We start from the raw sequence: 57,671 nt of genomic DNA, 5'->3' as shown, positions 1-57,671 counted from the left end.
ACCGATGAACGAACCGGCGTAAAAGGCCCGTACCAGGGCACGGGGGATCTTGATTTGTTTCGACTGTCTGGCATCTTCGGGAATGAAGACGATGGTGATTTTACGAAGAGCCATCTCTTTCCTTTCAGCGAACTTCAGCCATGATCAAAGTAATATTATCCTCTCCGCCTCGATCATTGGCAAGGTCCACGAGTTCCGCGACAGCTGCGGTCCCGCGCTTGTTGGCAATCTGAGACAGCTCGGCATCATTGATCTTGCCATGCAGACCATCGCTGCAAAGCACGAGCAGATCACCTTTCTCAAGATGCACACAGATCGTGTCGACATCTTCCTCTTCCTGATAGCCCACACTGCGGGTGATCACGTTTTTCAGGTGATGCACCTCGGCCTCTTCCGGCGTAAGGATGCCGGCGCGAACCTGCTCGTTGACCAGCGAATGATCGAACGTGAGCTGGTAGATGAAGCCACTGCGGACGAGGTAGAAGCGGCTGTCGCCGACGTGGGCGCAGTATGCATAATCTTCCACTATTTTAACCACAGTCGCGGTCGTTCCCATACCCCTGAGGCTCGGATCCTCGAGCGAATGTTCGTAGATGCGGGCCGATGCGTAATTGATGGAATTGGCCAAGGCATTGAGGAGAGCGGGATCAGGATGGCTTTTTACCGATTTCGCAAGTTCCGGATCGATTCTGGTCGCGACCTCGCGTTTCACCTGCTCGATGCAGATGCGACTGGCGATTTCGCCTCCAGCGTGACCACCCATGCCGTCCGCGACAACAAAGAGTCCCGACTCGTTATCCACGAGCATCGAGTCCTGGTTGGTGGATCGTACGCGCCCGATATCGGTGCGTCCGACGGCATGCACCTTGCGTTGCATGATACTCCCGATCTGGCAGGTTAAGCCCTGCGCGGTCTTTCGCGATCGTACTGCTCAGACTATCGGCGATTGTGACCAGATGTTGAGAGAACTTACAGGAAAAAAATTCAGGAGGGGAAGATTTTGGTCCAGGCCGCCTGAGACAGCGGACCTGGCTTTTTGATAAATCCCGCGGATGGTGCGGTGAAGATTAAACGCTTGCGGCGCGTGCCTGGATGCTATTTAACGTTGCCGATCACCGCCTGGGTAAACGCCCGCGTGCCCAATTTTCCGCCCAGATCGCCGGTGCGTGTTTCCGGGTTGGCCAGAGTCCGGGCGATCGACTCGCGGACCTTGTCGCCAAGGGGCAGCTCGCCGATATAGTCGAGCATCGAGGCCGCACTCAACAGAAGGGCTGTGGGGTTGGCTTTGTCCTGCCCGGCGATATCAGGGGCGGAACCATGCACCGCTTCAAAGATCGCATGCTGGTCGCCGATGTTGGCGCCCGAGGCCAGACCAAGACCACCGATGAGGCCCGCACCGAGGTCCGAGAGAATGTCGCCATACAGGTTTTCCGTGACGATCACATCGAACTGGGTCGGCTTCGTCACCATCTGCATGCAGCAGTTGTCGACGATCATATCGCCGAATTCGATTTCAGGATAGTTGGCCGAGACCTTCTTGATCGAATCCAAAAAGAGCCCATCGGTGTACTTCATGATGTTGGCCTTGTGAACGACCAGCACTCGCTTTCTTTTCAGCTTGCGGGCCAATTCAAACGCGTGACGGCCGATGCGCTCGGAGGCTTCTGCCGTGATGAGTTTGATGCCCTGAGCCACGCCCTCCGAGATCTTGTATTCAATCCCTTTGTAAAGGTCTTCCGAGTTCTCACGCACGATGATCATGTCGATGCCCGAGTAATGACTGGGCAGACCCGGAAAGTTCTTGATCGGGCGCACGTTGGCGTAAAGGTTCCACATTTGCCGCATTTGCACGTTGATCGAACGATGGCCGCCGCCGATCGGTGTGGTGGTCGGACCTTTGATGGCTATCTTGTTGCGATTGAAGCTGTCGACGAACTCCTGGGGCATGAGCTGGCCGGTTTTCTCATAAGCGGTCAGACCGCATTCCACCTGTTCCCAGCGCACAGGGGCTTTGATAGCCTCAAACACCTGTTTGACACTTTCAGCAATCTCTGGACCTATGCCGTCCCCGGGGACAAGAGTGATCGTCTTCATATCGAAATTCTCCGCTTGTTTGGAAAAACTAAAATTCTGATTCAATTCTGCAAGATAAAGCGCCGGGACATCAGGATTGTCAGCGCTGCGAGGGCGTTGTGAATGCCGCCTTCTTTCATTGTAACATCGAGTTCTTCAAGGGAAAGAGTCCTGACTTCAATCTGCTCCGTCAGATCCGGGAAGTGCCGACGATCCTCCGGCAGGTAACAGTCCCGAGCCAGATACATGTGGAGGCGATTGGTCATGATAGCCGGATTGGGACTGATCACACCCACGGACTCGATGCGACCGGCGCGATAACCGGTCTCCTCTTCCAGCTCCCGGGCGGCAGCCACCGCCGGGTCCTCATCCCTATCGATCCCACCGCCGGGACACTCCAGGGTCATTTGCATCATACCCACCCGCGGCTGACGAACCAGGATGGCTTTGGAATCCCGGGTCAGCGCAAAAACATTCACCCATGAACCCGCATGGAGACGGTAGTAAGGCAGCGGCACGGGTTTTTGATCCGAGTTTTGAACCAGAGAGACTTCCTCGAGCTGAAAGACCGGGGTTTGAACCAGGACTTTCTTTTGTTCGATGCTCCAATCCATATCTTCACCTGTCGATTGCGTAGATTTTGCTGATGACCACCGGCTTTTTCACAAAAAGGTCCGAGAGCTTGCGTCGGATCATGAGGCGCGCCTGTTCATTGAATGAAACGAGCGAAAATTCCTTGCGCGACTCAGCCTGATACAGATGATGCAGGCTTCCCAGTATTTGCATTTCGCATGCCTCTTCCTCCGCTGCGTCAGCGAACGGCAGGCCGATAAATTCCACTTCTATTTGCATATGCTGCTGCGGGCCGAGGAGTCCGGTGCAGATGGCCATCCCCGAATCGCCGATCTTATGCCGTGACCGCATATTGTCGTAACTCATCGGCAAACGCGACCATGAATCGATAAAAAGTGAGGGCAGGTCAAACTCAGCGAAGGTTTCAAAACCATCGGCGCCAACCGCAATCACCCGACCGTTGCGAGCCGGTATAACCTGTTCAACCCTTGGGGCCAGGGCCTGGTTGGTCCGGATCTGCGTGAAGGTGCCATGCACGGGCATATAAAACTGAGGATTGACGGCCTGGATCAATCGGCTCAAATCACCGGCATAGGCATGGCCGCTGACGTGAATGCCGGGTTTTTCCCGCGCCGTGATCATCCTTGCGCCTTTCTCATGGCCCAGACTGATCAACTTGAAGATCGCCTTTTCGTTGCCGGGGATCACCCGTGACGAGAAGATCACCTGATCCTCGGATTTGACCTGAAGATGGTTGACCTCATCATTCATAATGCGCTTCAGACCCGAGCGATACTCGCCCTGGCAGCCGGAGCAAAGGACTACCAGATCCTTGCGGTCAAGACGCGTGGCTGCATCCTCATCGACCAGGGCCTGGGACTCATCCCCGAGCAGTTTCAGTTTCGCACCAATGTCGAGGCTCTTGCGCAGCCCGGCGCCGAAGACCAAAACCTTTTTCTGAGTTTCCATGGCCGCCCGCAGAACGGTTTTGATGCGCCAGAGATTGCTCGAAAAGGTTGTGAGGTAGCTGATGCCCTGGGCGGCGCTGAAGCAGTCCTTGAGTTCCGGCAGAACTGTATCCTCGCTCGGACATTCCCCAACGGAACCGGCATTGGTGCTATCGGCGACCATGACGCGGAAGGGAGCCGCCTGAGCATTGCGGGCCAGGGTCCCAAGGTCAAGGTCAGGGTCGCTAGGCAGAAAGCCGCGGACCTTGAAGTCGCCGGTGTGAAAGATGCGATTGCCATGGCCCATATCGATCGCGAGCGCGCTGCACTGCGGAATGGAATGGGGGACATGGATCCAGTCGATCTTTGCATGGCCGACGCGGCAGGATCCACCGGATCGAATCTCATGAAGCTCATAGCTCGTGCTGTCTTCGAGCTGGAGCAGTTTATCTTTCAAAAGTTCCAGGGCCCAGGGACCGATGTATACGGGCGCCGGCCAGCGCGTCAGAAAATAGGGTAGGGCGCCGAGATGATCTTCATGCCCGTGCGTGATGAGATACGCCGTGGGCTTCATGCCGAGGATGCTTTCGAGCTCCTCCAGGGCGGGAATATGCGCATCAATGCCGATTTCGAAGGGTTCGGCGAATGACAGACCGCAGTCCACCAGCAGGCAGACCCCTTGATTGACATAAAGCGTGAGATTCATCCCAAACTCGCCGCAGCCCCCAACCGTAAAGATGTACACTCGTTTCGGATCCTGGAGAGACTGAGCTTGAAGGGTATTGTGCATTGATTTTGTCCGGAAAATGCCAGCAGCAGCGACGCTGCCGTCGCGAAAACTGAGCGTTTATACAGAAGTTGCTGTCAAATTGCTATCCTTTTGCGGGCTTGAAAAGGAAGGGGTAACTGATCTGAATGCTTCCCTTCTGTGGCTTGGGCCATTTCCATTTGGCGATCTTGCCGCGTACGCAGTCAATCATCTTGGGGTCACTGATTGAACTTTTGACAAGGTCGATATCGTAGACCTTTCCCTGGGTGTCGAGGTGCCATTGCCACTCCATGGCCCCCACAGTCTGCTGGTTGCGCCGCAACGCCAGCTCGTAGCAAAGCTGCAGTTCAAAACGATAACGGGCGATGGTCTGTTCGATCAATTTCGGATCGATAGTTCCGATCAGAGGTTCGCGCACAATTTTCGGTTTGTCAGGATCGAAAATCGAAGCCTGGATCTGGCTGATTTTCTCGTTGAAATTGCGGAAACTGCCCTGTTCGATCAGACGCAGAAAGCCACTATCGGCGGCGATCACCAGCGGACTGGAATTTTCCACAGTCACCGGTACCACAGGCTCGCGGTATTTGACGATCCTTTTCTGATGATGCTCGGCGAAGCGGGCAAGCTGTTCGACTTCCTTGTACATCGCCTCTTCATCGCTCGGCTCCGGCCGGAACAGCTGAACCTTGGTCGGTTCGACGGTCTGTTGTCGGTATTCATTGAAATCGTAATGCTTATCCGCGGTGAATTCCTGCGTCGTTTTTTTACGCAGCGACAGGGTTAACTGAGCGTTTTCATGCCAGATATGGAGCTTGTCTTCCAGCCGCAGAAGGCTGCCGCGGAAGCTCTCGCCCCTGACATAGGGAAGAGCCAGGAGCGCGTTGCGCGGATCATTCAGAATGCGGCCCTCGAGGTTGTCACGCTGAGCAAGTATGGTATCGATATCATCGGCGAGCCGCCGGTAGAGATTGCGATAGTGCTGCCGGGACTCGAGGAAAACGGGATGCCGGGCCGGATGGGATTTCAAGGCATCGTAGCCGAGCAGGGTATCGGTGAAGCCCTTGGCAAATTCCAGAGCCGAGCGAATGGGAACCAGCCGGTCGTACTTGACCTGAAGGCTTTCGGGGACATTGCGCAGATGCTTGGGATGAATGAAGGGCAGCGTATACTCGTTGCGCAGGTCAATGAAATCACGGGGCCGATCATCCGGTTTTTTCAAAAGGCCCAGGACGAATCCGCCCATGAACCAGAGCGCGGCCACCAGTCCGACTGCGAGGAATTTCAGATCATGTCGGCCGCCAAACCAAAGATCCAGCGACGATCCGCGGTATTCCCTTCGGGTGGTTTGCTGCACCATCCGGGTCTGGCGTTCCTTGCCAATCCGAATCAGAACGCGCAGATCGTTATAGGCGATGCTCCCGTAGTCACCTTTTTTCATAATGTGGGTATAGGCGGATTTGCGATCGGAGTTGATGTCCTCGATCTTGCCTTCAAAGGTGGTGAAGCCTTCCCAGTTGGGATCCAGATCGACTTCCACGCCGCGTTTGGTGATTTCCAGAATGCGGATTTCAGTCGGCAGGGCATAGAACGGGGCGGTAAGCTCGCCATCGGGATGGCTCGTGAGATAAATCGAGCCGCGTTTGTTGAAAGGGCGCGAGGTCTTCGAGAGGATCTCACCATTCTGATGAACCTCAACAAAGACCTTGTAGGTGTCCCGCGGCTTTTGCCGCCATTTCAACCAGGAGCGCTTCAGAATTCAATCCCCTTTAATGCTTGAGCACCCTTGTTTCAAATCCATACTTGGCGATGCGGGCCTCGGCCAGCGCATAGATCACCGGCCTGAGGTGGATGTATTTCAGCTTCTGATCCACCGCGAGCACAGCCGTTGTTCGGGTCTGATTGCTTTCGAGTTTGATGGCGGTGGAATAGGCTTCCTTTTTCACCCGACCTTTCAGATACGTAACCAGAGGATCGATGTCCTTCATGTTTTGCGAGTCAATCGGCCAGCTGAAGCGTCGCCGATCCGAGGTGACCACCAGGACCTGCTTGCCATCCTGAAAAACGCCGAGCCAGATGCCGCCGTCGGGCAGATTCTTGGCATCATACTGAATCACATCCACGCGCGCCCCGAGGCGCGGGTTCAGACCGGTGAGCAGATGGCCCCGCAGAATGATCACAAGACCAAAGGCGATCAAGGCCGGGAACGGAAACCAGAGGATCGGCTCCTGCAGCCTTTCCTTCAAACCCATCAGGGCCTGGATCCAGCTTTGATTGCGGGTGGAGGGGCCATTCATATCAGCCCGCCTCCGACCACGACCTTATCGAAGAGCCGCGATCGACGCAGCCCCGCAATGCATTGAATCACGATGGGCATCGGGATCTCTTCGGTTGGCAAAAAGAGGACCGTGCGTGACCGCGCCTTGCCGGTTTCCTCCTCCTTGTCCTGCATCCAGCGCTCCATATCCTTGGCGAGGCGATTGAGCTGCGGCGCGCCCTCGGCGTGCGGTATATAGAATTTGTTGCGAACGTTCGTCAGATCCTGGGCAAAGGCGCTGACCGGGCCGAAGTAGAACGCATCACGGGTGAGCAGCACGAGCGGGGTATCCGCCGTCAGGGTTTCACTGCCTTTTTCCGTAAAATGCTTGAAGCCCGTGTCCTGGATCGGGACCTGGAGCACGGGAATTTCCGCTTCAATCAGCCCATAGCGGCCGGCCATGGAAATCGCCCGCAGAAGGGATGAGAGATAGAACATGAGACCAACGGCCGCCAGCACGCTGATCGGGATATACCAGACGTTGTTAGATAATCTCTTCTTCGTCCTTGATATCTTCAACAGAAGCATCGTCGAAGCTGTCATCTTCCACCTCGGTCTTGGATTCGACTGGCGCGGCTTCGCGCTTGCTGATCACGGGTTCCTGGACAACAGGAGCGGCTTCCGCCATCGGGGCAGCGACATAGGTCGCCATCTCCTGCGGAGCCAGAAGGTTGATCAGAACCGAAACACCATAGTGCACGCGTTCGGTCAAACGAATCGCAAGGCCGCGCAGCATCTGATGTCCGGTGAGAAAGAGCATGCTCATCAAAAGGCCCATGGTGGTCGGGTTGAGCGAACCCGCAATCCCATTGGCCAGTCGGGCCTGTTTTTCCGAGGTATCGAGGATTTCGATGGAATCAAAGGCCGCCCAAAGGCCATCAATGGTGCCGAGGATTCCGATCAAAAGTATCAGCGTGGAAAGCGCCGGCAGGATGCTGATCCGGGCCTCAAGCCTGGGCAGAAAGTCGATGGTTTCCTCTTCGATGGTCCCGCGCACCGAATGCGGGTCGCGTTCCAGGGCTTCCAGCGCTTTCAGGCCGATCGAAGGCAGCGAGGTGTAGGAGGCGTTCTTGCAGATACTGACCGCACGCTCCAGATCCTCGGCTTGGACGGAACGGCGAAGGTTGTTCAAAAACTTTTTGAAATCAATGTTGTAAACAAACTGCAGCATGATGAGGCGTTCAAAGACAATGATGGTTCCTATGAACCCCAGTGCGATGATTGCGATCAGATAGAGATTGCCATTTTGTAGACTGACCGCCAGCTGACTCCACATCAGTTAGCCCTTTCCTGTCGATTACACAGATATCATTACCATTGTAACTCTGGCAGGAGGCTTTGGATACTGGAGGGCTGGGCTTTCAGCGCTTGTTGATTTTGGTAATTTCAGTGTGAGCGATAAGTTCGGCATCAATCTCATTGTTTTGCGTGGAGGTCTTAAGCGAGAGCGTGCCTTTTTCACAGGCGCGGGCGAAGGCTTTGAGAATCTCCGGATCGAAGAGGTCGGCTTCGCTCATCAGGCGTTCCACCGCTTCATCCTGGTCCATGAAACCGGAGTAGACACGACCTGAAACCATGGCATCGAAAACATCCGAGATCGCCACGATGCGGCCGAAGAAGGGGATGTCCTCGCCGGCCAGACCTTCCGGATAACCCGTCCCATCCCACTTTTCGTGATGGTATTTGATCCCGGAAATAATGCGCTGGGCATTGGGCAGATGACCGATGATGTTGGAGCCGATGGTGGGATGCAGCTTCATCTCCGCATACTCTTCGGAGCTGAGCATGCCGGCCTTTTTCAGAATCGCATCCGGAATGCCGATCTTGCCAATGTCATGGCAGAGGGAGCTGATCATCAAAAGGCGTTTGACGTCCTTGTGCAGTTTCAGCTCATCGGCGATGGCCATGCAGTAGCTCGAGACGCGCTCGGAATGCCCACGGGTGTAGGTATCCTTCGCCTCGATCGTGCTCATCATGGTATCAATGATGCCAAAGAGCCAGGAATCGAGTTCCTTTCTCAGAAGCATCGATTCGATGATGGGCGAGGCGCGTTGCAGCAGCGCCTGGCTGGTTTCGAGCTCCTGGATCGAGAAATTCTCTTCCGGGCTGTCGATTTCAATATGAACGAGGGCTATGATTTCCTCGTTATGACAAACGGGGAGGATGGCCCGACTGCGACCTTCATGGGTCACGCGGGCTTCCGGATTCAAAAGGATCCCCTGCTTGCGCGAAAGGGCATCCTCAAAGGCGCTCTTGCTGAGAAGAAAGCCGTTGGCGCTTTCCTTGAAATTCTTGATCGCATAAGGGATGAGCTGCCGGGTTTGATCGGACCAGATAAAAACCGCGGCGCGTGACGCATTGCTGATGATCTTGCCGACGCTTTTCAGCAGTGTGTTACAGCTCTCATTGAGATCCTTGATGACGATGAGGTTGCTGTGATAGTTGAAGATATCCGAGATGGCCTGCGTGTTGCTCATCACGTTGTTAGCCAGGGTGCTGGGATCCAGGCGGACCGCGCGGCGGAAGTGATGGCGGTGCGGATGCTCCATCTCAATGGGGCCTTTGATGCCAGCCGGTTCATCGAGCTGCATATCAAAGCGCATAAGATCGGTGGCGATATGAATGCCGCTGTCGGGCGCGACAAAGGTGAATTCCGTGGAACCGATCAGAATGCGATCGCCGTTATCCAGGGTCGAGTTGATGACACGATCGCCATTGATATAGGTACCGTTGCGGGATTCAAGGTCTTCGAGAATAAAGAGGCGGCCGCGTTTCTTGATGCGCACGTGATGGCGGGAGGCTTCGGCGTCGCGCAGGACGACTTCATTGGTGGGGTCGCGTCCAATGGAAATAGGAAATTGCTTCAGCTCGATGCGGCTGCCAGCGTTATATCCTCGTTCTACCAGTAGAAAAGCCATGCCCATATCGCGTTGTTCCACCCATTTCCGGCCTTTTATTCCCTATCGGCAGAGTGTTCGGTTTCCCTGAGTGTCTCAAGTTTTGACAGGGGCGACCGAAGAGCAAGTACCTGACAATTCAGGAGCTTAGGAGGGAAGCAACCATGCGCACCCCAAGGATTTGCCTACTGATTTCCCTATGTTTTGTCGCTGGCCCCATTCAGGCTGACCAGCTGCCGCCCCTGGGCCAGAGGGTCTACGTCCTGGACGAGAATAAGCCGGCGCGACCGGCCGATATCCGTCCCCTGGAACCTGGTTCCCGTGTTCGTGGGCAGGCGGTGATGCGGGATCCACTGCCTTTGGGTGCGCCCGGTCTGGTGGATCAAACAAGGCACAGGCCGGCGAAAGCCCCGAAGCGGGTCTCGCGGATGACCTTTGACAAGGTCGCCGTGCAAGGCCGCTATCTCGTGCCACGCGTGACCTTCGATCGGCCTTCTTTGGAAGTGGGTCGTCGGGAAGAGCCCGTCAAACAGGAATACAGAAAAAAGATTCTTGATTCCGAGCGCGAACTCCGGGAATTTGATTGGTAATGCGGCGACGCTCGCGGCTCGGCGGCCGCGTCCCCCCGGATCACCGTCCCCCCCGGTCTTCATCAGGTAAAAGGAAGCCCTTTCCCGTTTCCGCCAGACATATCCAAAGCTATTTTTTTGTGGTATAGTGTGGTTCTAACAGTTGCTGGCTGGCTGGTCAATTTAATTTCTTTTAATGTCGAACTTTTTCCAAACCCCAGGATTCCCCGCGTGAAGACCTTGCTGCAATGGGATCGATGGATCCAAACATCGGTCAATCTGGATATGATTTCCCCCGTCAATGACAAGCTCATGAGCCTCTGGTCGGCTGAGTGGCCCTGGTTTCTCATCGTCCTGGGTTTCCTGATCCCCATTATACGACAAAAGAACTGGCCCAGACTCTGGGCCTTCGGCTGGGTGGGGCTGACCATCGGCCTCTGCGATATGCTCTCGCATTATCTATTGAAGCCCTGGTTTGGCCGCATCCGTCCCTGTCGGTTCGAGGGCCTCGTGCGCGTCGTGGAAGGCTGCTCGGGCTACTATTCGTTCCCATCCAATCACGCCGCGAATGCCGCGGTGTTTGCGACCCTTTGGTTTCTCCTCTTCAGCCGTTTTCAGGGCATGCTGGCGATGCTTTGCGCCCTGGTCATCGGGATGTCACGGGTGTACCTCGGGGTTCACTATCCCACCGATATCCTCGGCGGGTTTGTGTGGGGAACGGCGCTGGCCCTTCTCTCCTACCTGATCTGGCAGCGTCTGCCGGTAAGCCGAGAGACGGTGAAGGCCTGAGGCCTTCAGGACCTCATCTTAGAATTCATACTGCATCCGCAGCATATACGACCGCGACGCAAAGGGAATCGGAGCGACGGGGTAGTTCGCCTGATAAGGCTGGGCGATGTCCAGGCGGGCATCCGTCAGGTTCTGAATCGCAAAGGATCCTTCCAGACCTTTGGTTTCAAAGAGATCCGTATGCCGCACGTTGACGTTCACCAGAGTCGTCAAAGGCAATTTGTTCAGAGGTGCCGGATCGCGAATCGGATCACCATTGGCGTCGGTGCCCACCTCAGGGCCCTGCTCGGTGTAGGCAAAGCGATCGCCCACCAGGGAGAAGGATGGGTTGATCGAAAAATCGCGATTGAAGCGATAGCCCGTCACGAGTCCTGCCTTATGCTGCGCCTGACCGTAGGAAGCCTCATCATGACCGGGAACCTGAGCCGTCGGCTCTTCATTCTTCGTCAGCCGGTAGTAGGCATAGGTGAAGGTCGCATAAGCCTGGGATGATTGGAAACGCAGCTCGGATTCAAAACCACGTGAGCCGAGGTCCCCACCGTTTGCATAGGCGCCGACCCCGCTGGGTCCGGTAAAGTAAACAATCGGCCGACGCATCATGTGATCGAAGATGCTGATCACACCCCAGAGTTTGTCGGTGAAGCGATAGCCCACCTCAACCTCGTGGTTCAGTGCCGTTTCCGGTTTGATGCCGTAGTTGTTCGAGTCCTCAACCCGGTTGGGAATCATCCCGCCAGGAACCCGGAAACTTTGGGAAAGCATGTATTTGGCATGCAGATCCTGCCAGACCTTGGTCAAGCCCAGACGTGGGGCGAAGAAATCGCCATGAAGGTCAGTCTTGTCATAACGCACACCCACGGTGGTTTTGGCCAGATCATTGTCATTCATGATCTGCAAGAAGACCGAGTCATTGCGATAGCTGATGTGATCGATCGAGGGATCCTTCTTCAGAATTTCCTCGTTGGCATCCGGGTTCAGATTTTCAGCCCGATAGGTGGTATGAATAAAACCCTGATAGCCGCCCAGAATATTCGTCTTTTCATTCAGGTCGTACTGCAGGGTCACGCCACCCGTCTTCCGATCGACCTTGTTACGATACCAATAGGGTCCCTGGTCGATCCAGTAAGGATACTGCAGCTTATAGTTGACGAAGGGTGTGACCTTCAAATCGCCGGACGACCATTCATGGCCCGCCTCGACTTGATAGGTATCCCAGCGTTCACCGATATGCTGCCAGGGGGCATCGACGGGCTCATCGAAATAGAGACTGGGAGCCCGATAAAGGTCAACCAGGGCTTTGACGTAGGTGCCCTTGTATTTCACGTTCATCGACATGGTGGCGAGTTCCAGATTGGAATCGGTGAGATCAATCTCATCCCCATAGTACGATGTTGCCGTCTTGTCGGACAGCAGGGAGCGCGAGGCCGCGAGGTTGATACTATAGGAGAGATCGCCGTCATCCGCAGCCACACCCGCTGCGATGGTGCGATTCAAAAACGCGCGCGTGCCCTGTTCCACATCCATGCTTACATAGGAACCTGGCCGGCTTGCGGAACGGGTTATGATGTTGATCACCCCCAGGGAGGCATAGCCGCCGTAAATCGAAGAACCCGGTCCACGAACGATTTCGATACGCTCGATGGTGTTCACCGGGAAATGCCGCGCGAACTGAACGATACCGAATTTTTCCTCGTTGACGTCCAGGCCATCAATCATGACGAGGAATTTACCTTCGATGGAGTTGATGCCCCGGATGCTCATGAGCTGACCGCCTTCGATTTCGGTCACGACCCCATAACCAGGCACCATGCGCATGAGCACGTCCACCACATCGCGGGCACCCATGTCGAGGATCTGTTCCCGGGTAATGACGGTGACGATCCCCGGTGTTTCCCTGATGTGCGTGTCCTTGCGTGTGGCTACGGTCACCTTCAGATCCAGAAGATCATTCAGGCTCAATTCGGACTCTTCCGCTGCCCAGGCGACCTGTGATGAGATCAGGAGAAACAAAAGAGTGCGACAGCAATGGTTATTAATGCCCATTCAAGCCTCTTCAAAAATTCCAGTGGTTTCCATCCCTCAATAGTAAACAGTTGCAACCCCGAAGACAAGGAGCGGACCTTGCCTGGTTCGTGGTTTCCCGTGTTTAAATCTATCCGTTCAAAAGTATTGATTTATTTTTTACCTCGCACGCCATCCTCATAAGGTAAATATGCAGGCTTCAAAGAACGGCTTAGGTTTCGTTTACAAAATCCGAAGGATCTTCCGTCCCAGAAAATTTGTAGGAGTCCAAGCAGGACCCATGAAACCGATGTCCAGCCAGTCCATAGGAAAAAAGATCCTGATCCTAATCTTTGGGATTGTTGGTCTGGCGTTTGTCACGCTTGGTTTCATCGGTGGTCTGGCGTTCCGCAGTCTGGCTCATGGATTTCTGAATATCGTTGAAGCACAAAACGAGGAATTCGCTCAGTTGCTCAATCGCAATTCGGAGGGTTCCAAAAACCGATTCGTGCAAATGTTTGAGGAGAACGCGCGCACCAAAGGGGAGACTCTGATCGCGCGTGACTCGCTCAATTTGAAAACACCATTCCTCGACAACTCCTATACCCAGGTGCGTGAAGCCCTGCAGAATTCCTTCAATTTTGACAATTCCATGCTTCTCGCCTCATTTGTCGTGATTGAAGGTGAGGATATCAAGGCCTGGCAGTATCTCGATCGCGAGCACAAGGATGGCCTGAACCTGCCGATCGTTTATGACCCAAGCCGTGAGGTCTGGGTTTCCAACCTGCAGGGTCAGCCGGTCGTGGTCTATGATCCTGGCATGGAAAACCTCAGAACCATGGATAAGCCCACACTCCGCAAGGTCCAGGTGACGGTCGGCTCCGGGGAAAGCCGCCGGTCGGTGGCGGCCTATGAAGCCATCGTTCCCATCAGTGAAGATCCGCCGGAAAACATTGTGGAACGTTTGAAGGACGGTGAGCCCATCGCCTTCCTGCGTTATCTCATCAGTCTCGAGCTGATGGATCAGGCGATCGCCACTGAAGAAAATGAAATGCAAAAAACCCTTCGTGAGCAGCATAAGATCACGCAGAGCACTCTGGACCATACGCTCTCCGAGACGAACAGTCGGCTGGGGCGTCTCGCCGTAATCCTGATTACGGCCGCCCTTGTGGTTCTCGTGGTGGCGTTCGTTGTTTCCGTCTGGCTCAGCCGTCGCATCGCACATCCCATCGAGGAATTGAACCAGGCCGCGGATAAGATCGCCCAGGGAAATTACGATCAGCCTGTTCAGATCAAATCGCGGGATGAAATCGGCCGCCTCGGTCAAAGTTTTGAAACCATGCGCGTGCAGGTGAAAACATTTACTGAGAAGCTGCAGGTTCTGGTTGATGAACGGACGGCGCGCCTGCATGAAGCCCTGCAGACCGTGACGATGCAAAGCCAAAAAATTCGGGAAATCATGGAACGCATCGATCAGGGGATACTGACGATCGATGCCCAGCAAAAGGTGGAGGCGGAATACTCGCGGCACCTTGTCGATCTTTACCCCGGGTCGGGATCCGACCTGACCGGCAGGTCCATCATGGAACTCATTTTTGAAGGTTCCCACCTGCGCAGTGAGGAAATCACGCGGGTGCGGGAATCGCTCTCGGCCTGTCTGGGTGAGGATGTTCTCAACTGGGATACCAACTCGGACAACTTCCCCCGCGAGCTCCGGTATTCCCAGGGTGGAACGGCCAAGACTTATGAACTGCGCTGGAACCCGATCATCGAGGGTGAAATTATCCAGCGCTTCCTTCTGACCATTCGCGACAAGACCAAGGAACTGGTCCTCGAGGAACAGGTCCGCGTCGCGGCCCAAAGCTCCAATCGTCTGAGCCAGGCCCTCTCGGATCTCGTCAGCGTCCGTTCGGATGCGGTCAGTGCCATGCTCCGCGATTCCCATGCCGCTCTCATGGAAATCGAAGCCAGTCAGACGGAAGAGGATGATTATCGTCGCAACTATGTGCGTCTGCATACCATGAAGGGCGCTGCCCGCAGTCTGGGCCTCAAGGCCCTGGCGCAGGCCATTCATGAAGCCGAGATCTTTCTGCAGAAGCTCTTCCGCTACGAAAGTTTTGATTCCGAAGGCTTCAAGAAATCAGTGGTGGTCGTGCGTGAGGAACTGAATTTCCTGCGTGATGTCGCCAGTCGCATCCTGAAAATAAAAATTGATGATCAGTCATCGAGCAGCCGCAGCCTCTTTGAAATGCTGGCGGAGGAGCTTCGCGAGGCGATCAAACTCTGCCGGGAATACCAGGTGGAGCTCGGCGGTTTGATCATCGAGGATCGGGTGATTCACTGGAATGCGCGTTTCCTGGATGACCTTGTGCAGGCCTCACGGCATGCTCTGACCAACTCCCTCGACCATGGCTACTTTAAACCGATCAGGGAAGGCAAGCTGCCCATCCATGAGAAGGTCATCTTCCGCATCGTGGCCAGGCGCGAGGCCGGGCAGGTGATTCTGGCCTTCGAGGATGAAGGCTTTGGCTTTGATCGTAAGGCCATTCGCGATCTGGCCGCTCGCGTGGGATTGCCTGTGGAATCCGATCATGACTGCCTCAGTATTCTGCTGCGTGAAGGTCTGACCACAGTCCAGGAAGTGACCCAGCTCAGCGGTCGCGGTGCCGGGCTGTCCGCGATTCAGTCCTTTGCTCATGAATGGTGCGGAACGATTGACCTCATGGACAATAAACCGCGTGGCTGCCGCATTGTCGTTACCCTTCCTGAAGATGCCACCCTGTGTGATTCCGTGCCCCGTCTCCAGAAAGATCCCATCAGCGCCTGACGGATCCATGTTATGATGGACGTCAACGCCATCGCGATGAGGATCAGTGACGTGTTCGATCCAGGAACCGCCCGACTCTTGCTCTTATTCCTCGCACTCTGGGCACTCCCCGTTGAGGCGACAGACAAACTTGGGATATTTTATCCTTCTGTCAAATCCCCCAAGGAAGTGCAAAAAGCCTTTGGAGATGACCCGGCCCTCAAGCATCTGAAGGTTCTCGCATTCGGAACCTTTGAGGATTTTCAGACAGCAGTGACCACCGAGGATATTACGTTCGCCCTGGTACCGTCGGCGTACATTCGCTATTTCGATGATTTTGAAGCGGCCTGGCAGCTGACTCTGGATGGCAAGGCGACCTTTCAAGAGGTCGTCGTCAGCCTGGATCCCACCTGGAATGAGGCGAAGCTGGGACAGGGCATCGTCGGGGTTATCAACACCGTGGGCCGTGACAAGACCCGCAAGATGGTGAATGACCTTCTGGGTGGCCGCAGTTTCAAACGTCTGAAGCAGGTTTCAAAAATAGCCGATCTCTATCCTCTCCTGGCTCTGGGCAACGCTCAGTATGCGATCTTTTCCCCGCATAATCTGGATTTGGTGAAAGCCGAGTTTGCATCCAAGCCCATTCAGGTGCTACGCACGGCTGAGGTTCTGCATCCCTTGATTGCTGTTCGCAAGTCCAGAAAAGGGCGGGAAGGGAACCACTTTCTCAAGTTAAGTTCCAGGACGCTTGAGACGCTGGGTGTGGACGGTGTCAAGAACTTCAGCAAATAAGATCCGGCTAACAAGAGGAATGCACATATGCAAGCTTTGTTGATAGGGATGCTCTCACTCCTGCTGACCCCGGCCCTCTCGGCCGCGACGCTGATGACGGTCAGCTTCGATTCCGCGGAAATGCGGGTGGTCAAGGAAACCATGGCGCGGGATCTGAAGAATCATCACCATATTGATCTGGTGATCCAAAAAAACAGCGAATATGAACAGTTTCTCAGTGCTATTCAAAAGCATAAGCCTGATTTTCTCGCTCTGCTCGATAACAAGGCCGTGAACTTCATGAGAAAGCTGGAGAAGGAACAGCCGGAAGGTTTCGCTTCGATTCAAGGGGCGGCAACGATGGCTCTGAACCTTCGCAATATTTTGCAGGACAGCAAGAGAATCTGTGGAGTTCACTATGAGGTTCCCGCCTTTACCATCATCACACGTTTTCGCAGTCTGATTCAAAGGCCTATCAGCACGGTGCTCGCGCCTTATCGCGCGTCGGAATTTGATTGGATGATGGGCGAGGCCAGACAGCAGCTGCAAAAGGAAGGCATTGAACTGATTGCCGTCAATGTGGAAGCGAATGGTCGCGACCCGGCCTCCATCAATCGCCTTGTGGAGAAGACGCTGAGCGACGAGCATGGCGGTCGGAAGATCGACGCCATTCTGGTTCCGGCGGATAATGTAATCCTGAACCGGGAGGCCTTTGCCAATGTCTGGCTGCGGAAGGCACGGAGTCTTAAAGTTCCTTTCCTCTGCAACATCGAAAAATTCACCAGCAAGGACTTTGATTTCTGCACCTTTGCGGCCTGGCCGGACCTTGTGGCTCTGGGTCATCAGCTGGCCGAGCAGATCACCGAAGCTCTGGAGAACGGCAGCTCGGTGGCCGAGCTGGGGGTGGACTACATCATTGGTGTTCAGGAAACGATGAATCTGAATCGGGCCAGGTCGCTTGAATTGCCCTTGCGAGCCGATCGCATCGAGGCCATCCATCGGGTGGAATAATTCCGAACAGGTCTGCGGCTGAGAAAGGAAAACCCGCGCCCAGGGGCGCGGGTGAGCGATGATTACTTTTCTTCAGGGAAGAATCGGGATCCGGCATCGGCATGCTTTTTCAGCAAAGCCGGTGGGGCAAAGCGGGATCCATAACGTTCTTCAAGACTCTTCAGAGTATTGTAAACGTTTTCGGCACCCAGATGATCGACATAGCGCAACGGCCCGCCGAGGAAGGGTGGGAAGCCCAGTCCGAACACGGCTCCGATATCACCATCATACGCGGACTGCAGTATGCCTTCCTCCAGACAACGAATGGTTTCGTTGATGAAGACATAGACGCAGCGATCGGCGATATCCTCGGCCGGGATAAACTTGTATGTGCGACCCTGGCCCATCATTTCATAGACCGACTCATCGGGCTTGCCCTTCTTGCCACCTTCATAGGTGAAGAAGCCCTTGCCGTTTTTCCGACCCAGACGACCCGACTGCTGGATCGAATCCAGGCCCGCCGGAGTCTTGATGCGATCGCCAAAGGCCTCGCCCATCGATTCGAGCACGTGAATGCCGACATCGATACCGACTTCGTCCATCAACGTGATGGGACCCACGGGGAAACCAAAATCCGTCAGCGCATCATCGATTTCCTCGATGTTGGCGCCTTCCTCAAGTATCAGGGCCGCTTCCGCCATGAAGAAAGCCAGCGCGCGGGTGGTGTAAAAACCCGGGCTGTCCTTCACGACGATGATCTGTTTGCCCATGCGCTGACCCAGGCGGAACGCGCGGTCCACAGCCCATTCAGCTGTCTTATCGGTGACGATGATCTCGAGCAGTGGCATCTTTTCCACCGGCGAGAAGAAGTGCATGCCGAGCACGCGTTCAGGATGCTGAGCCTTCGCTGCGATCTTGCCGATCGGCAGAGCCGAGGTGTTCGAGGCGAATACCTGATTCTCATGAGCCCGCGATTCCACCTGGGCCAGGATTTCCTGCTTCAGCCCCAGATCTTCAAACACGGCCTCGATCACGACATCGGCCGAGCCAAAACCTTGAATGCTGAGGCCAGGGGAAATGTGAGCCATCTTCTGCCAGAGTTCGAAACTCTTGATGCGGCCGCGTTTGGCTTTCTTCGCGAAGTATTTATGCGCATTGGCCAGAGCCCTTTTGGTGGAATCCTTGTTGGGATCCGAGAGCAGCACGCGCACGCCCTTGTCGGCCAGAACCGTGGCAATGCCGGCACCCATGAATCCTGAACCTACAACACCCACCTGCTCGGGAGCGTCGTCGCCAAACTTCTCCTTGCCGGCATCGGCATAGGCATTGCGCTTGGCAGCGGTCGTGGCATGGAAAAGGTGCACCAGCGATTTGCTTTCGCGGGTATGGGCCAGCTCCGAGAAGAGTTTGGCTTCCAGCTCGAGGCCTTTTTCCAGTTTTTTCTCAAAGCCATCAAAGACGGCATCGAGGGCTTTGAAAGGCGCGGGATAGAAACCTTTGGTGTTGTCCTCCACCATCTCGCGGGCTTTCTTCTCGACAAAGGCCCTACCGATGGGCGTGTGCTCGGTCGCCCAGCGGGGCAGATCCTTGCTCAAATTCTTGGCGTTCAGGGCGACCAGTTTCTTGTCCTTGCTCTTCGTTGCATACTGGAGCGCCACGCGCTCGAGCTGGGTGGGATGCACGCAGGCATCCGCCAGACCGAGTTTCACAGCCCGCTTGCCGCTCACGCGCTTGCCGGTCAGGATCATATCGAGTGCATCCTGAATTCCAATCAAACGGGGCAGACGCTGCGTTCCGCCGCCGCCTGGAATCAGGCCGAGTTGAATCTCGGGCAGAGCCAGCGTCGAGGTTTCGGTTACGATCCGCCACTGGCAGGCCAGCGTCAGCTCCAGACCACCGCCCAGACATTGACCATCAATCGCGGCCACGGTGGGGAAGGGGAGCTTCTCCAGTTTATTCAGAATGCCCTGCATTTTCAGGGCGCCATCCCGCGTTTCCTCGGGCGTGTCGAACCTGGAAATATCGTTGATATCCGCACCGAGCGCGAAATCTTTTTTCGCACCGATGATGACAAGGCCCTGAATCTCCTTGTCTTCCGCCAATTCATCGACCAGATCGTTCAATTCGCGGAGCAGGGGCTCACCCAGAACCGTAACAGGTTTGTCAGGCGAACCCATGCGCAGGATACGGATATGATCACTCGTGCTTTCGACCTTGAAATACTGTGTCATAGCGAGCTTCCTCTCAAGCGTAACGTTCGATTAACATGGCACCAGACATGCCGCCAGCCGCGCAGATGGCTATCAAGCCAAGATTTTTATTGCGACGAATCAGTTCGTTCGACAGCGTCATCACCAAACGAGCGCCGGTGGCCCCAAAGGGGTGACCGATGGCGATGGCGCCGCCGTTGACGTTGAGCTTGTCTTCGGGAATGGTGCCGAAGGCTTTGCTGTCACCGAAGTAACGTTCACAGAAGTCCTTGGATTCCATCGAACGCAGGCAGCTCAAAACCTGAGCGGCGAAAGCTTCGTGAATTTCGAAAAGGTCGATATCCTCGAGACTCATGCCATTGCGTTTCAAAAGATAAGGAATGACCACAGCCGGTCCGATCAAAAGCTGCTCGGTCGGATCCACACCGACGAAGTAGAAATCGCGGATGCGGGACTTGGGTTTGAGGCCCAGGGATTTGGCGACCTGCTCATCGGTGACCAGGGCCACAGCCGCTCCGTCGGTCAAGGCCGAGGAGTTGCCGGCGGTCAAGGAACCGTAGTTTTTATCAAAGGCCGGCTTCAGCGTGGCCAATTTTTCCAGCGAAGTATCACCGCGGATGATGTTGTCCCTGTCCACGGCTTCAAAACCGGGGGGCGCCCAGATCGGAATAATCTCATCATCGAAACGGCCGGATTTTTGCGCTTCCGAGGCCTTGCGATGTGAGGCCTGCGCAAACTGATCCTGCTCCTCGCGGGAGATCTTGTTGAGCTTGGCCATGATCTCCGCACTTTCACCCATGGTCAGGCCGGTGAGCGGCTCAGCCAGCGCGGGCGGTTTGGGCAGCCAGGCCTTGGCCGAGAAATGGGACAGCATGGCAAGCTTATCCGCCGGAGTCTTGGCTTTGTTCAGGGACAAGAGAAACTGACGGGCTTCCTTGGAGTAAACAATGGGCACGTCCGACAAGACCTCGACGCCACCCGCCAGGGTTGTCAGCGGCTGACCGAAGGTAATGGATTTGGCAGCATCGGCGATGGTGTGCAGGCTGCTGGTGCAGGCGCGGTTCAGAGTATAACCGTGGATATGCGGTGGCAGTCCCAGGTTGATGACGGCGTCACGCCCGACGTTACCATTCTTGGTCTGCGGAACGACGACGCCGGCAGCGACCTCATCGATGTGCTGGGGATCGAATTCCAGTTTACGCAGCAAACCGTCGACAACGCGGCTATAGAGTTCCAAAGCATCGGCGTTCTCAAAGGCGCCAAATGATTTGACGAAAGGCGTGCGCACCCCATCGATGAAGACAGGCTTGCCGTTTCCATCAGGGAGCTGAGCACGATACTTGGTCACGTTCAACATAGGTATCTCCCGATTGTCCTGTGGTTCAAAGGTGCCTCCCAATGTGGATTCTTTTTGGTTTTTAAACAAGACCAAATTCAGGCGCGACTGACAGCCGAGGGCGGGCATGGAAGGCTTGGGGGAGAGAACACAAGGCACGAAAGCATGCTGCCCAGGTTGCTTGGCAGCCCTGGGCAGTGTTCTCATGTTCACAAAAGCTTTACGGAGCAGGGATTTTCAGTGGAATCGATCGAGGTACAATTGTGCTCTAATTAAAGCTGGCCGCGGGTTTTGAGGCTCGCCACGATCTGCTCGATCAGCATGTGATCGGTATTGGTCATGTTCAAAAAGGTTCCGCCTATGCGAAAACGCTGGGGATCAAACCATCGACACTCGCAGCGACAGATAAACCTTGAGGGAGCTGGAATCCCGAGTGGCGCCAGTGGAATGTTCAGCCAGTACTGGGCTCCGGGCGCGGCCGAGACCTCGCCGGTGAATTCCAGTTTGAAACCCCCGGTGCTGATATCGAGCAGGACTGCGCTTTGACAAAAAAACGGCAGCCATTTGAAGCGGCGAACTTCGACGAGAGCATGAGAAACATAGCGTTTGGCGCGTGGTTTGGCGACCTGGGCTTCCAAACTGTTTGCATCGGCTGCCAAGAGCTGCCTCCTTATCGACCGTATGGATCCTTTAAGTATAGGCTATCCGTCCGCCCCGAGTCCATGGGAACCTCAGAAGGCCGTCTGAAGCTTCAGCTCAAAGCGCTGCGTTTTCCAAAGGCTGTCCTGTTCGGAAAAACCCTCGGGCAGATGGTTATAAAGCTCGATTCGGGTCAGGGCTTTCTGGTAGATGAGTCCGGTCTGATAACGTTTTTCCAGCCCGAAATAGTCAAAATTCACGGCCAAGGGTCCGTTGACATAAATATTTTCAAGCGTGCTTCGCGTTTTCTTGAATTTTTCATCACGCTCCTCACGCAGAGTCATCGACCCGAGCAGCGGCACCCGCAGGCGATGGAAAACAGCCTCCTTCTGCAGGAGCTGGCTGGTGTGAACCTCCAGCGCATAATACCCCTGAGTCTGCTCCAGAAGAATCGACTGCGGCGGCAGAATCTGATTGGCCGTCGGTGCCCCACGGGCTGCGAGGCGGCCGCGGAATTGAAAGGCAGGCAGACCATTCATCCAGCTCGTGGATTCCGTGGTGGCCAGGGGAATGGCGCTTTCCGCAAGATCCTGCTCAGGCATAAGAGGACCGATTTCATATTGCACCTTGGCTTTCGGGGCATGCTGAACAAGAAGGTAGTCCTCGTTCATGGTCATGGGAACGGCCGCAAAGCGGAAGGACTCCGTACTGGGCTCCACATTCTTGACGATCAAACCATAACGGAGAGGCCGGTGGGATGCCACGGTCTCCTTCGAATCCTCGCCACCAATGTTAAAGGATAATCCGGTCCGCAGTTGTTCGGGAAGCGCCGTGGATTTGAATTCACGACCGAGGAACGTCGTCATCGTGCGGGTAACGTCTGTGGGTTTCGCCGTCGCAATCGCGGAAGTCAGGGGATGAATGGAGAGCGAACGCGGCCGCTCCTCCTGAGGTTTGGTGCCGGTCCGCGCCTGCAAATCAAGCAGATTCAGATGCTGCTCAGGATTCATGAGACTGCGGGTGATGGCCTCATAAAGGGGTTTGGTGAAAACAAAGGACTGCTGAGCCACAGGTCGCGGGCCTTCCACCAGGAAGGGGCGACTGTCGATCCAGCCATCGGGACTTTGGGCCTGGCCGAGCGAGGACAAAAAAAGGCCAGACAGGAACAAAACTCCCGTCAAGACAGACTTTTTTGTGTGAGTGGTCGCCATTTTTATCTGCTCCAACACCACATTAAAGCTCAACCGGGAAATCACCTGGGACGCATCGTATCGTTTATCCATGGGTGAAAGCCTGCAACCAGGGTGCCAAAATTTGCATACGGATGTGTGACTGTAAAGTCTGGAAAATATTCAGGAATGTAAGCGTTGCGGACGGCCGCGGAAGTTCTTACTGTCGAGCAGGGACCAAGGATGGCAGAGCTTTCAAGGGGTTGTTCCTGTTGTTCAGCTTGTCCATAAGGTGTACAACAAACACCAAATTGTTCGCTGTCCGCGATTTTCCAGGAGTATCGGATGAAAGCCATAAGCTCAAATGTCAACTTGCCCCAGATGGAGGAGGAAGTCCTAGCCTTTTGGGCTGAGCAGCAGATTTTCGAAAAATCCAATGCGCAACGCAAGGGTCAGCGCGAATTTGCGTTCTACGATGGACCTCCCTTTGCGAATGGCCTGCCTCACTATGGGCATCTCCTGGCGAACACGATCAAGGATACAGTGCCGCGTTATTGGAATATGCGCGGCTTTTATGTGGAGCGGCGCTTCGGTTGGGATACCCACGGCGTTCCGGTCGAATATGAAATCGAAAAAACGCACAATCTCAAGGGCCGTGAGGACATCCTGAATATGGGTGTTGCGAAGTTCAACGAACTCTGTCGAGGTTCGGTTGTGCATTACGCTGGGGAATGGCAGAAGACCATCACCCGACTCGGACGCTGGGTGGACTGGAATAACCAGTATCGCACCATGGACAAGGATTTCATGGAATCGGTCTGGTGGGTTTTCAAAACCCTTTATGATCGCGGCATGGTTTATCAGGGCCACAAGGTGGTGCCTTATTCCCCGCGATTGACCGCGGTTCTTTCGAACTTTGAAGCCAACCAGAACTATCAGGACGTGCAGGATCCGGCGATCACGGTGAAGTTCAAACTGATCGACGAAGACGCCTTCCTGCTCGCTTGGACGACGACACCGTGGACGCTGATTTCAAACCTCGCCCTGGCGATCGGTCCTGAGATTGAGTACGTCAAGGTCAAGGCCACCGAAAACGGTGAAACCTATTATCTGGCCAAGGCCCGTCTGGACGCTGTATTCAAAAAGAAAAAAGGCGAGGGCGAGCCCTATCAAATCCTGGCCGAAGTCAAAGCCAGTGATCTGGCCGGTCGGCGTTATGAGCCGCTCTTCCCTTATTTTAAAGACCATAAGAACGCCTTCCAGGTCCTGGTCGATGCTTATGTCACGACCGAGGAAGGGACCGGCATCGTGCATCAGTCGCCGGCTTACGGTGAGGACGACTTCCGCGTGTGCGCAGCGGCCGGCATCGAAATCGTCGATCCTTTGGATGAGGAAGCCAGATTCAAAAGCAATGTGCCTGAATTCAAAGGCCTCTTTGTGAAGGATGCCGACAAGGACATCATAAAGGCTCTCAAAGACCGCGGCCATCTTCTGCGGCATGAGACGCTGGTCCACAGCTACCCCATGTGCGAGCGCACCGGTGGGCCTTTGATCTATCGCGCGATCCCATCCTGGTTTGTGGCGGTGGAACAGATCAAGGACCAGCTGGTGGAAAACAATCTCACCATCAACTGGGTGCCGGAACATTTGAAGCTCGGCCGTATGGGCAACTGGCTGAAAAATGCCCGCGACTGGGCGATCAGCCGCAACCGCTACTGGGGCACGCCGCTGCCGATCTGGATTTGTGACAAAAACGATCAGCATCGCACGGTGCTGGGTGCGGTCAAGGAACTCGAGGAACTGACCGGCACGCAGGTGGATGATCTTCATATTCACAAGATCGATCATCTGCGCTTCAAGTGTCCGCATTGCGCGGGTCAGATGAAGCGCGTGGCCGAGGTCTTCGACTGCTGGTTTGAATCTGGGGCGATGCCTTATGCGCAGCTGCATTATCCCTTTGAAAACAAGGAACGTTTTGAAGGCATATTCCCGGCCGACTTCATCGCCGAGGGTCAGGATCAAACCCGCGGCTGGTTCTATACCCTCGCGGTTCTGAGCGCGGCTCTCTTTGGCAAGCCCGCCTTCAAAAATGTAGTGGTGAACGGCCTGGTGCTGGCCACCGATGGCAAGAAAATGTCGAAGCGCTGGAAAAACTACACGCCACCCGAGGAGCTGATTGCCGCCTTTGGTGCCGATAGCGTGCGCCTCTATATGCTGAACTCGGCGGTTCTGCGTGCCGAGGATCTGCGCTTTAGCAATGATGGGGTGAAGGAAACCACCCGCTCGGTGATCCTGCCTCTCTGGAATGCCTTCAGCTTTTTGACGACCTATGCCGCGGCCGATGGCTGGCAGCCGTCGGCTCCGCTGGTCACGGGAAAGGCTCCCCATGTCAGCGGTGAACTCGATCGCTGGCTGATCTCGCGCCTGCATACTTTGATCGCCGGCGTGCATAAGGAAATGGAAGGTTATCATCTTTATAACGTCGTGCCGCGCGTCCTGGCTTTTATCGAGGATCTGACCAACTGGTACATCCGCCTCAGCCGCCGCCGCTTCTGGGCTGGCGAGAAAACGCTGAGTGCCGATACGCGGGAAGCCTATGAAACGCTCTACTATGTGATGACCGCCTTCTCCAAAATTCTGGCGCCGTTTGCACCCTTCACGGCCGAACGCATCTATCGGGGTCTGACGGAGGATCTCGCCAACGTGCCGGCTTCCGTTCACCTCTGTGATATGCCGGTAGCCGAAGAGTCGGTGATCGACAGCGCCCTCGAGCGACGCATGGAGCTGGTCCGCACGGTGGCGGAACTCGGTCGTTCGCTGCGCGCGAAACATCAGATCAAAACCCGTCAGGTGCTGCCGGGCATGCTGGTGATCGCCCGCAGTCAAACCGATGCCGATCATGTGGCGAGTGCTCAGGCTCTGATCAAAAACGAGCTGAACCTCAAGGAACTCCAGTTCAGCACGGATGAAACCCGGTATGTGAACCTTTCGGTGAAACCGAACCTGAAGACACTCGGCAAACGCCTCGGCAAGGATTTGAATGCGCTGCGGGTTCATTTTGAAGAGCTGAATAAGAATCCTCAGGAAGTGGCCAAACTCCTGGCCCGCGTGGAATCCGGCGGCGGCACAGAGGTGCTTGGTCATACCCTTTCCATCGAAGACTTCCTCATTGATCGTGGTCCGAAGGATGATCGCCTCATCGCCACCGCGATGGGCGTGACGGTTCTTCTGGATACCCATCTGACGGAAGACCTGATCCTGGAAGGCCTGGCGCGGGAAGTCGTGAATCGGATTCAAAACTTCCGCAAGGACAGCGGACTTCAGGTGACCGACAGAATTGATATCCAGGTTCAGGCGGGCGCTGAAATCGGTCGCGCTGTGCAGAAGTTTGAGGATTACATCAAGGCGGAAACCCAGGGCCGCACGCTGTCTGTGGTGACCAGCCTATCGAGTGAATTCAAAGGCACCTTTGAGCTGGCAGAGGAATCGATTCAGCTTGGCATCACCACGTTGCGGAGCCAGGAACGCAGCTGAAGTCCGGGCCCTCTTTCCTTTTTGCGAAGAAGAGGTCAGAATGGGCCATTGGACAAGGGGTGGAGGGGGCCGTATCTTTATGCCTGGACACGGATGGATTCTGGGGCTTTGCGCCTTGATGCTAAGTTCCTGTTACAGTCTGCAGCAGGCCTACTGGTTCAATAATGCGTTCAATAGCCGTATGCCGGTCGAGGACGTGGTGCAGCAGAGCGGTCTGGATGAGACCACACGGCGCAAGCTCCTTCTCAGTCGTCAGGTTTTGGCCTTTGCCACGGAGGAGGGCCTCAATGTTGACGATGCCTACCAGCATTATATTCCTCCCGGCCCTGGAACGGTCAGTTATCTGGTCCAGGCGGCCGAGGCCGACCGTCTGGAACTGAAAACCTGGTGGTTTCCCTTCGTCGGCCGGGTTCCCTTCCTTGGCTTTTTCAATCGGGATGACCGCGATACCAAGGCTCAGGAGCTCCGGGCCGCAGGACTCGATGTGAGTCTCGGTACCGTGGGTGCCTTTTCCAGTCTGGGCTGGTTCGCCGATCCCATCTATGATGCCATGACCAAACGCAGGGACGAGGACTTCATCCAGCTGCTTTTGCACGAGCTGGTGCATCGCAGTTTTTGGTCGAAGGGGTCGGCGGCTTTCAATGAAAATCTCGCTGAATTCGCCAGTTTGCATCTCGCTGAGATCTACCTCAAAACCTATCGGGGTGGGGCCGGCCTTGCGGAGTTGAAGATTTATAAAGAGGAAAAGGAAAAGCTCTCGCAGTGGATCTTTGCCTTGCGCGATGCCCTGAAAGAGCTTTATAGCAAGCCTATGGACCGTGATCAAAAGTTGAAGGATAAGGCCGCGATCATCGCATCGTTTCGCCATGATCGATTTCCGGAGCTGAAAACCCGGGAACTGGCCGCCGCGCGGAATCGGGAATGGAATAACGCCTCCATCCTCGGGGCCGCTCTTTATGCGCCGGATACCGAGCGCTTTCAAAAAGCCTTCGACTGTCTGAATCCCGAACATATGGGGGATTTCCTGGAAGCTTTGCGGGAAGCGGAGGACAGGACCCCTACAGTGGATCAGGCTTTGGATAGTCTTTGTTCAATCGGCGCAGAAAAGGAAGGCGCATGACGATGGACGTTCCCAAACCAACGGCAGGTTTAGTCTCTCAATTGCTGGCCGAACGTGCTTTCAAAAGGCTGCGGCAAATTTTTAAAGAGATCGAGGTTGCGGATCTGTCAGAAATACTCGCGCAACTCGATATCGTTTCCTGCATCGTGCTCTATCGTCTGATCCCCAAGGATCGTCGGGCTGAGGTCTTTTCCTATCTGCCTTTTGAACTGCAGGCGAAGCTTCTGGATCAGCTGCCGGATCTGGTGTCGGCCTCGCTTCTGAATCAGATGGAAACGATCGATCGTACCCATCTTCTGCAGAATCTTCCCTTTGAAATACGGGAAAAGCTGATCCTGAAACTGCATCCGGAAGAGATGCAGATCACCTGGCAGATGCTGTCCTATAAGGCGAGCAGTGTCGGGCGCCTGATGAATCCGGAATTTTTTTCCATTCCATCGGGCATGAACGTGCATGATGCCCTGGCCGCGATTCGCTGGAGCGGCAGCCGGGTGCCGGAAAATCTTTTGAATCAAATTTTTGTGGTGGACCCACAGGGAAAACTACTGGGGCATGTAAATCTTTCAAGTCTTGTGCTGGCTGATCCGGCCACCATCCTGGTCGATGACCTGATGGACCGGCAGCTCGTGACGGTGATGGTCACCGACGACCGACGCAAGGCCGTGGACGTCTTTCGCAAGTATGATCGGCCGTATATTCCGGTGCTGAATGCCGAAGGCGTCATGATTGGCCTTGTCGAAGCCGAGGATGTTTTCGATGTGGCCGAGGAAGAGGCCACCATTGACATTCAAGCCTTTGGCGGTCAGAGCTGTTTGCATGAGTCGTACTTTCAAACGTCCCTTTTGCAGCTTATTCGCAAGCGGGGGGGCTGGCTGCTGGGGATCTTTGTCGTTTCGATGCTGTCCACAGCCATCCTCAAGTTCATGTTCGATGATCGCACCGGCTTTGGTCTGATGCTCCTCTTTCTGCCCATGGTCCTCTCGGCCGGGGGCATGGCCGGTTCGCAGTCCGCGTCGCTTATCATGCGCGGGCTGGCAGTGCGGGAAATCCTGGGGGCTGATCTTTGGCGGCTGCTCGGCCGGGAGATTGTGGTCGGCACGGCTTTGGGGCTGATTCTGGCCATCATTTCCTATGGTTTTGCGCATTATGCGGAAGGGTTGGAAACACCCTTTGCTCTTCTTTTGACTCTGCTCGTGGGTGTGACCGTACTCCTCGGTTATGTGCTTGGTGCGTTCCTGCCCTTTCTTTTGCGGCGCTTCCGCCTGGATCCGGCCCTCGCTTCAGCTCCTGTGATTGCGACCATGATGGATATCCTGGGCCTTTTGCTTTTCATGTACTTGACCCTGTACTGGGTAAAAGACCTTGTCCAGGGGAGCCCCTGAATGTGGATCGATGATCAGGTTCTGAAGGCCTGCGCCCTGCCGCTGGCTGCTGAGGTCTGGATTCCCGGGACTCCGATGGTGGTACTCGGGCGCGGTAACAAGGTGGAAAAGGAAGTCAATGTCCACGCCTGTGTGAAGGATGGCATTCCCATCCTGAAGCGCCTCGGCGGTGGCGGCACCGTCCTCTTGCATTCGGGCTGTTTGATTGTGAGCCTGGGGCTTTGGGTCAAGGAGTTCTATGCGAACGACCGTTATTTTCGCCTGCTCAATCAATCCGTGATCGACTGCTTCAATGAGGAGCTGCCTCATCAGATTTTTGATCAGCGTGGCCACTCCGATATCGTCCAGGGTCAGCGGAAGGTGGCCGGCACTTCGCTCTTTCGCAGCCGCAATTACCTTCTTTATCAGGCCTCGATCCTTGTGGATATGCAGATCGACTGGATTGAAAAATACCTGGCTCATCCCAGTCTGGAGCCTGATTATCGGAAGGGCCGCCGGCATCGTGATTTTCTTACCGACCTGGGAACCCTTGGGCAGCCCGATGCCCCGCGCTGGCATCAGGTCTTCAAGGCGAGGCTGCCCGGTTTTGTGGAGAAAAACTTTGCCGGAGAAAAGATCGCACCTCAGGACGCGCAGATCCCGCATGTTTTAAGTCGTGTGGGGGAGGAGTGGCTCAAGCCCGAGGAAATCCAGGCCGCCTTGGACCGCTCAGATTCCTAGCCGACCAGGCGCAAATCACCTTCGCGCATCACGCTCTGCCGAGGCAGGACGATCTTGACCAGAGCTCCGCGGGGGAAATGAGGTTCCAGGCATGTGCTGCCGCCGAGGCCTTGGGAAAGTTCCTTGATGGCATTGAGTCCGACCCCGCGTCCACTGAGAGTTGTGACGTCCGATGTCGTGGTCACGCCGCTTTCGAGAAGCATGGCCAGGGTTTCCTTGTCGGCGGTCTCGTGGGAGAGGCCATATTTTCGGCGAATTTTCTCCAGATCGTAGCCATGGCCTTCGTCGACGATTTCAATCACGACATTGTCATGGTCGAGGCTTGCCTTCACATGGAACCTTGCGGCCGTGGCCACGGCATGTCCGGCCTTTTTGGGAAGTACATAACCGTGATCGGCAGAATTTGTGATGGCATGCATGATCATATCCTTGACCTGCTCGATGGTCCTGGACGACCAGTCCTGAACGTGATCCTCGTAAAGGAAGCCGCCGACCTTGATGCCGTTCTCCTTGAGGATGGACACCGCCTCCTGGAAATGCGGCAGGAGCAAATCGATCAGGCTGACCGATAAATCGCATCGGGATTCCCGCCTGCTGAAGAGGTCATGCATGAGCCCTGAAAATTCGCTGATTTCGCTCGTCAATTCATTCAAGGCGACATGAAAATTCAGAAGGTCACTCTCATGACAGGTTCGGGACCGAAGGTGATGCAACATGGATTCGGCATCGTGCGCTTTCGCGGCGATGCGTTGAAATCCGGTGGTTCGCGCATCGCCTTTTAAGGTGTGGAGCAGAGCGAACATCGCATCAGGTCTGGTCTTCGCCAGCTCCATAAGCTGGCTGCCATCCGTGAGGAACTGTCGTCTGGCGCGTTCGATAAAGCGGGCCACGAAATCGATATCGAACTTCATGGCAACGTCGATGATTTCAGACAGACACTCGTGGAGTTCGTTGGATTTATTCAGATCCTGTTGCAGCAGAACCTTTTCCGTCTGGTCCTTGATCACGAGCATGCCGCGTTCCACAAGACCCTGATCATTCAGCATGGGATACCAGTCGAGCGACATGTAGCGTGGAGCGCCCTGAACCGTGACCTCCATGCTGGACGGCAGATTCGCGTGATTCATTTCCCAGGAAAGAGGCGGCATGCCGAGGCAGATGCGCAGGATTTCGCGAATCGTATGGCGTCCGTCCGCGCTGATGTTGCTTCTGTCGAGAATCAATTCCGTGAAGGAGGCACCTTTGATCTGCTCGGGCGTGAGATCCAGAAGGGCATACATATGGCGTGAATATTCCGCGCCGACGATCAGCTCATCGTTGAAGGTGATGATGCCTTCCTCGATATTGTTCAGAATCCCCTGCGTCTTCTGCTTTTCCAGAATAATCTGTTGGGTGCGTTCCTGCACGTTCTCTTCAAGATTGTTGACCAGCTCATCCAGCTGCCGGCCCATGGTGCGGAAGGCCTGACGGAGGATCTGAAGCTCGTCACTCCGGCTCGTGAGCTCACGCTGCGGAATGCCCTGCCAGGACTTGAGATCGCCATCAGTCAGGGCTTTCACGTTTTCCGTCAGCCGTTCGATGGGCCGAATGACACGTTTTCGCAGGAATAAACTGAGAGCCACCAGGAGAAGACTGGACGAGACCATGTTCACGCCAAAAATCATGAAAATCATGCTGACGATCTTTTCCGTCAGCTGGCTGTTTTCAAAGGAAACCACAATCCTGGCGACTTCCGATCCATCAAAATTTACCGAACTCAGATAGTTGATATACTCGACACCATCGGTGCCTTGGGCTACAAAACCGCCTTTTCCCGGGACATCCAGCTCATGCTGCAGAATGCCAGCGACATATTGAAGTTGGGGGTCGTAAAAGCTTATCCTGTGACCTGTCTGCGTTTCGAGCTCTGATATAAAGGAGTCGGGCAAGGGCATCACAATGCGGATGACACCATAGGTGGAGCCTTTTTTGATGAAGGCATCCTCCGCTCCATCGGATCCAATCAATTCATTGACCATGGGGTAGTTGATGTCGAGGTAAACCTTGCCATCGACACGCATGAGCGCGATCTTTCGGTCCGGACCCAGGAACTCATTGGAAAATCGGAACTTGAAATGAGTCAGGCCGTTGTCCTTGATGCTCACAAGCCCATACTCATCCCGACTGATTTCGACCATGTCCGCGCCGTTCTTTTCAGGAGAGAACGTGAAAACATGGTTTTCCTTCGGAACGATCGTGCTGAAGATGGGGTAGTCCTCGCGCCCCAGGGGCTTCAGGTAGATGCTGACCTGCTCCAGTCCGTAGTGCCTCGCGAAGTCTTCAACCTTGGTAAAGAGTTTGAAGAAATTCTTGCGCCGTGGGGACGGAGTTCCCAGGGAACCCACGATATCATGCAGGAGATCAGCATCGCCGTTCAGCGCGTCCAGCCCCGAGGTCAAGCGCCCAATATACTGCTTCATCGAACTGGCGATAAACCTGGAAACCAGGATGGAACTCTGGCTGGAGCGTTCGTCGAAGTTTTGCTTGAGGAAGTAACCGGAGACTAAAATGGCGAAGAGCGATGAAAGGAAAAACGATAGGATAAATCCTCCGCCAATCCTGTAGCCCAGACTCGATTTTCGCTGCATCATGGGTTGTTTCACTTGCCTACATGGTCGCTTCACGAATGGATTTTGCAAGGCGTTTGACGGCTTCGTCGGCACTCATGTTGGAATTGATGTGGGCTTCCACAACGTCATAGACAGCCTGCATGACTTCCGAGCTGGAGGCCATTTGATGGGCCATGCTCGGGACCTGTCCCGTGGTTTTGGACGTTTTCACAAAGGATTCCATGGAGGCTTTCGCGCAGCTATCGAAGTCTTCCATTTTTGTGGTCGGAACGGCCGGGATGGAGCCCTTTTTCACATTGAACGTCTTTTGAAAGGCTTCGTCCATGATAATGGCCGCCAGCTGCTCCTGATTCTTTTTCGTGTTTTTCGATTTTGTTTCAAAAAAGGCAAAACTATCGACGTTATAAATGAAGGAGTCTTCCGATCCTGGTACCGGGATGCAGAGGAAGTCCTTGCCAGGGTGTTTCCCGGCCGCGATGAATTCACCTTTGGCCCAGTCCCCCATGAACTGCATGCCGGCCTTGCCATCCATCACGAGGCGGGTGGCTTTATCCCAGTCCAGACCTTTGCGATTTTTATCGAGATAGCTGCTGTATTGGCGAAGGGCTTCGAACGTTGCTTTGACTTCAGGGCTCTGGAGCGCCTTCGGATCGAGTTGGACGAGGGCCTTGCGATAAAGATCCGGCCCCGCGATGGCCAGAAGCAGTTCTTCAAAAACGGTCGCATCCTGCCAGGCCTGACCACCGTGAGCAAACGGCAGGAGGCCAATTTTTTTGATCTTATCGGCTGTTTCAAAAAGTTCGGCAAGGGTGGTGGGAACTTTGGCCTTGGCTTGCGCCAGGACTTTCGGATTGACCCAGACCCAGTTGATGCGATGGACGTTGAAAGGCACGGCCACCCAGTTGTTATTGTATTTCACCGCGTTGGCTATTTCCTTGGGCAGTTTTTCATCCCACTGCTCACGCTTCGCCAGATCGTTGATGCTGGTCAGCAGGCCCATTTTTCCCCAGTCCTGAATCTGGGGACCCTTCATCTGGACTGCAGCGGGTGGATGACCCGCCAGGGCCTTGGTCTTGAGCACCTTCAGCGCGTTCTCGCCCGCACCGCCCGCAATGTTGAAGTCCTTCCAGGTCGCCCCGGACTTTTCCTTGAAGACCTTTTTCAGAACGGCAACAGACTGAGCTTCGCCGCCTGAAGTCCACCAATGAAGCACTTCGAGGTCCTGAGCCCACACGGTTGACGTGTGCATGACACTCCAAAGGAGCAAGCCCAATACTGGGTTTCGCATGAAGCAGTCTCCGATCTGGATGGGATGGCATGTCAAGCATAACACCCGGGGATGAGTGTTCACAAGGTGAGGGGAACCGGGCTGCATAACCCGGCTGCGATCCATTTGGCGAACTAGACCCGTATCTCGATGGTCGACCGAATCCGCCCGATGCGTTTCAGGTCGGAGACGAAACTTGTTGTCATAATGGCAAAGATGGCGAAGAGAATCGCACTGAGCACAGTGCCAAGGCCTTCGGTCAGCATGGGGACGATGCCGAAGGGAAAGGCGTCATTGGTCACAAACCAGGCCGAACGCGGCAAACCCAGGCGGTTGTCCAAGTGGTTGAGCGCATGCACCCCGGCTCCGACCAGCGAAAGACTGCCGAGCAGGAGCATTTCATAGGTTAAGAGCACAAAATATGCGGACCAGCGGGTCATGCCGCTGCCGCGGGTATATTCCATGCGCAAGGAACCGCCGACGGCCTGGCCGATGCGCGGGTTCATGACGAGCAGCACCGGGGCCGCCGCGCCCACCACACAGACGGTGATGAGCAGAAGCTGCGAGATGATGCCAAAACCTGATCCTGCGGCTGTTAAAAAAATCAGCATAAAGAGCAGAATTCCAAAGAGGAGAAAGGTCAGAACCCATTTCGGCAGAAGACGCAGGCTCTGCTTGAGGACGGGCAACGTGGCGACCTTATGGCCATCGAGATGCGTGAAGGCCGCCGTCACCCAGGCCAGGTAGCCCCAGAGTGCCAGAATGCCGGCCACCGCCAGCTCCACAATGCTGTAAAGACTGAAGGATTCGACCTTATTCAGGAGTGAAAAAAAGTCCGGAGCGTTGAGTGTTTGGATCTCCTGAACCGTTCGCGCGGCCCGAAAGGCGCTCGTCCAATAAACCAGGTACTGAGGTATTGCGATCGCCGCCATACTGATATAAACCAGCTGTGGCCAAATAGCCTTGAAGAGTGACCAGCCTCTTTGCCATGGAAAGGGGCCGCGGGCAGCTTCAACAGGGGCTTCGTTTCGATTGCCTTCATTCATTTCAAATCGGTCCTTGTCCGGGAAACTCACATGCAACGCTCATTACTCATAACTGAGATCTATAAAAGTGTCCAAGGGGAAGCCGCTTATGCGGGGTGGCCCTGCAGTTTTGTGCGTTTGACAGGCTGTCCGCTGCGTTGCCGCTGGTGCGATACTGTCTATGGCTTCCATGGTGGCGAGCGCCGGAGTTTCGACGAGATTCTTGCGGAACTCGATCGCCTCGGCTGCCCGCTGGTCGAGATTACCGGCGGTGAGCCTCTGGCGCAACCGGAGACGCCGGCTCTGATCGAAACTCTCATCCATCTTGGCTATAAAGTGATGATTGAAACCAGCGGAGCGGAGCCGATTGAGTCTCTGCATCCCGCCACGCATATTATCATGGATCTGAAATGCCCCGACAGTGGCATGGAGGATCGCAATCTCTATGAGAACCTCAGTCATCTGAAACCCACGGATGAAATCAAATTTGTGATCGCCAGCCGCAGGGACTTCGAGTGGGCGCGGGATCGCGTACGCACGGGCGATCTCGATCAGCACTTCCAGGTGCTGTTTTCCGCAGCCTTTGGTCTGGTGAAACCCGCCGACCTTGTCGAATGGATCCTCGACGCCGGCCTGCATCGCGTGCGTTTGAATCTGCAGCAGCATAAATATATCTGGCATCCACGCGCCAAAGGAGTTTGAAACATGACAAGCAACGCCAAATGGCTGCAAAGGTTGCAGGCCGTTGAATGTCGTGATTCGAGTTACAACGCGAAATCGGATCCGCTCGTCTTCGCGCGGGCGCAAGGATCCACCGTCTGGGACGCCGAAGGACGGCCGTACATCGATCTTTGTGCGGGATTCGGGGTTGTGGCCCTCGGGCACAATAACGAGCTTCAGAAGCGTGTTTTTGCGTCTTCCATCAATCATGAGGCCCTGGTCACGCATGGGATGGGGGATGTTTATCCTTCCATCGCCAAGGTGGAGATGCTGGAAACCTTGAAGGCGGCTCTGCCGCAGCATCTGAGCAAGGGTGGGCTCGCTCTCAGTGGCGGGCAGGCCGTTGAGTTTGCCGTGAAAACGGCGCAGATTGCGACGGGTGCCAAGGGTTTTATCAATTTCCACGGCAGTTATCATGGATTGGATCTAGGAATTCTGCCTTTGACCTCGCGCCGGGATTTCAAGGATCCCTTCCGCGGCTGGCTGCCGGAAGATCGGGTGACGGAACTGCCGTTTGCCTGTGATCTTTCTGAGGTTCGTAAAGCCATTCATGCCCAGAAAGCTGCGGGATTTGGCTGCGCAGCTGTAATCATTGAGCCCATTCAGGGTCGCGCCGGGATTCGACCGCATGGCCTCGACTGGCTTTCCGGTTTGGCGGAAATTTGTCAGAAGGAGAAGGTTCTTCTGATTTATGATGAAGTCTTCACCGGTCTCGGTCGCACGGGGCAAATCACCTTCGCGGAAATGGTGCCCTGTGATCTGCTCTGTCTTGGCAAGGCCCTCGGTGGTGGTCTGCCGCTATCCGCCTGCTTTGGGCGTGCGGAGGTGATGGACGCCTGGCCGCAGAATGAGGGGGAAGGCATTCATACCGGGACTTTCTTCGGTCATCCTCTTTCCTGTCGCCTCGGGGCGGAAACGCTGCGCACGATTCAGGAGAAAAAGCTGCCGGAGCGTTCCCTGATCCTTGGGGAAAAACTTCAAGGCATGCTGCGTGAGAAACTGCAGAGTCATCCGCTTTTTGCGGATGTGCGGGGCCGTGGGTTGATGGTGGGGCTCGAACTGCGTGAGCCTTTGGCTGGTGCGCGACTCATGGATGTCCTCCGGCGGCATGGGGTGATTGCTCTGGCGAGTGGGGACAAGGGGCAGGGGATTTCGATGACGCCGGCCTTGACGATTGCGGAAGAGGAATTGGTCGTGGCGGTGCAGCGCATTGCTGATGCCCTGAGTGAAATTTGAGTGTTAGAATGGCCTCATGATATTCATCATGGATGAGGCCTTTTGTGAAGAATCGCGGTGGATTCCGTTCTTTAAAGTTCATTCCCGATGATCGAAAAATAGCCGACTTATGGATTGCCCCCTATGGTGCCGCGGCTGTCTCAGCGGCCATGGAATCCGGAATAACGGAGGCACTTGCCACGCGCGCAAGTTCCCCCGCCCAGCTTGCCAGGCTGCTCGATCTTCATCAGGAATCCACCGAAAGTGTCCTGCGAGTTCTGGTGGCCATGGGCTTCGCTCAACAGAAAAAAACGAACTTTAACCTGACGCCTGACGCGCGCGCCTACCTCGTTCCTTCAAGCCCTCTGGCTCGAACGGCCGAATTCTGGAAACATTTTGAAACTCCTGAGCACAGATGGGTGCTGCGCAAATTGAAGGAAACGACCCCGGTCCTGCAGACTTTCGGAGATGGCTGGAAAGATGAACCGGACGAGAATCCCAGTGTTATCCAAGCCGCTGCGGGGATGGATTCCATTATTAAAGCGCCTTCCACCGCGGTTGTGAGATCAGGCGCGTTCAAGGGTGTCCGCCATGTTCTTGATGTGGGAGGTGGATCGGGCGCTTTTGCGGCGGTTCTGACGGAACATCAGCCTGAAACGCAGGTCACTGTCCTGGATCTGCCGGCCATGTGCAGACAGGCGCAGGCATGGGTTGAGAAGCGGGACGCAAAAAACATCCACTTTCATCCCGCTGATTTTTTCAAGGATGAATGGGCGCGCGGTTGCGATGCCATCCACTTTAGTAACGTCCTGCATGACTGGCCGGAAGCAAGAGTCCTCGAACTTCTCAAGAGCGCGCGGGCTACCGTGGAAGGCAACGCCAAAAATCGCGGACGCCTTTATCTTCTTGAGGTCCTGCGGCATGAGAATCGAAACGGGCCTCTCATGGCAACCATATTTCACATGCAAATGCAGATGGGTTTTGGTGGAGCGCAGTATACGCGTTCCGATTTCGCTCGCCTGTGCAAGAAAGCCCGTTTTACCGAACCTCGGGCGGTCGCCCGATTTGGATACTACACCTTATTGAAGGCTTATGCGGTTTAGGTGCCCATCGCAATGAGGAGTTTAAGCGGCATGCGCTGGTGGTTCGCATCCTGTTCCTGGTTTCTATCCTGCTGGCAGGGAATATTCGAGCGGGTGCCCATGAAGCGAAAGAAGTGGATCCCATTTCCGCGCTTATCGGGCTGGCGTTTCTGACCAGCATACCTGCCGGAATCTGGGCGCTGGCTCATTACAGCGAGAAATTGTCAGAATCCAGGCAGGACAAATCCTTTCTTCTGGAGAGAGGCGGGAAGCCGGGCTTTGGGCACAGCTATGCGGTGGGCGGCTTCCTCAGTTCCGATCAGCTTTTTCTCGTCCGTTACAATCAAACGTCCGATTCGACCGTCGCATTGAAATTCAAGACCTATGAGGTCGGGTATCGCCATCAATCGCCAAGACCCGCCTGCGGGCCGGGCACCTTTTTTGGTCATGACATTATGACTTGTCCTGTGTAATCACATAGCAGACTTAAGTTTAGATATAACCTATTGAAATTAAACATCGATTCATATACGATACTTGAGTTGGCATTTATCATGATATTTGACAACATTGTTAACAAATACATAAGTATTTAAAATCATGACGTATATCAGTCGCATCATCCCTGTCGCCGAGATTCTCAAAACCAGGACTGTCCTCCTCTTTGGTCCACGCCAAACAGGAAAATCCAGTCTTGTTCGAGAGCAGCTCTCATCGCTGATTACCAAATCTTATAACCTGCTTGATCAAGGCCTACTCTTACGAGTCCTGGCAGATCCCACTCTGATTCGGAAGGAAATCGAATACGAGGATCTTCGCAATGTTGTAATTTTTATCGATGAGATTCAAAAATGCCCGGCTTTGATGGATGAAGTTCACCTCATGATAGAAGAGAGAGGCATCCGCTTTCTATTAACTGGGTCGAGCGCGCGTAAGCTCAAGAAGTCAGGAGTAAACCTCTTGGGAGGGCGCGGGCGCGATAGAATGTTTCACCCACTTGTTTTTCCGGAGTTAGGGCCAGATCATTTCCGACTCGATCGTGCCTTAAATCATGGGCTTATACCGTCTCACTATCTTTCTCAAGATCCCGATGAGGACCTGGCATCCTATGTCGGGCGCTATCTTACAGAAGAAATCTCTGGTGAAGGGGTGTCGCGAAATCTGCCAGCTTTTAGCCGTTTTCTACAAGTCGCCTCGACCATGAACGGACAAATGATCAACTACTCTGCTGTTGCCAACGATGCTCAAGTTTCTCGCAGCACGGTTCAGAATTGGTTTCAAGTCCTCTATGATACTTTGCTCGCCTGGGAGATCCCATCTTTTACCAGGACGGTAAAGAGGAAAGCCATCGAAACAGCAAAGTTCTACTTTTTTGATACGGGTGTGGTGCGGGCTCTACGTCGACTTCCTAGAGTGGTCCCACAGCAAACAGAGTGGGGAGAACTATTTGAACAGTTCATCATGATGGAAATCAAGTCGTGGTTGGATTACTTCGAACCTCTTGGCACTCTTCATTATTGGCGTTCTACGTCCCAATTTGAAGTCGATTTTATTCTAAATAATCAGTTTGCCATAGAGGTTAAATCAGCTGATAGGATTTCAAATAAGCATATGAATGGGCTAAAAGCGTTGCGAGAAGACAATATCTGCTCGGCCTACTTGATCGTTTGTAGCGAAGAAAGGCCACGGTTGGAAGATGGTATTGAAATACTCCCATGGCAAACATTTTTGGACCAACTGTGGCAGGGGCGCTTCTCCCAAAAAACTAAAATTTAACAGGAAGGGGCGGGAAACTTCGGTTGAAATCTTATGTCCAAAGGGCCCGCTCGCCGGGCCCCTCACACTTTCAATCAGCCAAAGCCTTCAGGTTCGTGCGGATGGCACTGAGCTGCTCTTCCATATTGGTTTTCTGTGCCCGGGTCTGAAACAAAACCTCCTCCGGCGCTCTTTCCACGAAGCTGGTGTTGTTCAGCTTGCCCAGGATTCCATCGAGAATTTTTTGCAAGCGCTGTTCTTCTGTAGAGAGGCGCTTTCGCTCCTTCTCGACATCGATCAATCCCTGAACCGGCAGATAAACTTCAAAACCTTTCCCAACCGCAGACAGCGACTGACCCGGACGACCGACCTGCGGACCGGAAACCACCTTATCCGCCTTCGCCAGACGCTTGATCCACTCCTCAGCTTCCGCCACAGTTCTGGCCATGCTCTCATCAATCCGAATATGCGCCGGCAATTCCTGTTTCGGTGGAAGCCCCATCTGCGCCCGAACGGAACGAATACCGGAAACGATATCCTGCACCGTTTTCCACTGCCGCGCTTCCTCTTCGAAGGAGGGAATATTCTTCACCTCAGGGAAAGCAGCAATACAGATACTGGCCGGACGCGCCCCCCAATCGGGATGCTGCGGCAATTTCTGCCAAAGCTCCTCGCTGACAAACGGCATCACCGGATGCGCAAGACGCAGCGCTCCATCGAGCACATAGACCAGAACCGAAAGAGCCCTTTCCTTGTCCTTATGCCCCGCCGGCAGCGCGAGATCCGTCTTCGCACATTCCAGGCCCCAGTCACAGAACGCACCCCAAATGAAATGATGCAGTTCCTCCACGGCATCGTTCACCCGGAAGTTCTCCAAATGCCGATCCATTTTTTCGGTGGCTTCACGCAGACGATTGAGCAGCCATTTCTCAGCAAGCGTCAGCTGCAAACCCTTCAGCGAAGGCAATTTCTGACCGGCATCAAGATGCTGGAACACAAGCCGCGCCGCATTCCAGATCTTGTTCACAAAGCGTGAACCGTTCTCAAAATCCTCGATATCCATCCGCACCCGCCCACCGAGCGGCGCGAGACTGATCGCCGTAAAGCGGACCGCATCGGCCCCGTGCTTGTCGACAACTTCCAGCGGATCGATTCCATTCCCCAATGTTTTAGAGAACTTGCGTCCCTGCTTATCACACACGGTGGCATTGAAATAAACATGCTTGAAAGGCAAACGCTGTTTGAATTTCAGGTTCACCATCACCATGCGCGCGACCCAGAGGAAAATAATCTCGGGCGCCGTCACGAGCACATCAGTGGGATTGAAATACTCAACTTCCTTCGTCTTGAGCCCCTCACTCGGCCAACCAAATGGACTCAAAGGCCAGAGCCAGCTCGAGAACCAGGTATCCAGAACATCCTCATCCTGGCGAATCTTCTTCGAACCGCAATGCGCACATTGGGTTGGATCCTCCAGGCCGGTCGTCACTTCAGGGCAGTCGCTGCAATACCAGATGGGAATCCGATGCCCCCACCAGAGCTGCCGTGAAATACACCAGTCCTGAATATTATCGAGCCAGTAAAGATAGGTCTTCTTCCAGCTCTCCGGATGGAACTGCAGTTCCCCACCCCGGGCCGCTTCAGCCGCGGGCTCGGCCAGCTGCTTCATGCTGACAAACCACTGCAGGCTCAGGCGCGGTTCAATAATGGTCTTGCTGCGCTCCGAATGCGGTACCGTGGTCTTGTAGGACTTCTCTTCATCGAAAAGACCCAGCGCCTTCATCTGCTTGATGACCTCCTTGCGGGCCACAAAGCGATCCAAACCCCGAAACGGCGCCGGCGTGTTGTCAGCCATCGTTCCGGTTGGGGTCATGATGTTGATAAAGGGCAGCTTGTGCCGCTTGCCGATCTCAAAGTCATTCGGATCATGCGCGGGCGTAATCTTCACCGCCCCGGTTCCGAATTCACTTTTCACATATTCATCGGCGATGATCGGAATCAGGCGATCGACAAAAGGCAGACGAACCTGCTTGCCGATCAGGTGTTTAAAGCGCTCATCCTCCGGATTCACCGCGACCGCGGTATCACCGAGCATCGTCTCCGGACGCGTCGTGGCGATCGGAATGAATTCATCCGTGCCCTCGATCGGGTAGCGATAGTAGTAAAGTATTCCCTGGATTTCCTTGCTCTCCACCTCATCATCGGAGATGGCGGTCTGCAGCACGGTATCCCAGTTCACAAGGCGCTCGCCGCGATAGATCAAGCCTTCCTTGAAAAGCTCGACAAAGACATAACGCACGGCCTCCGACAGCTTCGGATCCATGGTGTAGGCGAGACGATCCCAGTCACAGGAAAAGCCCATCGTTTTGAATTGCTCAAGGATAATCCCGCCGTATTTTTCCTTCCATTCCACCAGTCTTTGGAAGAATTTCTCACGGCCCAGTTCCCGCCGCGTGGTGCCTTCCTTTTCCAGGTCCTTCTCCACCATCATCTGGGTGGCAATGCCCGCATGGTCGGTCCCAGGCAGCCAGCAGGCGTTGAAACCTTTCATGCGTTTCCAACGGATGAAGAGATCCTGGATCGAGTAACCCAGGCCGTGGCCCATATGCAGCTGCGAGGTCACGTTGGGTGGCGGCATGAGGATGGTATAGGGTACTTTTTGGGAATCCACCGGAGCCCCGAAAAACTTGTTTTCCAGGCTGTGGCGATACCATTTCTGTTCATATTGCTTATGGTCGTAGCTGGGTTCCAATTCTATCATGGAATGACACGCTCCTTATGGCACTGTCCGCGCACTTCGCAACAATATAGGATGCGAGGGACCGGGCGTCGATGACTTTTTGGGAGCGTGGACATGAAAAAGCCGGGTCCAACGGGCCCGGCTCAAAGCTTAAAGATGACGTGGTTATGGCTTAGTTCAACTGAAGCTTGGGTGATTCCTGGGCTTTGGTTTCAATCCAGGTCTGGGCGGTCAGCGTGAGCCTTTCCCAGTCTGCCGTTTCCTGCTCTTTCAGCAGGGCATCGATGTCACAGGCCTGGCCTTCACAGCCGTAAACGAGCTGGATGCGTTCAATATCACCGCGTGACAGCGCACGGGTGGCGAGGCCTTCGCCGATAAAGAGTGCAGGGTTCATGATCGACAGGGTGTCCACATCCTCGGCGACATGGGTCAGGCCAAGAAGGTGACCCAGCTCATGCAGAGCGAGAGACTGCATATCCACAACGTCCTTGTTGTCCGTGGTTTTCAGCGTCATGCTATCGCCGATCAGATAGTGTTGCGTGTTGAAACGAATATCCGCCTTGGCAATGATCGAGGCATCGAAGCCGTTGTTCCAAATCGTTGTGGCCAGCACGGAATCAGGCTTGCCGGTCTTGCCCCAATTTTCATCGAGGTAATGGCCATTCACATTGTCCTGTAGCGAGCTATAAAGATCCTTGAAGGTATCGCCGGTCACACCCGAATGATCGCCTTCAAATATGAACAGTTTTTTGCCCACCGCCCATTCCCAACGTTGAATGGCAGCCATCAGATGAACCTTCTGCTGCTGGCTCATGTCCTTGCCGAACTTGAAGGGAATATGGGTTCCGTTCCAGCCTTTGGGTGCATGGATACCATAGAGGGTGGAGTTCTTATCCGTCGAATGAGGGCTGGCCGTTGCGGTTCTCGTGGCATCGATATCCTCATGCACCGAAACCTTATACATCTGTGAACCACAGGCGATAAAGCTGGCGAATGTAAAGGTGATGCCACCTATACCTGTCAGGTACTTGCCGAGCACGTTGGCCATATCTTCGACTCCTCATGGTCCCAATTCTGTATCTTTCAACTTATCGAACCGGTTGAAAAAGACCTTGAGGAGCAACTTTACCCCGCGAACATCATGAGCTTATTCCGCCTCTTAGTGAGCCGCCTTAAGTCCCTTACGATCGGAAAGAAGCGCCGCCAGTTCCTCGGGTTCAACGCATTCGATGCTTTGGCCTTCAAAAATCCTGTTGGGTTCCGCAATGATGGACTCATTCCAGCGCCAGAGAAGTTTCCAGAAGGCTTTATTACCGAACTGACGCTCGGCGATCGCTTCCAGGGTGTCGCCTTTCTGGACGACGATTTGGGAACGACTGAGATTTTTATAGGCGGCTTCGTATTCCGCAGAGGCGGCGTCCGCTGGATAACGGAGCACATCACCGGGATAGATGGGGCTGTTGGCTTCCAGATTGTTGGCTGCAGCGATCTCCTGCCAGCGGCGTGAGGTTCCATAGAGCATGGACGAAATCCGACCGAGCGTGTCGCCGGGCTGAACGATATAAAAGTTGCCGGAGAGATCCTCCATCCCGGCTGGACTGCTGGACTTGCGAACCTTGGGGCGGCGGACTTCTGCGGGTGCTTCAGCTGTGTCCGTGCCGGCATCAACCGTTGCGCTCTCCATGCTGCTGTCGGTGGCGCTCACCATGTCCTGGCCGTATGGCTGAGCAGCCGCGCTGCCGTCGCTCTCCGCCACCACCTGCGAAAGAGAGGGCAGACTTTCCGTTTGTGCCGCTGCGGCCTCCACGTCGCTCACGGGCTGAGCATCGACAGGTTCCATTTCGGGCAGCTCCGGACCCTTGTGTTCCGCCTGCTGCTCGACGTTCAAATCCTGAATGGCACTCGAACTGTTGCCATCAATGGATTCACCAGCCGCATCGGTGGTCTCCGGACCGTCCCCCGCCGGAATCTCACTGTCCGTGATTTCATTCTGTTGAACTTCAACCACCTGATCGCCTGCATCGGCTGCATCGAGGTCTTCCAATTCTGAGTTATCGCTGAGGGTGCAGTTGGAGGCAAGAATCAGAGCCGACAAAGCCAGACCTGTATAGAATCGACGAAATGTTCTCACGAGCAAACTCCCTGTCTTGACGCAAGCTGTGTGGATCTTCGGACTTCCAGCCTGCGACTTGAGAGGGGGCACTCTAATGATTGGAAATTATTGGGTTTTACTTTCCCGGTTCGGGCGTAAGTCGGCAGAATCTACACACTTATCCCAGATCATGCACCAGCGCCGCCGCGATATCCTTATAGTAGTCATGGGTATCACCCGGTCCATGCAGCAGGCGTGGGCTCGTGATATTGATCTCGGAAATGAAGCTCCCAATGATGTCAAAGCCCACGAAATAAACGCCTTCCTCGACCAGCGACTGGGCCACCTTTTCCACCATGGCCACCTCATCCGCACGCGGTTGATAGGTTTCGAGCGTCGCCCCGGAACGGGTGTTGGCCAGGAAATTATCACCGTGAGGCTTTTTCAAACACCAGCTCAGAGCCTTGCCATTGACGCTGAAAGTCCGCAATTCACCCTGGAAAATGCGTTCATCAAAAGCCTGGATCAGACGCAGATCCTGACCGTTTTGCGTTTCCTCGCGCAGGATATGCAGGACCTTCTCCTCCTTTTGCTGATTCAGATTCAGTCGCAAAACTCCGCGGCCACCGTAAAGGGTCAGCGGCTTCAGCACCGCATCACCGTTGGCGGATTCCTTGATGAACTGCAGAATCTGCTGCGGCTCGGCGGACACAAGACCATCGCGAATCGCTTCCGGGAATTTAAAGATGCTGAGTTTTTCATTCAAATTCCGCAGAGCATGGGGCGCGTTGTAAACCTTGACACCACGGGCCACCGCCGAATCCAACAGCCAGGTGCTGGCGATATAATTCATATCGTAGGGCGGATCCTTGCGCATATGAATCGCCTGAAAATAATCAAGGCGCAGACGGCGTGCCGGTGACATGCGCATGGAATGGATATCCCCGTCGGGGAATGCCAGCTCCTGGGCGAAGGCCGCAGCGCAGGATTCGCGGCTTAGCCATTCCAATTGACCGGGCGTACAGATGTAAGCGAGATGGCCAATGTTACATAGAGCGCGGGCGACACGCAGGCTCGAGTCCAGCTTCATATTCAGATTTTCGATCGGGTCAATCACAAACAGGTGGTGGATCTTTGCCATGATGTCCTCTTTCGCTTGCAGAGTTTTGCCAGCCCGGTATGTTGCGGAGTGTAACGCCTGACTCGAAGAAAGGAAAGCCCGATGGAATTCCGCAAACTCCAGGACCTCGACCTTACGAACAAGAAAGTCCTCGTGCGCCTCGATCTCAATGTCCCGATCAAGAAGGGCAAAATCACCGACGATACCCGCATCACGGCCGCCTTGCCGACTCTCCGCTATATACTGGAACGCACCAATAAGATCGCGCTCATGTCCCACCTCGGACGCCCGGATGGGGAGGTGATGCCGGAATATTCACTGGAGCCCGTCGGCGTGCGCCTGGCGGAACTGCTCGGTCTCGAAGTCGTCTTCGTTCGCGACTATACCGAAGAGCCCGCAGAGCAGGTGCTGAACCAGCTCAACAAGAATCAGATCATCCTCTTTGAAAATTTGCGCTTTCATCCAGGTGAAACCAAAAACGACCCTGAATTCGCCCGCAAACTCGCCAACGGTTTTGACTGCTATGTGAACGATGCCTTCGGCACCCTGCACCGCGCCCATGCGAGTGTGGTGGCCGCGGCGGAACTCTTCCCCGGCGAAAGGCGAGCGGCCGGACTTCTGGTCGATCGTGAGATCAGTGTCCTTTCCGGATTGCAAAAGAAACCTCAGGCTCCCTTTACCGTGGTCATGGGTGGCTCGAAGGTTTCGGATAAGATCGGTGTGGTGCTGAATCTTTTGAATCATGCCAACTACCTTCTGATCGGTGGGGCCATGGCCTACACCTTCCTCAAGTATCAGGGTGTGGACGTCGGTGATTCGCGCGTGGAACACGATAAAATGGATCTTGTGGCTTCGATTTATCGCAACGCGGAAGCGCGCAAGGTTGAAATCATTCTGCCCGAGGATCACGTGGCCGCTGCGAAATTTGATGCCGATGCGGAAGCCGTGGAAATCCCTGGCCGCACAATTCATAAGGGTTTGATGGGCCTTGATATCGGTCCCCGCACCATCAAGCGTTACAGCGATATCATCGGTCTTTCGAAAACTGTCCTTTGGAACGGCCCCATGGGTGTGTTCGAGTTTGACAAGTTTGCCCGAGGCTCTTTGCGTGTTGCCGATGCCATGGCCCGCAGCTCGGCCTTCACCGTGATCGGTGGTGGCGATAGCGTGGCGGCCGCGAACAAGGCCGGTGTCGCGGACAAGATCGATCATATTTCGACCGGTGGCGGCGCTTCGCTGGAGTTTCTCGAAGGCCAGACTCTGCCTGGCGTCAAAGTTCTTTTGAAGCAATAAGGAAGGATCAACATGCGCAAACCCATGATTGCCGGCAACTGGAAGATGAACCTTCTCTATTCGAAGGTGCCCGAGTATCTGCAGACTCTGAATCGCGAACTGGCCGCCAACAGCCGCATCCGCCGTGATGCGGTGGATGTGCTCCTGGCTGTGCCCGCACCGTTTTTGGGTCTGGCTCGCGAATATGGCGAGAAACACGGCATCCTCATCGCCGCGCAGACCATACACGAAAAACCGGAAGGCGCCTTCACGGGTGAACTTTCCATTCCCATGCTGAAGGATCTTGGCCTTCGCTGGACTCTCATCGGTCACAGTGAAAGACGGCAGTATTACAATGAAACGGATGCCTCCGTGGCTGCGAAAGCGAAGGCCTGTCTGGATCAGGGCATCAACCCGATCGTTTGCGTGGGGGAAACGCGCGCGGAACGTGAAGGCGGACAGACCGAGGCGGTTCTGAAACGCCAGGTCGAAGCCGTCCTGCGTGAGACCGGTGCGGCCAGCAACTTTGTGATCGCCTATGAACCGGTCTGGGCCATCGGCACCGGCCTGACGGCAACCGATGAACAGGCCCAGGAAGCCCACGCCTTTATCCGCGGGATTTTGCGGCAGAAGCTCGGTGGTGCGGCGGAAGCCTTGCGCATCCTTTACGGTGGCAGCGTGAAGTCCTCCAACATCAAAGGCCTGATGAAGCAACCTGACGTGGACGGCGCTCTGGTTGGCGGCGCTTCGCTCGACCCGGTCGAATTTGCCCGCATTGTGGACTGCCAGTAATTTCAACGATTCCAGCCCCTGAATCGGGACCTCCCACCTGATTCAGGCGGGAACGGCTCGTCTTGCGTCCTGCGATCGAACGTCCGACGTGCTCCAGCCATAATCTCTCCCGAATCGATGGTAATGAAGAGAGATTTTGCTGGAGGTGAGAGGACACAGCCATCTCCCATCATCGGAGATTTTTTTCTTGCCTGCGAACCCAGCCTGCAATACTTTTGTACGACTTCAGGAGAGGCATGTTGTCACACTCTAAGACCAAGAGTTTCATCTTCGAGACGGAAATCCAGGCTTCACGGGATGGTTTCTCCAGTTTGCTGAAGTCAGAGGATCATGGGCGAAGACTTTATAATGCCGTGCTGGGGAAACTTCTCAGGCAGCTTCGCAAGATGCGAGCCAGCCGGGATTATGAAGGCGCGAGGCTTTTGAAGAAGGATGACCCGAAAAGAAGAGCTGCCTTTGATCAGCTGCGCATTGACAATGGATTGACGGAATATGCCTCCATTTCCCTGGCCTCCAGACTCAGAACAGGCAGCGTGGATTTTGACCGTTTCGTTCCGTCCAAGGTGGCTCAGGAGATAGGCAAGCGAGCCTTCAGGGCCGTGGAAAGAAAAATGTTTGGCAAGGCCAAACGCTGCCGTTTCAAAAGCAGGGGATCGGATTTTTCCCTGCGTGGCTCATCCAACAAGGAAAGCCCTCAGATCAAAGTCCTTGATGATAGTGCTCGTCTCGTCTTTCGGAAAAAAGAGTATCCGATCCGAATTGACCTGCAGAACCCTTATCACAGGCATGCCCTCAGTTGCCGGATAAAGAACAGTCTCGTTTTCAAGAGAAGGCTGGGCGGATCGGAACGGTGGTTTGTCCAGATGACTCTTGAAGGGGAAGCCTTTCGGGACAGCGAAAAGGAAAGAAAGCACAAGGCTTCGCTGAGGGAGAGATTTGGTGAGGATATTTTCTCACAGAATGTATCCGTGGATTTCGGCCCGAAAAGAATTGCCGTCTCGAATGAAAAGATGGCCTATGAAAGGGCGATTGTATCAGATCATCTGGATGGAATGCTGCGGGAGTCCAGGTCCCTTCAAAGACGGATGTCACGTTCCATTCGTCTTAAAAACCCGACAGCCTTCAAGGATGGCAGCCTCAGGCGGGGAAGCCGGCTGTTAAAGACCAAAAATTATTTCCGTCTGGCGAATCAAAAGCGGGACGTTGATCGGAGGGTGGCCGCCTATAGAAAATGCATCATAGGCCACCTTGCGAACGAGATCATGCAGCTTGGCTCTATTGTCAAGCTTGAGGATATCAGTTACAAGGCCCTGCAAAAAAGGTATGGAAAGTCAGTTGGCAAATCCGCCCCGGCCAGCCTTAAGGCATCACTTTTCCGAACAGCTGAAAAGCTCGGAGGCCGTGCGGAGTTGATCAATACTTTCCACACCCGTCTGTCGCAAACCTGCCTTTGTGGTGAAGTAAGAAGGAAGAGGCTCAGCGAGAGAACGCACGAATGCACAGAGTGCGGACTCAGGGTGCAGAGGGATATCCTCTCAGCGTTTCTGGGCTGCTTCACTCAAAACAGTGTTGTGAAAAAGGGCCGCAAGGAATTCATACACTCCTCGCTGGATCTGGCTGCGGCCAGATCGGCTGCAAAAGGACATCAAACCTTGTCCTCTTCCGGCAGTCATATGGCGGGAACGCCCTCGGAGAATCTCAAAGGCGAATGCATCAGCATGAACCGGGAAGTGGCGTCTTCCCTGGAGGGATCGGAAAAAAGGCGGAGTAGGCCGCGGCAAGAGCCCTTGAACCGGATGGCCAGGGGAAGCGCCGCAAGCCGAATTGCAGAGAATCTCCAATCATAGCTGAAGGCTTGTTGGTGAGGTTTAATTGGTATAAAGCTGGGCCGCTTTATGGCCCCGTCGACCCCAGCGCAGGAGCATTCTTATGAAAAAGGCACTCATCCATATCGTCGGAGGTGGTCTAGCTGGCTGTGAAGCCGCCTGGCAGTGCCTGCGCGCGGGACATGAGGTTCGCCTCTACGAAATGCGTCCCCACAAAATGACCCCGGCGCATTCCACGGGCGATCTTGCCGAACTCGTCTGTTCGAATTCCTTGAAATCCATGCTGCCTGACTCGGCCCCCGGTCTTTTGAAAGGCGAAATGCAGGCTTTGGACTCCCTGATTCTGGAGGCCGGCGCCCATGCCGCGGTGCCCGCCGGCCAGGCTTTGGCGGTGGAACGGACGGTTTTTTCCCGGTATATTCGTGAGGCGCTGGAAAGTTTTCCCGGTTTCAAGCGGATCGACGCTGAGGTGACCGAACTGCCGCCCGTGGGTGAAGGTGAAGCCTGGATCATTGCCTCCGGGCCCTTGACCAGTCAAGCGTTGGTGGATCAGCTGCAGGGCCTGTGCCCCGACAGCCGCCGACTGCATTTTTATGATGCGATCGCGCCGATTCTGGAAACGGAAAGTATCGATGAAAGCATCGTCTTCCGTGCCAGCCGTTATGATGATTCGGGTGACGGTGACTATTGGAATATTCCGCTGAATAAAGAGGAATATGAGGCCTTTGTCGATGCGGTGATCGCTGCGGAGAAAATGCCTCTCCATGAGTTCGAGGATGTGGCCTATTTTGAATCCTGTCTGCCGATCGAAGTCATGATTGAACGAGGCCGTGAGACACTGCGCTTTGGTCCCATGAAACCCGTGGGCCTCATCGATCCGCGCACCGGGCATCGCCCGTGGGCGGCTGTGCAGCTGCGCATGGAGAACAAGGAAGGCACCATGGTTTCCATGGTGGGCTTTCAAACCAAAATGAAATGGCCGGAACAAAAGCGGGTCTTCAGCATGCTGCCGGGTCTGAAGGATGTGGAATTTTTCCGCTACGGCTCGGTGCATCGCAACAGTTATTTGAAGAGCCCGGATGTGCTCAACCCGGATTTATCCTTTAAAACGGCGCCGCGGATTTTTCTTGCGGGACAAATCACCGGCGTTGAGGGTTACACGGAATCCGCGGCCATCGGGCTTTTGGCCGGACGTGCCGCTCGGGCCAAGGTTCAGGATGCGGATTTTCTGATGCCGCCGGCGGGCACCATCATCGGCGCCCTTTATCGTTATGTTACCGAAGGCGGACTCGGCGATTTTCAGCCGATGAACGCCAATCTCGGTCTTTTGCCGGGTCTGCCCAAACAAAGAGGTATGGGCAAGCCCCAGCGTAAGGCGTTACAGTGTGCAAAATCCCGCGAGGTTTTTGCCGCGTATCTGGCCCAACTTTCGGGTTCATCCCAGAATTATCAGCAAGGAGAGCAAGGGAATGCGCAAGCAGGTCTTTAGTGGTTTAGGGCAGGTTTTGCCATTGAATATGATCAGCCTCGCTGCGGGCAAGGCCGCACGGCTGAAACTGCCAGGAACACTGGGACAGCCTGTTTGCAGTGCTTTTGTGAAGGCGTTTGGCATCGATATGAGCGAGGCGGAAAGACCGCTGGAAGATTACGCCACGATCGAGGATGTCTTCACGCGCAAGCTCAAGCCCGGGGTGCGCCCCATTCAGGGCGATCTGGTTTTTCCCTGCGATGGCATCCTCAGTGTATCCGGACCGGCTAACGAAAATAGTGCGGTGCAGGCGAAGGGCCTCGACTATTCGCTGGCCGAACTCATGTTTGGCGACAATGTGCCGCCTGATCTTTATTTGAGCTGGTTCGCCACCATATATCTGGCGCCCCATAATTACCATCGCGTGCATAGTCCGATTCAAGGTGATCTGAAAACCATACGCTATTATCCCGGTGAACTCTGGCCAGTGAACAAGCCTTCCGTGCGCTGGACGCCGAGTCTTTTCACCCGCAACGAACGCCTTGTGTTTGACATTGAAACACCGCATGGTGTGCTTTATCTGGCCATGGTCGGCGCCCTGAACGTGGGCCGCATCACTACGCCTTTTCTGACAGATTTCGTCAGCAATGGCCGTCTGGGCCAGGCGCGTCAAGGGCCACGGAGCTTTGAGCTGGACCGGACACACAGGATTGTACCCGGTCAGGAACTGGGTACGTTTATGCTGGGATCGACTGTCATTATTGCTTTTGACGAGGCTTTGGCAAAGCGTTATCGTATGGACCATGCCTTGTCCAGCCGTCCTGTCCGCCTGGGTGAACGCCTCAGCTGACAGGGAAAACGCCCACAATGCGGCATCATCAGGGCTCCTGCACCATGTATTCGAAGGAGTGGAAAAAAAAGATATGATCAAACTGAGACGAACCCATGTGATCTGGTCCTTTGAAACCTCATGCTTGACCGATGCTCTGATCCGAACGATCGATCCCAACAAGGTCGATGCCATTCGTATTGTGTCCAAACACGGTGAAATCGATCAGGTGATCGACATCTGCCGCCGCATCAAACGCGAAGTGCCGATGGCCCAGGAAAAGCTGCCGCTTCTGGTGGATCTCTACGATCGCCCTCGTGGATTTATCGTGGGAATGGAAGGGCCAAAGGAATTTAAATTCGGCGATATGATCAAGGTCAGTCCGGAGAAAGGTCAGGGTGATCTGAACATCCGTACCGAGGAATGGTCCGATCTTTTCTCCCTCGATCATTCGGTGTATCTGGCCAACGGCATGGTGGTCTGCAAAACCAGGGAAGTGAAAAAGGATTATGTGACCCTGGAAGTGGTGCAGGGCGGAATGCTTTACAGCGACTGTGATGTTCAGGTTCCTGCCACCAAGAAGCAGGCACGCATCGACACGATTCCCGAGGATGCATGGAAAGCGGCCTCGGATCCGGACATCGATTATCTGATTCTTCCGTCCATTGAAGACGCTGCCGACCTTGAGAAGGTTAAAAAGCGTCTGGAAGCGCAGCCCAATTCCCCCTGGCTTCTCTTGAAAGTCGCCACCAAGGGAACGCTGAAAAATCTTGAGGAGCTGCTGCCCTTTGTGCACGGCGTGGTGGTGTCGCGCGTGGAACTGGCGATGCGCATGGATCCTGCCCTGGTGCCGATGGTGACCAAGGAGGTCATCCAAAAGTGCAGTGATTACGCCAAGATGTCGATCGTCGCCAGTGAGATGCTGGGGTCGATGCGGCACAACGTTACGCCGACCCGCGCCGAGGTTTCGGATATTGCCAACGCCGTCTTCGATGGAGCGGATGCCGTGGTTCTTTCCGAGGAGCTCGCTTATGGAAAATTTGCGGAAAAGGGCGTGTCGCTGGCCGTGAAAACCATCGAGGATGCGGAATCATCGACAGATACCCAGGGTCTTAACTGGGTGAAGAAACATCCTGAGATCACGACCGAGATTGAAGCGGTGACCTTTGCCGCCTATCGCGCGGCCTACCGCAACCAGGCCAAGGGCCTTGTGTGTATCACCAAGGCCGGCAATACCGCGCTGCACCTTTCCTCGTATGGCGTGCAGACTCCCATCATTGCTGTGACCATGTCACCGGATGTGGTGCGCCGCCTGCGTCTGGTGCGCGGGGTAATGGGTATTCTTCTGGATGAGGCGCCGGATATCGAGCAGGTCTTTCCCATCGTTAACAGCCTGATGACGCGCAAGACCTGGCTGACCGAAGGGGACCGTTATGTCTTCGTTTCGGTTTCGCTCTCGTCGCTCGGCAAGGAAGCCAGTAACCTCTTCACCGTGCAAACGATCCAGTGATGACCGAAAATCTGCAGTTTCTGGAAATCGAGCATAAGTTCGTCATCGAAGCCGACGTGGACGTCACGCCTCTGCTCGAGGAGCTGCAGCGTCGGCATCCGGAGAAATTCATTCGAACGGATGTCGAGGACAGTTACTTTTTGGTGCAGAATCCGCCGCAGGCTGTTTACCGGCACCGCATCGACAGTTACCTGCAGCAGCTGACGGTGAAAAGCCTCGGCAGCGATACGGAAGTGCGTCTTGAAGTCAATCTTGACCTCGATCCGGCCAAGGGCAACCAGATCGAGGCCATTCAGGCTTTTCTGGCACCATTGGGGGTTCTCTGGCAGGGCACCCTGCGTAAGGAGGTCCAGGCCTACTACTTTGCCGACGCTGAGGTTGTTTACTATCGAGCGCAGTATGGCGATCGCATGATCCGCTGTCTGGAAATAGAAGCCCGCCATGCCTCCTCCATTGCCGCGGCCCAGAAAATACTGACGGATTGGGAAGAATCCCTGGGGTTGGACCCGGCGAAACGCTCACATGCCTCGTTGCTTGAACTTCTGGTGGTTCCCACCTTGCCTCAGGCCCTGCAGGAAAAGGTGCGCCGTCTGTAGATTTGGTAAAACCTGAAAAAAAGCTCCTTTTCTTCTTTCTCAGCTTCTCCTAATAATGACCCGGTAAGATAAGGCCCGTGTGTACTGGCCTTTTGGTATCATGATAGAGGCGAGCATGCCTTTAAGGCTGTCTTTGCTTCTGCCGATGAGCCTTGTTGAGGTCATCCGTGGAATCAGGAATAACCATGCGTAGTGTGAAACAACCTGCCGCCCTTCCCATGCTGGCCCTTACAGCCTGGCTGGCGATGCCTGCTCACGCTGCGGACGGTGCGTTCGCGGTTGGAGATGATTTCCTGTCCCCAGAAACCGCCCGCACCCGCTCCCTGCCTGGGACGGATCTTCAAAATATCAAACACATGCCAGCCAAAACGCTGAGCGAATTGATGGCGGCTGCCCGCGGTCAGTTGCCCTTGGATCGCAAGGCGCCCGTGGTGCCGCTGGTTTTGAATCCCGATAAACCCATGGTGTATGTCGCCGGTCCCAAAACCAAGGGTGAACTCACGCCTGTGGTTCTGCCCGATGACATGAAAGCCCGCGAGCGTGAGGAAGAGGAAATCCTGCGAGAAGCCGAAGAGGCTTTAAAGATGGATCTGCCTTTGGATCCCGGACCCCGGCCTTTGCCGATGGCCCAGGTTCCGGCCCCGTCCTCGGCTCCTGCGAAGAATTCTGCGCCGAAGAGCGAGCCTGCCTTCGCCTTGGCCGGCGCCACCCTGGAGCTGACCGATGTCGGCAATGAACTGCGGATTACACCCAAGACGCTTTTGATGTCCGTCCATGATGATGGCATCACGGTCGTGGATAGGAATCTGCGCGGTTCACCCCAGATCTTTTTAAGGAACTCCAAAATTGTGCGCTGGGATGCGGCTCGTAAAAAGCTGGATGCCCGCGATACCGGCCGCACCGAACTTTATGTGACCTACCGCGATCAGCTCTATATCGTGCCGATCGAAGTCATCGGAGGCGCTCATCGCGATCCTCTTCTGGCCACGGCAGGTCCGGCCTCCTTTCAAAAGCTGACCAGCATCATGCCTTTGCTGGAGCAGCCCTATGCGAGTTACGGTGAAACGCCAGCCTCGTCCCTGGCGCCGGAAGTTTCCGACGAGCGTCCGGAACCCTCACGGCAGCCTTTGACACTGGCCACCTCGGTGGCTCAGGTGGAGGCCACACGGGATCGCCTCTCGGAACAGCAATCACGCTTCTTTTATCCCGATGCCCATCCTGATTATCGCACTCTGGATATCCAGGTTCTTGATGAACGTTCCTCGCCTGAAAACGCGGAAATTTTCCCGGTCAGTGATGTGACGGTTCGTATCGTGGGAACCCGCTTGAAAGCCAGAACCACCGCCGATGGTCATGCCAAATTCGGGGAAATTCCGGCAGGATCACGGTTCTTTGTGCAGGTTCAGGACGAGAAAAATGGTCAGATCGTGCCCACGATCAGCGAGGTTGCCCTTTATCGCAACGGTCGTGATCAGGTGCTTCGCGCGCGAACCATGAATTACCGCAGCTATTCGCACTATCTGAATATCCTTGATCTCGCTCAGGATACGAACAAGGCCTCGCTCTGCGCACGGGTCATGTCGGATGATGGTCGTCAGCCGCTGGCGGGTTATCAGGTTTCCATGAACGTGGAAGCCGATGGTCCCTACTATGTGAGCCAGCTCGGTTGGCCGCAACCCGGTCTGCATGAAACGGACAGCAACGGTCGCTTCTGTTTCTTCAACGTGAAACCCGGTCTGGTGGAACTCACGTTTGAAGCGGACGGCTCCCGCACGGCGCTGTCCATGCCGGTCTTTGCCGGAGCCCATACGGAAGAGGATCTTCCCCTTCTGTCCAATGATGCCGGTCGCATTTTCCTGGCCGCCATGCCCAGTGCGGTCGATCAGATTTATGATGAAAAGGTCGCGCTCGAGCAGCCGCTTCAGCCGATTGATTTCGTCGACATGATTACGGTTGGTGAAAATCAGACGATGGCCCAGGTGGGGGATTCCGTGCTCGGTTACGAGCAGGGCACCAGCCTCTTCAAGGGTCGTCTCTATACCGTCGCGCAGGCGCCGGAATTTGAAACCGCTCTTTATACCTTCGATCGCGATAAGCAGGTGCGCCGCAGCATTCCGGTGGCTCCCTTGCTGCAGCGGGGTTATATCCAGGATGTTTTCCACGAGCTGGCGGGCCAGGACAATCACGACTCGATCGCGTTTGATGTCGCCATGGGTTCGGTGGTGGTTCTGCATCGCACGGAAAGCGGCATGGATGCGGTGAAGGTTGCGCTCGTCGATAACGTGGGCCGCGTTTACAATCAGGGCTGGACGTTTGGAAATACGGATCAGGGCCTGACTCGCACGGTCTTCTTCAATATGAATCCCGGCGTTTACTCGGTGATCGTGGAAAGTCAGCAGGGTGTGATTTTGAGTCTGGATACCATTGCGGTGGATTTCTGGGCGGCTTCGATTGTTCAAACCGGAGCCATGGCCCACTACAATCTGCAGCAGGCCCGGCGCGAGGACTAAGCCCCCTTGTTTTCGAGCAGCTTCAGCATATCCTCAAGACTGACATCTTCAAGACCATAGGGACCCGGATTCCGGGTCATCACCCATCCTGCCAGCAGAAGCGCACCTTGTGCGAAGAGAGTGCGTGACAAAGCCCGATGGCTGACCACAAGCTCCTCGTTATCCCCGAGAAAACGGATTTCATGCTCACCAAAAACCGAACCACCCCGCACGGAGGCCATGCCGACTTCATGCGGCTGACGTTTGCCGGTGCGGCCATAGATGGTCTGCTTGTCGACAGTCCGGGCGACGCCTTCCGCCAAAAATTTGGCGGTTCCACTGGGGGCATCGATCTTCGCCCGGTGATGCGATTCCACGACCTCGATATCGAAGTCCAATTTATTCAGGACACCCGCCAGCTGCTGGGAGACCTTCAAGGTCAGCAGCACGCCGAGGCTCGTATTGGGAGCGAGCAGAAGGCGCAGGCGCCGCTCTTCGGCCAGACGCTTCCATGCTTGGCGCTGATCCGCGGTCAAACCGGTCGTGCCGATCAGCACGGCCTTTTCTTTCACGCTGCTCTCCTGAAAAAATTTCAAAAGATCCGCATTGCCGGCTGGAGCGGAAAAATCGATCAAAACATCCGTTCGATTGAGACATTCCGGAAGCCGTTTCCAATCCCCTTCCGTCACCCCGGATTCACGATCGACCAGTTCGCCGATGCTCGTTCCTCCGACCAGTTCCCATCGTTCGGATGAGGCGATCAAGGTCTGAATCTCCAGACCCATTCTGCCCGACAGACCATTGATCCAAACGCGATTGATCGTCATGCGAGAGCCCCCAGAGCCTGAAGCTTCTGTTTGGTCGTTTCATGGCATTCATTCAAACGTTTCGCCGTTCCAGGTTGCACGGAAACCAGCGGCAAACGCAGGCTGTCCTGAATCAGACTCTGACTGGCCAGGATGTATTTGGCTGGACCCGGATTGGATTCGAGGAAAAGACATTCGATCAAAGGAAACATCGCCTGATGAATGGCCAGAGCCGCGGCCGTATCTCCGCGACGCCAGGCACGCGTGAGCTGCACAAACGCGCGAGGGAAGATATTGGTGACCACGGAGATCACGCCCTGGCCGCCGACCGCCAGAGTCGGCAGAAAGGTGAAATCATCACCGCTCAGGTAATCCGCCTGGCCGCGCGTGAGGCTGACCGCTTTGGAAAAAAGACAAAGATCCGCGCTCGCTTCCTTCACCGCGGTCACCTGAGGCAGGGAACAGAGGAACGCGAGATCCTCGGGGGACAGCTTTTGTCCGGTGCGGCTCGGCACGTGATAAAGACAAAGGGGGATGCGCACCGACTTGCCGATGGCTTCGTAATGCGCGTAAAGGCCTTCCCTTGTCGGTTTATTGTAAGGCGGCGTCACAATCAGAAGGGAGTCGACACCCGCATCCTGGGCCAGACGGGAAAGTTCCACCGATTGTTTGGTATCGTTGCCCCCCGTGCCGGCCATCACCTTGACGCTCGACGGAAGGAAGGCGCGAGCGCGTCGGTAAAGGGAAACCTTTTCATCCACACTGAGTGTGGGTGATTCCCCCGTCGTGCCGGTGACCACCACACCATCAACTTCCGCCTGGGCCTGGAGTTGCAGCAGCTTATCGTAG

General features: G+C 55.0%; 46 protein-coding genes (2 of these 46 running past the window's edge). 22 read left to right on the top strand and 24 right to left on the bottom strand.

The genetic code is table 11. The annotated features are described in order from the left end of the window. The 10 genes from OLTU_RS31470 to OLTU_RS31425 all read right to left on the bottom strand — a co-directional run. Positions 1 to 114, bottom strand: the beginning of a protein-coding gene (locus OLTU_RS31470) for a M23 family metallopeptidase (RefSeq protein ID WP_141736670.1). Its footprint begins 840 nt before the window's first position; 114 of the gene's 954 nt are visible here — the first part of the coding sequence; it begins with the start codon at positions 112 to 114; its stop codon lies off the left edge, out of view. A 10-nt stretch (positions 115 to 124) separates the two neighbouring features. Then, entirely contained in the window at positions 125 to 877 is a 753-nt protein-coding gene (locus OLTU_RS31465) for a Stp1/IreP family PP2C-type Ser/Thr phosphatase (RefSeq protein WP_141736669.1), read from the bottom strand. 218 nt (positions 878 to 1,095) lie between these two features. Further along, complete coding sequence (locus OLTU_RS31460; protein WP_141736668.1) at positions 1,096 to 2,094, bottom strand: isocitrate/isopropylmalate dehydrogenase family protein; 999 nt, start codon at positions 2,092 to 2,094, stop codon at positions 1,096 to 1,098. A gap of 41 nt (positions 2,095 to 2,135) precedes the next feature. Next, a complete protein-coding gene (locus tag OLTU_RS31455) occupies positions 2,136 to 2,687 on the bottom strand; it encodes an NUDIX hydrolase (RefSeq protein WP_141736667.1) in 552 nt (183 codons plus the stop codon). 4 nt (positions 2,688 to 2,691) lie between these two features. Continuing rightward, the gene (locus OLTU_RS31450) at positions 2,692 to 4,338 is read right to left on the bottom strand and encodes a ribonuclease J (protein ID WP_218110396.1); all 1,647 of its coding nucleotides are present in this window, start codon (positions 4,336 to 4,338) and stop codon (positions 2,692 to 2,694) included. A gap of 127 nt (positions 4,339 to 4,465) precedes the next feature. Next, on the bottom strand, positions 4,466 to 6,100 hold the full coding sequence (locus OLTU_RS31445) for an AgmX/PglI C-terminal domain-containing protein (RefSeq protein WP_141736665.1): 1,635 nt from the start codon (positions 6,098 to 6,100) through the stop codon (positions 4,466 to 4,468). Positions 6,101 to 6,128: 28 nt separating this feature from the next. Next, positions 6,129 to 6,656, bottom strand: coding sequence for a hypothetical protein (locus tag OLTU_RS31440; protein ID WP_141736664.1), 528 nt, complete (start codon positions 6,654 to 6,656; stop codon positions 6,129 to 6,131). Further along, positions 6,653 to 7,135, bottom strand: a complete 483-nt coding sequence (locus OLTU_RS31435; RefSeq protein ID WP_218110395.1) for a hypothetical protein — start codon at positions 7,133 to 7,135, stop codon at positions 6,653 to 6,655. Before OLTU_RS31435 ends, OLTU_RS31440 begins: the two co-directional genes overlap by 4 nt. 25 nt (positions 7,136 to 7,160) lie before the next feature. After that, a complete protein-coding gene (locus OLTU_RS31430) occupies positions 7,161 to 7,952 on the bottom strand; it encodes a MotA/TolQ/ExbB proton channel family protein (RefSeq protein ID WP_141736662.1) in 792 nt (263 codons plus the stop codon). 85 nt (positions 7,953 to 8,037) lie between these two features. Further along, positions 8,038 to 9,615 (bottom strand): HD domain-containing phosphohydrolase, encoded by a 1,578-nt coding sequence (locus OLTU_RS31425; protein WP_141736661.1) that lies wholly within the window; start codon positions 9,613 to 9,615, stop codon positions 8,038 to 8,040. Between the two features lie 122 nt (positions 9,616 to 9,737). Between OLTU_RS31425 and OLTU_RS31420 the strand changes: the two genes are divergently transcribed. Further along, the gene (locus OLTU_RS31420; protein ID WP_141736660.1) at positions 9,738 to 10,163 is read left to right on the top strand and encodes a hypothetical protein; all 426 of its coding nucleotides are present in this window, start codon (positions 9,738 to 9,740) and stop codon (positions 10,161 to 10,163) included. Between the two features lie 210 nt (positions 10,164 to 10,373). Then, entirely contained in the window at positions 10,374 to 10,931 is a 558-nt protein-coding gene (locus OLTU_RS31415; protein WP_141736659.1) for a phosphatase PAP2 family protein, read from the top strand. 18 nt (positions 10,932 to 10,949) lie between these two features. Here OLTU_RS31415 and OLTU_RS33015 read toward each other — a convergent pair whose 3' ends face one another. Beyond that, on the bottom strand, positions 10,950 to 12,974 hold the full coding sequence (locus OLTU_RS33015; protein ID WP_141736658.1) for a TonB-dependent receptor: 2,025 nt from the start codon (positions 12,972 to 12,974) through the stop codon (positions 10,950 to 10,952). Positions 12,975 to 13,233: 259 nt separating this feature from the next. Between OLTU_RS33015 and OLTU_RS31405 the strand changes: the two genes are divergently transcribed. Genes OLTU_RS31405 through OLTU_RS31395 form a run of 3 tightly spaced genes read left to right on the top strand, consistent with a single transcriptional unit; the run spans position 13,234 to position 17,520 of the window. Continuing rightward, positions 13,234 to 15,759, top strand: a complete 2,526-nt coding sequence (locus OLTU_RS31405) for a HAMP domain-containing protein (RefSeq protein WP_176737128.1) — start codon at positions 13,234 to 13,236, stop codon at positions 15,757 to 15,759. Positions 15,760 to 15,771: 12 nt separating this feature from the next. Next, entirely contained in the window at positions 15,772 to 16,530 is a 759-nt protein-coding gene (locus OLTU_RS31400) for a hypothetical protein (RefSeq protein WP_141736656.1), read from the top strand. Positions 16,531 to 16,557: 27 nt separating this feature from the next. Continuing rightward, positions 16,558 to 17,520 carry a type 1 periplasmic-binding domain-containing protein gene (locus OLTU_RS31395; protein ID WP_141736655.1) on the top strand — a complete coding sequence of 321 codons (963 nt, stop codon included), beginning with the start codon at positions 16,558 to 16,560 and terminating at the stop codon, positions 17,518 to 17,520. A gap of 62 nt (positions 17,521 to 17,582) precedes the next feature. Here the strand turns inward: OLTU_RS31395 and OLTU_RS31390 are convergent, their stop codons facing one another. From OLTU_RS31390 to OLTU_RS31375, 4 genes are all read right to left on the bottom strand, one after another. Further along, positions 17,583 to 19,730, bottom strand: a complete 2,148-nt coding sequence (locus tag OLTU_RS31390; RefSeq protein ID WP_141736654.1) for a 3-hydroxyacyl-CoA dehydrogenase NAD-binding domain-containing protein — start codon at positions 19,728 to 19,730, stop codon at positions 17,583 to 17,585. Between the two features lie 13 nt (positions 19,731 to 19,743). After that, complete coding sequence (locus OLTU_RS31385) at positions 19,744 to 21,066, bottom strand: thiolase family protein (RefSeq protein WP_176737127.1); 1,323 nt, start codon at positions 21,064 to 21,066, stop codon at positions 19,744 to 19,746. A 251-nt stretch (positions 21,067 to 21,317) separates the two neighbouring features. Continuing rightward, a complete protein-coding gene (locus OLTU_RS31380; RefSeq protein ID WP_176737126.1) occupies positions 21,318 to 21,704 on the bottom strand; it encodes a PilZ domain-containing protein in 387 nt (128 codons plus the stop codon). A gap of 72 nt (positions 21,705 to 21,776) precedes the next feature. Next, entirely contained in the window at positions 21,777 to 22,967 is a 1,191-nt protein-coding gene (locus OLTU_RS31375; RefSeq protein WP_141736651.1) for a hypothetical protein, read from the bottom strand. Positions 22,968 to 23,225: 258 nt separating this feature from the next. On the opposite strand from OLTU_RS31375, the gene ileS reads away from it, so the two are divergent. The 4 genes from ileS (at position 23,226) to OLTU_RS31355 (ending at position 29,609) form a co-directional block, all read left to right on the top strand. Continuing rightward, positions 23,226 to 26,387, top strand: coding sequence for an isoleucine--tRNA ligase (gene ileS / locus OLTU_RS31370; RefSeq protein ID WP_218110394.1), 3,162 nt, complete (start codon positions 23,226 to 23,228; stop codon positions 26,385 to 26,387). Between the two features lie 79 nt (positions 26,388 to 26,466). After that, entirely contained in the window at positions 26,467 to 27,507 is a 1,041-nt protein-coding gene (locus OLTU_RS31365; RefSeq protein WP_176737125.1) for an aminopeptidase, read from the top strand. Then, entirely contained in the window at positions 27,504 to 28,889 is a 1,386-nt protein-coding gene (gene mgtE / locus OLTU_RS31360) for a magnesium transporter (protein ID WP_141736648.1), read from the top strand. The genes OLTU_RS31365 and mgtE overlap by 4 nt, the downstream gene beginning before the upstream one ends. Continuing rightward, complete coding sequence (locus OLTU_RS31355; protein WP_141736647.1) at positions 28,890 to 29,609, top strand: lipoyl protein ligase domain-containing protein; 720 nt, start codon at positions 28,890 to 28,892, stop codon at positions 29,607 to 29,609. Here the strand turns inward: OLTU_RS31355 and OLTU_RS31350 are convergent. The 3 genes from OLTU_RS31350 to OLTU_RS31340 all read right to left on the bottom strand — a co-directional run bounded on the left by OLTU_RS31350 (position 29,606) and on the right by OLTU_RS31340 (position 34,531). Beyond that, positions 29,606 to 32,239 (bottom strand): ATP-binding protein, encoded by a 2,634-nt coding sequence (locus tag OLTU_RS31350; RefSeq protein WP_141736646.1) that lies wholly within the window; start codon positions 32,237 to 32,239, stop codon positions 29,606 to 29,608. The two genes, OLTU_RS31355 and OLTU_RS31350, sit on opposite strands and share 4 nt — an antisense overlap. Before the next feature lie 16 nt (positions 32,240 to 32,255). Then, positions 32,256 to 33,467: an ABC transporter substrate-binding protein gene (locus tag OLTU_RS31345; protein ID WP_218110393.1), complete on the bottom strand. Its 1,212-nt coding sequence runs from the start codon at positions 33,465 to 33,467 to the stop codon at positions 32,256 to 32,258. 152 nt (positions 33,468 to 33,619) lie between these two features. Then, positions 33,620 to 34,531 carry a hypothetical protein gene (locus tag OLTU_RS31340; RefSeq protein ID WP_218110392.1) on the bottom strand — a complete coding sequence of 304 codons (912 nt, stop codon included), beginning with the start codon at positions 34,529 to 34,531 and terminating at the stop codon, positions 33,620 to 33,622. Between the two features lie 30 nt (positions 34,532 to 34,561). Between OLTU_RS31340 and OLTU_RS31335 the strand changes: the two genes are divergently transcribed. The 5 genes from OLTU_RS31335 to OLTU_RS31315 all read left to right on the top strand — a co-directional run bounded on the left by OLTU_RS31335 (position 34,562) and on the right by OLTU_RS31315 (position 39,303). Continuing rightward, complete coding sequence (locus OLTU_RS31335; protein ID WP_141736643.1) at positions 34,562 to 35,212, top strand: radical SAM protein; 651 nt, start codon at positions 34,562 to 34,564, stop codon at positions 35,210 to 35,212. 3 nt (positions 35,213 to 35,215) lie between these two features. Further along, positions 35,216 to 36,466, top strand: a complete 1,251-nt coding sequence (locus tag OLTU_RS31330; protein WP_141736642.1) for an aspartate aminotransferase family protein — start codon at positions 35,216 to 35,218, stop codon at positions 36,464 to 36,466. A gap of 44 nt (positions 36,467 to 36,510) precedes the next feature. Continuing rightward, positions 36,511 to 37,548, top strand: a complete 1,038-nt coding sequence (locus tag OLTU_RS31325; RefSeq protein ID WP_176737124.1) for a methyltransferase — start codon at positions 36,511 to 36,513, stop codon at positions 37,546 to 37,548. 113 nt (positions 37,549 to 37,661) lie between these two features. After that, on the top strand, positions 37,662 to 38,000 hold the full coding sequence (locus tag OLTU_RS31320) for a hypothetical protein (protein ID WP_218110391.1): 339 nt from the start codon (positions 37,662 to 37,664) through the stop codon (positions 37,998 to 38,000). Between the two features lie 127 nt (positions 38,001 to 38,127). Continuing rightward, positions 38,128 to 39,303 carry an ATP-binding protein gene (locus OLTU_RS31315; RefSeq protein WP_141736639.1) on the top strand — a complete coding sequence of 392 codons (1,176 nt, stop codon included), beginning with the start codon at positions 38,128 to 38,130 and terminating at the stop codon, positions 39,301 to 39,303. Between the two features lie 70 nt (positions 39,304 to 39,373). Here the strand turns inward: OLTU_RS31315 and OLTU_RS31310 are convergent, their stop codons facing one another. From OLTU_RS31310 to OLTU_RS31295, 4 genes are all read right to left on the bottom strand, one after another. Next, a complete protein-coding gene (locus OLTU_RS31310) occupies positions 39,374 to 42,043 on the bottom strand; it encodes a valine--tRNA ligase (RefSeq protein ID WP_141736638.1) in 2,670 nt (889 codons plus the stop codon). A gap of 151 nt (positions 42,044 to 42,194) precedes the next feature. Continuing rightward, the gene (locus tag OLTU_RS31305) at positions 42,195 to 43,070 is read right to left on the bottom strand and encodes a matrixin family metalloprotease (protein ID WP_141736637.1); all 876 of its coding nucleotides are present in this window, start codon (positions 43,068 to 43,070) and stop codon (positions 42,195 to 42,197) included. Positions 43,071 to 43,181: 111 nt separating this feature from the next. Next, positions 43,182 to 44,153, bottom strand: coding sequence for a LysM peptidoglycan-binding domain-containing protein (locus OLTU_RS31300; RefSeq protein ID WP_141736636.1), 972 nt, complete (start codon positions 44,151 to 44,153; stop codon positions 43,182 to 43,184). A gap of 139 nt (positions 44,154 to 44,292) precedes the next feature. After that, positions 44,293 to 45,255 carry an ATP-grasp domain-containing protein gene (locus OLTU_RS31295; RefSeq protein ID WP_141736635.1) on the bottom strand — a complete coding sequence of 321 codons (963 nt, stop codon included), beginning with the start codon at positions 45,253 to 45,255 and terminating at the stop codon, positions 44,293 to 44,295. 81 nt (positions 45,256 to 45,336) lie between these two features. On the opposite strand from OLTU_RS31295, the gene OLTU_RS32830 reads away from it, so the two are divergent. The 8 genes from OLTU_RS32830 to OLTU_RS31255 all read left to right on the top strand — a co-directional run bounded on the left by OLTU_RS32830 (position 45,337) and on the right by OLTU_RS31255 (position 56,037). Then, entirely contained in the window at positions 45,337 to 46,527 is a 1,191-nt protein-coding gene (locus OLTU_RS32830) for a phosphoglycerate kinase (RefSeq protein WP_141736634.1), read from the top strand. 12 nt (positions 46,528 to 46,539) lie between these two features. Further along, positions 46,540 to 47,298 carry a triose-phosphate isomerase gene (gene tpiA, locus OLTU_RS32825; RefSeq protein ID WP_141736633.1) on the top strand — a complete coding sequence of 253 codons (759 nt, stop codon included), beginning with the start codon at positions 46,540 to 46,542 and terminating at the stop codon, positions 47,296 to 47,298. Positions 47,299 to 47,534: 236 nt separating this feature from the next. After that, positions 47,535 to 49,145 carry a zinc ribbon domain-containing protein gene (locus tag OLTU_RS31280; protein WP_141736632.1) on the top strand — a complete coding sequence of 537 codons (1,611 nt, stop codon included), beginning with the start codon at positions 47,535 to 47,537 and terminating at the stop codon, positions 49,143 to 49,145. Positions 49,146 to 49,227: 82 nt separating this feature from the next. Then, on the top strand, positions 49,228 to 50,613 hold the full coding sequence (trmFO, locus tag OLTU_RS31275; RefSeq protein ID WP_141736631.1) for a methylenetetrahydrofolate--tRNA-(uracil(54)-C(5))-methyltransferase (FADH(2)-oxidizing) TrmFO: 1,386 nt from the start codon (positions 49,228 to 49,230) through the stop codon (positions 50,611 to 50,613). Beyond that, positions 50,594 to 51,442, top strand: coding sequence for an archaetidylserine decarboxylase (gene asd / locus OLTU_RS31270; RefSeq protein ID WP_141736630.1), 849 nt, complete (start codon positions 50,594 to 50,596; stop codon positions 51,440 to 51,442). Before trmFO ends, asd begins: the two co-directional genes overlap by 20 nt. Before the next feature lie 73 nt (positions 51,443 to 51,515). Further along, positions 51,516 to 52,931 (top strand): pyruvate kinase, encoded by a 1,416-nt coding sequence (locus OLTU_RS31265; protein ID WP_176737123.1) that lies wholly within the window; start codon positions 51,516 to 51,518, stop codon positions 52,929 to 52,931. Next, entirely contained in the window at positions 52,928 to 53,527 is a 600-nt protein-coding gene (locus OLTU_RS31260; protein ID WP_218110390.1) for a hypothetical protein, read from the top strand. The genes OLTU_RS31265 and OLTU_RS31260 overlap by 4 nt, the downstream gene beginning before the upstream one ends. Positions 53,528 to 53,712: 185 nt before the next feature. Beyond that, the gene (locus OLTU_RS31255) at positions 53,713 to 56,037 is read left to right on the top strand and encodes a carboxypeptidase-like regulatory domain-containing protein (RefSeq protein ID WP_141736627.1); all 2,325 of its coding nucleotides are present in this window, start codon (positions 53,713 to 53,715) and stop codon (positions 56,035 to 56,037) included. On the opposite strand, the gene dapB is transcribed toward OLTU_RS31255, so the two are convergent. Together dapB and dapA are read right to left on the bottom strand one after the other, a co-directional pair. Then, positions 56,034 to 56,843, bottom strand: a complete 810-nt coding sequence (dapB, locus tag OLTU_RS31250; RefSeq protein ID WP_141736626.1) for a 4-hydroxy-tetrahydrodipicolinate reductase — start codon at positions 56,841 to 56,843, stop codon at positions 56,034 to 56,036. The two genes, OLTU_RS31255 and dapB, sit on opposite strands and share 4 nt — an antisense overlap. Beyond that, positions 56,840 to 57,671: the 3' portion of a 4-hydroxy-tetrahydrodipicolinate synthase gene (gene dapA / locus OLTU_RS31245; protein ID WP_141736625.1), read on the bottom strand. The gene runs 83 nt beyond the window's last position; the window shows 832 of its 915 coding nt (coding positions 84-915); its start codon lies beyond the right edge, outside the window — the gene reads right to left on this strand; its stop codon occupies positions 56,840 to 56,842. The genes dapB and dapA overlap by 4 nt, the downstream gene beginning before the upstream one ends.

The organism is Oligoflexus tunisiensis (assembly GCF_001748245.1).
Taxonomy (GTDB): domain Bacteria; phylum Bdellovibrionota_B; class Oligoflexia; order Oligoflexales; family Oligoflexaceae; genus Oligoflexus; species Oligoflexus tunisiensis.
Note: the sequence above shows the minus strand (reverse complement) of the source record. Positions and strands in the feature narration are given on the sequence as shown.

Excerpts from the sequence above, each read along its gene's own strand:
- OLTU_RS31355 (WP_141736647.1), top strand. The coding sequence starts at position 28,890 with ATGTGGATCGATGATCAGGTTCTGAAGGCCTGCGCCCTGCCGCTGGCT.
- OLTU_RS31375 (WP_141736651.1), bottom strand. The coding sequence starts at position 22,967 with ATGGATAAACGATACGATGCGTCCCAGGTGATTTCCCGGTTGAGCTTT.
- OLTU_RS31310 (WP_141736638.1), bottom strand. The coding sequence starts at position 42,043 with ATGATAGAATTGGAACCCAGCTACGACCATAAGCAATATGAACAGAAA.
- trmFO (WP_141736631.1), top strand. The coding sequence starts at position 49,228 with ATGAAAAAGGCACTCATCCATATCGTCGGAGGTGGTCTAGCTGGCTGT.
- OLTU_RS31330 (WP_141736642.1), top strand. The coding sequence starts at position 35,216 with ATGACAAGCAACGCCAAATGGCTGCAAAGGTTGCAGGCCGTTGAATGT.
- OLTU_RS31385 (WP_176737127.1), bottom strand. The coding sequence starts at position 21,066 with ATGTTGAACGTGACCAAGTATCGTGCTCAGCTCCCTGATGGAAACGGC.
- OLTU_RS31265 (WP_176737123.1), top strand. The coding sequence starts at position 51,516 with ATGATCAAACTGAGACGAACCCATGTGATCTGGTCCTTTGAAACCTCA.
- OLTU_RS31365 (WP_176737125.1), top strand. The coding sequence starts at position 26,467 with ATGCCTGGACACGGATGGATTCTGGGGCTTTGCGCCTTGATGCTAAGT.
- OLTU_RS31430 (WP_141736662.1), bottom strand. The coding sequence starts at position 7,952 with ATGTGGAGTCAGCTGGCGGTCAGTCTACAAAATGGCAATCTCTATCTG.
- dapB (WP_141736626.1), bottom strand. The coding sequence starts at position 56,843 with ATGACGATCAATCGCGTTTGGATCAATGGTCTGTCGGGCAGAATGGGT.
- OLTU_RS31280 (WP_141736632.1), top strand. The coding sequence starts at position 47,535 with ATGTTGTCACACTCTAAGACCAAGAGTTTCATCTTCGAGACGGAAATC.
- tpiA (WP_141736633.1), top strand. The coding sequence starts at position 46,540 with ATGCGCAAACCCATGATTGCCGGCAACTGGAAGATGAACCTTCTCTAT.
- OLTU_RS31295 (WP_141736635.1), bottom strand. The coding sequence starts at position 45,255 with ATGGCAAAGATCCACCACCTGTTTGTGATTGACCCGATCGAAAATCTG.
- asd (WP_141736630.1), top strand. The coding sequence starts at position 50,594 with ATGCGCAAGCAGGTCTTTAGTGGTTTAGGGCAGGTTTTGCCATTGAAT.
- OLTU_RS31305 (WP_141736637.1), bottom strand. The coding sequence starts at position 43,070 with ATGGCCAACGTGCTCGGCAAGTACCTGACAGGTATAGGTGGCATCACC.
- OLTU_RS31465 (WP_141736669.1), bottom strand. The coding sequence starts at position 877 with ATGCAACGCAAGGTGCATGCCGTCGGACGCACCGATATCGGGCGCGTA.
- OLTU_RS31340 (WP_218110392.1), bottom strand. The coding sequence starts at position 34,531 with ATGAATGAAGGCAATCGAAACGAAGCCCCTGTTGAAGCTGCCCGCGGC.
- OLTU_RS31335 (WP_141736643.1), top strand. The coding sequence starts at position 34,562 with ATGCAACGCTCATTACTCATAACTGAGATCTATAAAAGTGTCCAAGGG.
- OLTU_RS31255 (WP_141736627.1), top strand. The coding sequence starts at position 53,713 with ATGCGTAGTGTGAAACAACCTGCCGCCCTTCCCATGCTGGCCCTTACA.
- OLTU_RS31395 (WP_141736655.1), top strand. The coding sequence starts at position 16,558 with ATGCAAGCTTTGTTGATAGGGATGCTCTCACTCCTGCTGACCCCGGCC.
- OLTU_RS31460 (WP_141736668.1), bottom strand. The coding sequence starts at position 2,094 with ATGAAGACGATCACTCTTGTCCCCGGGGACGGCATAGGTCCAGAGATT.
- OLTU_RS31345 (WP_218110393.1), bottom strand. The coding sequence starts at position 33,467 with ATGCACACGTCAACCGTGTGGGCTCAGGACCTCGAAGTGCTTCATTGG.
- OLTU_RS31420 (WP_141736660.1), top strand. The coding sequence starts at position 9,738 with ATGCGCACCCCAAGGATTTGCCTACTGATTTCCCTATGTTTTGTCGCT.
- OLTU_RS31440 (WP_141736664.1), bottom strand. The coding sequence starts at position 6,656 with ATGAATGGCCCCTCCACCCGCAATCAAAGCTGGATCCAGGCCCTGATG.
- OLTU_RS31390 (WP_141736654.1), bottom strand. The coding sequence starts at position 19,730 with ATGACACAGTATTTCAAGGTCGAAAGCACGAGTGATCATATCCGTATC.
- OLTU_RS31315 (WP_141736639.1), top strand. The coding sequence starts at position 38,128 with ATGACGTATATCAGTCGCATCATCCCTGTCGCCGAGATTCTCAAAACC.
- OLTU_RS31455 (WP_141736667.1), bottom strand. The coding sequence starts at position 2,687 with ATGGATTGGAGCATCGAACAAAAGAAAGTCCTGGTTCAAACCCCGGTC.
- OLTU_RS33015 (WP_141736658.1), bottom strand. The coding sequence starts at position 12,974 with ATGGGCATTAATAACCATTGCTGTCGCACTCTTTTGTTTCTCCTGATC.
- OLTU_RS31405 (WP_176737128.1), top strand. The coding sequence starts at position 13,234 with ATGAAACCGATGTCCAGCCAGTCCATAGGAAAAAAGATCCTGATCCTA.
- mgtE (WP_141736648.1), top strand. The coding sequence starts at position 27,504 with ATGACGATGGACGTTCCCAAACCAACGGCAGGTTTAGTCTCTCAATTG.
- OLTU_RS31350 (WP_141736646.1), bottom strand. The coding sequence starts at position 32,239 with ATGATGCAGCGAAAATCGAGTCTGGGCTACAGGATTGGCGGAGGATTT.
- OLTU_RS32830 (WP_141736634.1), top strand. The coding sequence starts at position 45,337 with ATGGAATTCCGCAAACTCCAGGACCTCGACCTTACGAACAAGAAAGTC.
- OLTU_RS31400 (WP_141736656.1), top strand. The coding sequence starts at position 15,772 with ATGATGGACGTCAACGCCATCGCGATGAGGATCAGTGACGTGTTCGAT.